Source organism: Pseudobutyrivibrio ruminis AD2017 (assembly GCF_000424305.1).
Lineage (GTDB): Bacteria > Bacillota > Clostridia > Lachnospirales > Lachnospiraceae > Pseudobutyrivibrio > Pseudobutyrivibrio ruminis_B.
In genome coordinates this window covers 173,015-218,040 of sequence record NZ_AUJQ01000007.1, presented here as the reverse complement: position 1 = coordinate 218,040, position 45,026 = coordinate 173,015, and the positions used below count along the sequence as shown (strand labels likewise).

Sequence of the window (45,026 nt, the reverse complement as noted above, 5' to 3'; positions counted from 1 at the left end):
AGACATGTATGGGAAGAATACATGGAAGCATGTGAAGACATAAGACACACTGAGGGAATGAAAGAATTATATTCCCATAGAAAAGAAACCATAGAAAGAATATTTGGAACAGCTAAAGAGAATCATGGTTTCAGATATACACAGATGTATGGCAAGGCGCGCATGAGAATGAAGGTTGCGCTTACTTTTGCATGTATGAATTTAAAGAAGCTTGCAAAAATACAGCAAGAATGGGAATTGAAAATGGCCTAGAAATAGGTCTTTTGAACTAAAAACCAAAAATTAATCTTAGAAAAAAGAAAAGGATGCTGCAAAACGGTGTTTTGCAGCATCCTCTTTGTCTACAGTCTGAGAGCTAAGACCTGTATAGGCCTTAGCTCTTTATTAATTCTTGTATTAATAATTTTCTTCTCTCACCTCAAAGTAAGACTGAGGATGATTACAAACTGGGCATACTGCTGGAGCTTCTACTCCCACTACTATATGACCACAGTTGCGGCACTCCCACATTGTTACACCACTCTTTTTGAATACTTCCATGGCTTCCACATTCTGCAAAAGCTTACGGTATCTTTCTTCATGAGCCTTTTCGATGGCTGCAACACCTCTAAACTGAGCTGCAAGCTCTGGAAAGCCTTCTTCCTCTGCTTCCTTAGCCATTCTATCGTACATATCAGTCCACTCTGCATTCTCGCCTTCTGCTGCATGCAAAAGATTAGCAGGTGTATCACCAACTTCTCCTAATGCCTTGAACCATAACTTAGCATGTTCTTTTTCATTGTCAGCTGTCTTCAGAAATAATGCTGCAATCTGCTCGTAGCCAGCCTTCTTGGCAACAGAAGCAAAATAAGTGTACTTATTTCTTGCCATTGACTCGCCAGCGAAAGCCTCCCAAAGATTCTTTTCTGTCTTGGTTCCTGCATACTTGTTTTCCGCCATAATAATCCTCCTTATACACTACATTGCCAGTAATTATCTTCATAATAACATATTATGAGTATTATTTCTGTGAATTTCTCATCATTCTCTGTAGATAAGAGGTAGCCTGGGTGGCTGAATATGTGTTAGCCGGCTTGCTTTCTAGCATTTCTTCTGGAATAGCTTGTTTTTTTGATAGCTCCTTTAAAAAGGCTGATGGTCTGTCCTTGTATCTAAATATTGTCAGATGCTCCTTGGCTCTGGTCATTCCTACGTAAAAGATTCTGCGCTCCTCCTCATAATCCTTCTTCTCCTGAGGAGTTGCCTTAGTGTGTTGACGTAAAACCTTGTTAGGGAACACGCCGTTTAATACATCTATAAGCATTACTGAATCGTACTCCAATCCCTTGCTGGAATGGATGGTAGATAGGATGAATTTAGTGCCTGGGTCATTCTTCTTTTCCATGAGCAGCTGTCTTAATACAGACAGGCGATTAAGGAAGGATGGGATATCCTTTTCCTGCTTTGCAAGCTGCTTTAATATGAAGATTTTGTTGGTGTCGATGTTGTTGGCCCCAAGGTAATCGCCATACCCCATAAAGTTTTCAATTCGATTAATGGCTTTGTATGGATTCTCATTTGCCATGTTTTTAAAATGGGTTCTAAGGGAGCGGCAGTTTCCCAGCACGTGAGGGTTCATATCCACAAGCTCTGCTGCATCCAATATGCCGCTGTGGTTTGTCTCTGCCAGCTGGCACATGGCGATTGCATCAGTCTTTTTGATATAAGCCTGAAACTTGAAATATATCTTCATAAAAAGCTCTTCATCCATAGGAACGAAGGCAAATCTCAACATATTTACTATATCTAATACCACGCGATTGCTGAAAAAGGTCAAGTCGGCGCTTTTAATGTTATAAGGAACATTGTTTCTCTCTAACAAATCCACAAGAGGAAGTACGCTTTCGTTATCTCTATACAGCACCGCTGTCCTTGTAGCCGGATTTTCAGCCACCTTCATAAGATAGCTGTACTGATTCTCCCTTGCTATAGTTACGAAATTAATCTCGCTTTCAGCTGATTTGGTGGCACAGATATGTTTTGCATGACGCTCCTTATTGTGCTGAATAAAAATATCTGCAGCCTCTACTATCCTTGCATTGGAGCGATAGTTTTTGTCCATCACAAGCACCTTTGCACCTGGATGCTCCTTTTCAAAATTAAGAAGGGCGTCTGGGTAGGCTGCTCTAAAGCCGTAAATACTTTGGTCCTCGTCTCCTACCATAAAAAGATTTCCATCTCTGCCTGCCAGCAATGATATTATCATGTGCTGAATCTTAGATGTATCCTGCGCCTCATCCACGCAGATGTATCTGTAGATGTTCTGGAAATACTTTAATGTAACCTGAGAACCCTTAAGAATTTTGTAGGCGTATATCATCTGGTCATCATAGTCCATCATGCTTTGCTCTTTAAGCTTGGCATTATACAGTTCGTAAATACGATATAAATCTATATCATTATCCTTCCCCAGCTTTTTAATCTCATCAGGTGTAAGATACATATTTTTGCAATAGGTAATCAGAGTGCGAAGCCCTTTGATATCGCTTTCTGTAGGATAATCATTTTCCACATTCAAGTAGATGTTTGTAAGCAGCTGTCCTGTAAACTTTTCATCACTGCACAGCTCAAAGGAAGTCTTTCCAATCATCCTGCCATAGTAGGCAATTATCTTGGCGCAGATACCGTTAATGGTTCTAAATTCCAGTCTGCCTGAAAGCTCCTCACCAAAGATGTGGGTAAAACGGGCGGCCATATCCTTTGTGGCAGCCACTGTGTATGTAAGTGTCAGGATGTTTTCAGGGGCAATCCCCTTGCAGTAAATCATGTAGCCTAGCCTGTTTACCAGCACTGTGGTTTTACCACTTCCCGGCACAGCAAGAAGCAGCACAGGCCCTGCTACTGTCTGTACTGCTTCTAATTGTTGATTGTTTAATTGTTTTGTATATCTGTCTAAAAAATCTTTTTCTGTCATATTACTCAAAATAAAAATCTATAGTTCCCATTCCATTATCCACATTGGCTTTTACAAGTGGCTGGCTCTCATCCTGGCTGCATTCTCCGTGCATATTGATTTTGCCCATGCCATTATCACAGTTAAAACGTACTCTGAAATCCTTTGGGATATAAACCGTTAGGCTTCCCATTCCATTGTCTATATCAAGTACTGCGCCATCTGCATCAACAGTGCTGCCTGTAAGATATACAGTGAGAGACCCCAAGGCATTGTCGATGTCGCCCTTTTTCAAGTTCTGAATCTTAACATACTGAGTACGTTGTCCTAAGTTGTTGTCTACACTAAAATTGCCGTCTTCTTCCCAGTATTCTGCATTGCCAACGCCTTCCACTGAAGCCTTGTGGCCATTATTGACTACGGTAATCTTTGGCTTCTTGCCAAAAATAAGGGTAAATCCAACTCCTATCAAAACAAAAGCAAGTATGATAATAGCATAGCTTACACTTTCAAGACCAATCTCCTTTTGAAACAGACATGCCATAAGTCCTAATGAAAAAAATACACCAAGGAAGCTTTTTTCAACTAATGCCTCTATGACAACTAATATTAAAATAATGCTCATTCCAATTTTTACCATTGGAAATGCCATGAATGCCCCTGTCTTGCTAAGAAGTAAGCATACCGCAAATGCGATAATTGCAAGGCCTCTTGCTATTGCTTTAATTCTATAATCTTTCATCTTTTCAACCTCTTTTCATCCATAATCTCAATCAACGCTTTAATATAGTTCCTTGATGCATAAGCCTGCTTAGTGCAATTCCTAAAGGAAATCTCACTAGCTCCCGTAATGTTCTTTTTGATGGAAGATATCAAATCCGTATTTACGATAGTGGATTTGGATACCCTGATAAAATCTCTTGGGAGTATTGCTTCAAGCTCATATAGTTTTTGTCTAATCCTGTAGATTGATTTAGCAGTATGAATGGCTATGTAATTACCATCACTTTCCAAGAAAACAATTGATTTCACATCCACGTAATATTCCGTATCATCTATGTATGCTGAAATCTTTTGTGAACCTGATTGCCGCTGGGACAACAGACGCTGCAGTTCTAGAATCTCGTCTGTAATCTCTCTGCAATGGATGGTTATCACATCCTGCTGTAATGAATCATCTACGTCAATATTTATCTTCATAACTATTGGCGCCTCCTATGATTTATATTCTACATAACTTCTAAATCTATTCAACAATATGGGACAAGAGGTAATTATTTTAATGTTACAGGTTAAAATTACTCTTGCTTCTGTGATTGAAATACATATTTACCACAAAATGCATAATAAATATAGCCACGATGATATATAGATGGCAAAAGAAAATATTGGTGATTACACCGTTGTGCTTCAACAGATAGTCTGTTGAATAACCTCTTAGGCAAAGGATTCCAAGGAAGGTCAGGCCAATTAACATAATTGGGATGTTCTTAAGAGCCTGCTTCATGCACTCTAAGAAATCCTTGAAGCTGGCATCAAAATATACGAATCGACCAATCATCAATGTAAGGAAATATGTGATGAACATATCGTAGTTGTTATCCTCGTAGATAAATTTGATATAGCAGAAGATAACAATCATATATATCATTCCTGTAAGGCGGATGGATGCCATTTCACTTTTGTCCAGTCTCTTCAGCCTTATAAGGACATGATCTAAAAATGTGTTAAGCAGTATTGAGATTATCATGAATACTAGGAGTAGATAATCCTTGTAATCACTCCAGAATTCATAAAATGTGCCTGATGTAACAAATCTGTTTATCAGATAGTACACCGCCATAAATCCAATGATGCTACCGCCTGAAAAGATTAGCTCGTAAAATCTTTCTGATAATGAGAAGAATTCGTGCTGAATCTTCAGCTCTCCTTCGAATGTTTTGTTAGCAAATACAAAAAATATTCCGTACACCACTGCCAGTAATAGCATTGCTAAAAGTAAAAATAATATGCAGTCTGGCATGGTAAAATAATGTTTAGCATACTCTGCGTAAGACATTTTTTAACCTCCATTTATCGCAAAAAAATATGGAGCAGATAACCTGCTCCATACGATTTTACATTTCTATTATTTTATTTTCAACATTAGATTGCATATCTAAGCTCATCATCAAAATCAAGGATTTCAAGATCTACTCCCTTGTAGTCTTCTTCTATATATGAATACTTATGAGCATCTTCCACGTAGATTAATTCATCACTAAGTAATTCTCTTGCTTCCTTTCTTAACTGAAACAAGCTTATGAACTCTGTTGCAAATAAAACAAGTGCTGCTGCAATTACTACTGCCATTTTTATTTCCTCCTATAAACTGTTCTCGTTAATTGTTAAGTACAGTATACAGAATGATATGTCACAGTAATGTCACACTAAATCAGCTGTTTTGATGTTTGCTACTTTTATTAAATCTGCGGGGGCAAGCTCTATCTGAAAACCTACTTTACCTGCGCTTACGAATACTTTGTCGTAGCCTGTTGCGGTTTCATGGATAAATGTTGGAAACTGCTTTTTCATTCCAACTGGTGAGCAGCCACCGTGAACATAGCCTGTTAAGCCTAACAAATCCTTTTGCTTAATCATGGCAATGGACTTTTCTCCTGCGGCCTTGGCTGCCTTTTTAAGGTCAAGCTCCTCAACTACAGGAACTACAAATACATAGTAGGCTCCAGTTTTGCCCTGAGTTACCAGTGTTTTAAATACCTTTTCAGCTGGCTCGCCTAATACGCCAGCAATCTCCTCGCCAGTCATTGTTGCATCTGGCTCGTAAGAATGGCTCTCATATGAAATCTTCTTTGCGTCAAGTACACGCATTACATTTGTTTTATCATTGTTCTTCATAAATCTACACTTCCTTTACAACTGTAAAATCCAGTAAACTACTATCATTAAAGCTAAGTATACTATATTTAACACTGTAAAAATCCCAATATATTTCTGTGGCTTAGCCCCATCTATATAGCTATATTGCTTGAAGGAAATCAAGCTGGCCATGGAAGCAATCAGCGTTCCCATTCCGCCTAAGTTTGTTCCGATGATAATCTTTTGCAAATCATCTGCAAAGCCTGAGCACAAAATGGCTGCTGGTACGTTGCTTATAAACTGGCTAAGAACAATAGATACTCCCACCTCATTAATCTTTATAAGAGATTCCAGAACTTGGCTGAATTCTGGAATTCGTTTAATATTTCCTATAAAAATGAATAGAAAAATGAAGGTGAACAACAGTGAATAATCAGGCTTTCTTAGTACATTTCTATCAAATGCTATTACGGCAATAAGGACTATTACTAATCCTACTTGGTATGAAACTAATCTTGCTACTACAAATAGTGAAATGATAAATGCTGCGATGTATAGACCGATAAGTCTCTTTTCTCTTTTGGTTCTATCGTAGCTTTTTCTATCGTTATCCTTTAAGGTGACCTTTGCATCTTTTACAAAAATCAATGCACTAATTATCAGCAGTAGTGCTGAGCACAAGCTATATGGAAGCATCAGCTTAATAAAGCCTGCCATGCTCATGCCTGACAGTGAATACAAATACAAATTCTGAGGATTACCCAGTGGTGTAAGCATGCTTCCCAGGTTAGCGGCTAAGGTTTCTAGCACAATTACAATAATGTACAAATCTTTTCTATTTGATATGGAAAGTGTGATTATTGAAAATGGCACAAATGTAAGCAATGCTACATCATTTGTGATGAACATGCTTGAGAAAAAACACAGCCCTATCAAGATTAGCACCACGCCTCTTATAGTGCTCATCTTTCCAACCAAAAGCTCTCCTAGCTGTCTAAATACAGAAAGCTTTTGTAGCCCTGCCATGGTTATCATCAGCATCAACAGTATGCTTAGTGTCCTAAAATCTATATATCCCAAATAGCTTTTTGACGGATGTACCACAAATGCTGACGCCACCGCCAACAGACCTGCCACACAAAGAACTATTTCGTTTTTAATAAAATGTTTTACTGCCTCCATTTTAACGACCTTTCATTATTTCAAACTTCATTTATTATAAACAATGAAAAGGCTAGTTACAAATCAAATCCCTGGTGACATTAAGGGCATCTTTAGGATCACATGGTATGTCTGGCTCAATAGGTAGATCAGCTTTGCTCTCATCGATTCGGTACCACTTCTTAAATGAAACCCTGAGGAATAGCTTAGAGTTTGGAGTTACAAATCTAAGAACATCCCCATAACTATTTGGCATATTTCCAGAGGCTTCACCTACTATTTTCCCTATATTGTTATCAGCTACATACATTGCAAAATCCATCGCAGCACTATATGTGTTTAGATCTGTAAGTACATATATATCGCCACTGAAGGCATCTGGCTTCTTATTTATCTTTGTATAGCTTGCATCATATTTCTTTAAATATGCTCCATATCTAATGGCGCAAGCCCACGTGTTATAACCATCTATATCAAGATAGCTTAAGAATTCATCAGCAACGTATGAATTTCCACCACCATTGCCTCGCAAATCTACAACAATATTATCTATATCTTTATCATTTACCTCTTTAAAAAAGCTGTCTAAGGTGTTTTTGTAGTGTTCATCATAATTGCATTCCTTCACGGTAAATACAGCCATGTTATTATCTACATCTAGGTCATAATACACCCAATCTTCATCCTCACTATTTTCAATTCCTTTGATTTGCTCATAAGGTACAAAATTGTAATGATACTCCTTACTTCCCGTTTCGGTATCAAATGTAAATGTTACGCCTTCATTAGTATCTACTTTTAGTAGTTTCAGATATGCTTCGTTTTGTATGACATCTTTAAATAATTCTTTTAAATATTCTTCTCTCTCATATGAAAATAGCTCTCTAAAATCATCAAGCAGCACATCTGTAGATGTTCCATTTATCTCGGTTGGAACTCCATATTCTTCAACCTGAGTTACATCCTCTATATAGCGATTATTATCTGATTTATACAGGCAGCCTGTATGACCATCATTTAACTTGTTGGTGATTTTAGATATAATGCGCCATTCATCTAAGGTAGTATAGCTATCGGTTTCATCATTTAATACCTGCTTACGCTGATTTTTGTATTCACTTTCCACCGCCTGCACCTTTGCATTATCCTTTTCAAGCCAGGCAGGATGATGACTGCGCAGCATCTTTATGGTGTAATCCATATCCTTTAGCACCTGCTTTTCAGTAAGCTCATCCTCTAGCGCTAGAGGTTCCACATATTTATCCGTCGTTCCCCTGTATGGATTAAATGCCAATTGATATACTATGAAAATCAGCAATAAAATCGCTATAAATACACCTATGATTATAAAAAATCTCTTTAGTTTGCTTGTCTTCACCACGAATATCCTCCAACTTAAGTTTATTTATGCTTTTTTATATTCCACTTAACTTCGGTAAATCCTGTTAAGTTTTAATTGAAGAAAAATTTTTTCACTTAACTTTTCGGGGTAGATTCCTACTGTAGTTAAGTGAAAATATGCATTTACTATTGTTCACTTACACACTAATTAAGTGAGGAATCATAAATCTTAAATAAACTTAACTTTAGCTAAAACTATTTAGATATATTTAAGTGAAAATAATTTTTACCTTATTTCACTTAACCCACTTTTCAGTTTTTAAGTGAAATCTTGTTTTCTCGAAATAAACTTAACATATTACTGTGCTTTGATTTTACTTATTATACATTAATAGGAATGTGAGGACAATTAGCTACAAAAAAGATGGCAGACTCAAATGAATCTGCCATCTTGATGTTTTGATACAATCCTAAGCAAATGCGATGTTCTTAAGAGAGCATCTGCCTGTTGTCATATCAATTGTATAATAAAATACTTCCCCGTCGGCTACGACTTTTACGTCATATACCTTAACTCCATATGTAGTACCGCGCACGCTGGAATATTGGATTTCTTCCTCTGAATATCCTAAATTATCTAGGACAATCCTAAGAGCGCGCTCTTCTGTTATCTTATTAAGCATACCTGTAAATAGTGTGTTAAAAGATGTAACTGTACTAGCGAAATTCTTTTTCATTACTACTACCCCGCTTTCCCCGTAAAGCTATAACCAAATTTTTCATATCACGCTGTTAGGATAGCACACCTTTTATCACACAACTGTCACACAGCTCTTAAGAATTATTTATTCTGTTGTTTTAAGAAAGTCTTGTTCTCGTACATATACTTATCTGCTTTGTTAAATAGTTCCGACATGCTGTTTTCATCAGAATATTTAGCACAGCCGCAGGCGATTACGATGCCTCCATTAACTATTGCATCTTCATTATGCTTAGCCACAGTATCAATCAATTCATCAATGTTTTCATAATCTTCATCAGCAGAAATAACTGCGAATTCATCGCCTCCGATGCGATAAACTGGGCTGCGTTTGAAGATTTTGCAGATTACACGACAAGCAGTGCATATACATTCATCACCTGCCTTGTGACCTAAGGTATCGTTGATTTCCTTAAGGTTGTTGACATCTAACACAGTAATTGCAAACTCTGACTGGCGGCGGGCCATGATACGCTGATTTATGATGCTTTCCTTTTGCTGGTAGGCATTTTTATTTTTGATTCCTGTTAAAGCATCCACGCTTGCCTGGCTTTGAACCTGCTCCAGCTTCTCAGCGTATTCTCTCTTTATTCGCATTGCATCTGTTACGTCCTGGCACAGACCAAGCAAGCAATCCCTACCTTTATTATCTGTAAATCTAAGCTTTGTAGTCTGGAACTGGCGCATATTTCCTGCTGCATCTGGAACATCTTCAAAAAAGATATATGGCTTATCCATTGCCAACGCTTTTTTATCATCTTCAATGAAATGATTTGCAGTTTCACTATCAAAAATTTCAAAATCGGTAAGCCCTACTACCCCTTCTGTGGTTTCTTTGTGAGCATAATCGGCAAAAGCCTGATTGCAGGCGATATATTTTCTAGAATTCACATCCTTTGAAAAGGTCATAGCTGGCATGTTTGTAAGCAAATCTGAAATGGATTTTCTAAGCTCCTCCAGGTTTTGATAAGCCTCGTCCTCCAGGGTATACCACACATATACAAGCTCAGTTCCATCATCCTTGACGATATGCTTTCCATAGGCGTGAATCATGTGATACTCACCCTTGATTTTTATTCTGTATACCGCATTGTAATCCTGATGAGTGTGATTAAAACTATCTACTAACCCCTTCACTATCTCTCTATCATCTGGATGAACATCTATAAACAGATCTCTATCAAGCATCGGATATACTTCTTCCCTAGGCATATCAGCATACCCGAAAAGATCAAGGAATCCCTTGGTAAGAACGATTGTGTAAATCTGCTCATCAATCACCTGGTAAATACCAAAAGGGACCCCGCTATTTTCCATAAATCTAAACTCTTCATCATTGTACTTATATTTTTCCATAATAAATACCTCATGATTTTATAGTCTAGACCATTATAACCTAAAAATGTGTAGTAATTATTATTCATTCTCCAAAATTTTGATTCCTTGCAAATCAACATCATCCCATTCATAAAGCTTTACCGCTTTATTATTTTCAGCATCATATTCATAAAGTATACAAGGTGTCCACCAGTTTACATTAAGCTTTACAAAAGCAAAATATTGACCAGCATCCTCAATCAGCTGAACATTCCACAATGGGTGATGTGATACATCTGCTAGAGCCTGCATAAAATTTTTTTGTACATCATCAGCCCTAGATTCAGTGCCATCCTCATCTATTAGATAAGAGGATTTAAGTGAAACAAATCCTAGATTCTTAACTGATTTATAATCAAAATCATTAGTAATATCATAGGTTTTCACTACATCTACTGTAAATGCTTCTACATCCTCCAATTTGCCATTATCAAGGATGGACGAATAAGATATCGCCCCAGAGTCATCTATTGTTGCTACATTAACTACTGGTGTACTAGCTTTGCCACTGCAACTACATAGTAGAATCGCGATTATACATATGATTGCGATAATAAAAACCATCCCTCTTTCCATGCTATCCTTCCTATTTATTAGTTTTCCTCAAACAATGCCTTGGCGCGGGCGTAAGAAATGTTGAACTTTCTTATTCCCTCATAGTTTTCCTTTGGATAGGTGTAGCGCACCTCATCTTCAAAATCCTTCATGAGCTTCTTGTTACCTTTTAGTGCAGGGGCTGCGTCTGGTGAAAGATTTCCAGTAATGTATTCAGCTACATTTTCGGATTCGTCTACATAAGCTTGCACGTGAGCTAAATCATATTTTGCGATTTGGTAATCAGGATTTGCAAATGCAAATATGATGTAGGCAACAGTGATTGTGACCATGGCAGCCTTGAACACTGGGAAGGTTGATTTGTACATAGATACAATCAAAAATGCCAGCCAGAGACTAAGTACGCATAAGAACCATAGTACAAAAACTCTTAAGAAGGTAAGCTGGAATGCCTGGATGTAAAGAATCATTCTCATAGCAGAGGATGCTACCATGATGTATGTACAAGCTCCTATTACTGAAAGAATGACTGTAAGTAATTTATTCTTGGCAAATGCACGTGAGCACACCAGAACAAGTGCAACATTAATCATGCAGACTGCAAGTAACTGGTAGAAGCCTTCGTGGGCGTACTCTGCGTATGTGTAGCCTGTTGGAAGCTTCATGCTGTCTGTGAACAGGAAAAGTACCTGAATCAAGCAGAAGAATAAATATACTATTCCAAGCAAAATAGTAAATGTAATAGCTATTAATGGATTGTTATTTCCCTGCTTTGCTGGGCTGATATTTATATTTTTCTTATTGAGTGAATTAGGTATGGTGTATGCGCATACAAATGCTGCAAATAAAGTCCATGCGATTCCAAGAATATCCCCAATATTATCTGGAAGATGTATCTCACTAAAGGCCTTTTCTAACACTCTGCTGAACACTGCATCAGCTGATATAAGAAGGCTAATTACCACTGCAAGAAGTGGAATTGCAATGATAATTCCAAGACCGACAGCCATAAGAGCGTTCTTTCTCTCCTTGCTGGTTTCACTGCCTCTATCTTTAACCCATATAGCAAAATCTCTAAATGGCCAAGGGAAATATTCTATCGGGCGAACTATTGTAAAAAATATTCCACAAATCCAGCCTGCAATATCCCAGCCTGTGGTATCAGCATATAGCTGCATGATAAATGACATAAATAATAGCACTATTGCAAGACCACTTAAGTTCTGCAGGCTATAGCTTGTGAACATGCACTTTGAAACAGCTAGTAGCATAAGCGATATTACGTAAAAAAGATTAAATCCTACCTTTCCATTTCTATCCTTTAGGAAAGGAAGATTATCACTCTTTCTAACAAGGGCAATTAATCCCAGTGTTATTGCCATAAAGATTGGGTAGGTTATTGATGATCTATTGCCGTATAAGCATATAGTGTATACGATAGCAAAAATTAGAGATACAAGACCATACTTTTTAAAGGAGATTCCATCTCCCTTTGGCATATTACCTGCTTTAACTTTAGAATCTACATTCTCATTAACTATGTTCTCTTTAATTGTGTTGTCCATAACTATTCTTCCTCCGGATTTTCAACATATTCTAATATATCTCCTGGCTGGCACTCTAGCGCCTTGCAGATTGCATCTAACGTCTCAAGCCTTACCGCCTTAGCCTTGTTATTTTTTAATATTGAAAGATTGGCGTTTGTGATTCCAACCTTGCCTGCCAGCTCGGCCAAGCCAATCTTCCGCTTAGCCATCATTACATCCAAATTTATTACAATCATTTTTTCACCTGAGCTTTCTATATGGTTAAATCGTTCTCAGCCTTCATATCTGCCGCATTCTTTACAAGATGTGATAACACTGCTGCACCAACAGCAATTGAAATTCCCACGAATGAAACAATCATTGAACAAAGCGTAATCCCTGGGTGGCTCATGCTTAGCAAAAGTAAAACAACATTTCCTATAAAGAAATATGCCGCGTCACCTGCTGCAAACCAGGAAATCCATTTAAAATATAACGCATTACTATCTGAAAACGAATTGTCCTTGCCGATGTTCGTAGAAATCTTCCAGCCTAACGCCAATACAACGTAGCATGGAATTCCGCTCACCCATAGAAAGATAAGCCATGGCCAATAGCAGTAGCTATATTCAGGATTATCATAAGCAAAACTTTCTCCTAATGATGGAAATATCATGAAGTATATAATCAATCCACATATTCCTACTCCGATTAATATTAATTTTAACCATTTCTCCAATGCTTTTAATTCCATTTTTTTTGCCTCCACTATGATTTATTACCACTTTTCTTTTTCTGTACATCTCTTTATTAATGTTATAGCACTGTCCATTATGATTTGCAACAATATTTTATCGTTTTACGATAATTTATTTTCGATTTGCAGAATATTGTGATTTCAAGACAACTCATCAAAAAAGACCTAATGCATATAGCACTAGGTCTTTAATCTCTTGGAATTATAATTAGAATAAATCTAATGTACTGTCTAGATATATTTCTTCTCTTACTCTTAACTGATATTCAGGCTTCACCATATAGTACAGGATGAATTCTAATACTATTGCACTACCTAAGCTGCGCCCTTCGATTTTGAAGTTGGAAAAGCCTGCGGGCATATAAATATTTTTGATATCTTCCACACTTATAAAGCCGGGATTTTCCATGGCGTCCGAGAAGCGATAGCCTCTTGCCGCCTGTGGTGATGTGCAGATATGATCCTCACAGTCCTCGCCTAAGCTCTTTCTGCTGACATTCTCATAGCATGCTTTTCTATCGGTACAGCCGAAGGAACAGCATTCATTGCATAAAAATTCAACTTTTTCTTTTTGGGATTCTGGCAAAGCCTTTAGCTGTTCTAGCTTTTTGTTCAGTCGAAAATCGGGAACAACATATTCAAAATCATCCCTATCAAGCTCTGCCTTTAAATCATCAAAATCTGTAAGCACCTTTGTAGTAGAAGATACGAAATAAAATCCTGGGTAATTTTTCTTAATATAATCTAAGAGAAGATCAGAATGGATTATCACTCCATTTTTGACCTCTCCTGTCTTTTCAAAAAGCTCGCACAGCCTATTGCATCTCTTATCTGCCAAATGCTCTTCCCTAATCAGGGAATTGCTAAAGGTCAGTCTGGCCGAAATATCATATTCCTTCATCAGCCGTATTACATCAGTAGCCTGCTCGTCTCCGAAGCCTACACGGCCGCCACCCCACAGACAATCTGCAGGTGCACCGTAGATGGAGCCAATCTCGCACCAGTCGTAAAAATACTCTCTATGATTTTTAAATAGGGGTAGCAGGCCCTTGTAGAATTCGTAAAATTCAAACAAGCCTGGTAAGTGATAGTATGCTTTCATTCCTCACGCTCTCTCGTTTTAATCTTTAGTAAATACTAATACGAGAGAATCTTCAAGTCAATTCAAGGCTCTTTTTAGCTTGTATTGTCTCTTCGTGCGAAGTAAAGGATATAACGCTAAATAAAGTGCTACCACATTTACTATCAACGCTCCAACCCAGGCGCTTATTTCAGCGTAGGCTGTAGCAGAAAAGCCAATCCTTCCTATGAAGAACGATACAGTAAAGGTTCGTAAAACCATTTCCAAAATGCCTGAAATCATTGGAAGCATAGGCTTTCCCATACCTTGTACAGTAGCTCTTACTACAAAAAGTACATCAACAGCTATAATCATCACGCCGCATCTAGGTAGGTACTGGCACACCAAATCTATCTGGTCCTTTCCTGATAGCAGGAATCCGCCCAGCTGTGCAGGAAAGAACACCATAAGTGAGCCTAGAAGGATATAGGATACAACAGATATTCCCATGCACACCTTAAGGCCTTCCTTGATTCTTCCATATTCTCCTGCGCCGTAGTTTTGGCTGGTGTAGGATGTCATTGCGCTTCCCGCTGTGGCTGCTGGGTTCATAAACAGATTGTTATATTTTCCGCATGCCGCATAAGCCGCTGTGTAAACAACACCGTAGCTATTAACAAAGCCTTGAACAACCATGCATCCTACTGCGGTGATAGAATTCATAAATGCCATTGGCAGGCCGTTCTTAAGTAGCTCTAAATACACCTTTATTGAATTTCTAAAATGTTCCCTTTGCATCTTGATTTCAGGTATTTCCTTCAAGCGATTGATGCAGATTAATACAGATATTACCTGGGCCACTAACGTAGCAATGGCAGCCCCCTCTACACCTGTTTTTAATACAAGGATTAGCAAGCTGTCTAAAGATAGGTTTACTATAGATGACACAATAATCGCCCTAAGTGGTGTTTGGCTATCTCCAAATGCTCTAAGGATGGAGCCTGCGATATTGTAGCATATACCAATCGACAAGCCGCCAAACAAAATGTAGCCATATTTTAAACTATCGCCAATAATCAGTGGGTCTGTCTGCATGAAATTCAACAATGCTGGTAAAAATACCACGCTCATTACAGATAAACTGATAGCAAGGATAACCCCTAATACTATTGTGGCTGCCAAACGATGTCTTAATTGCTCTATGTCCTTTGCGCCGTAGCTTTGGGCTACAAGCACGGCGAATCCATTTGCCAAGCCAAAAGAAAATCCTACTATCAAAAAGAAGATGGAGCCCATGTTTCCAACTGCTGCAAGGGCGTTATCACCAAGTCCCTTACCTACAATCAAGGTATCCACAAAATTGTATACCTGCTGCAGCATACTGGTTAACAGCAATGGCCAATAAAAAGCCAATATCAATTTCAATGGACTTCCCGTTGTAAAATCCCTTTGCCCACCTTTTACACTAGTTTTAACACTCATTTCAACACCTCTATACATTACTTTTCTAAGCAATTGACATTTTACGCCCTGCAATTTGCAAATAGAATTTCATATTTGTTGAGTTTTGCCCGATTTTTGTTATCATACTTTTATGGAGAATTTTGGAAAAGAATTTATCAAATTTGATACCGTTTCATCTGTAAGTGTAACAGATGTTTCAGCCCCAGGCACTTACCACGCCCACTGGCACAATGCTGCGGAATTTACCGTAGCCCTCAAGGACAACTGTATCTACAAAATAAATGACGAAGTATTTGAATTAAATGCAGGTGATGTGCTTTTAGCATGGCCTCAGCAAATCCACGAGACTATTTCTATTCCTGCAGACGGGGCAATGTTTACCCAGTTTTCTGCTGTTATCATTGAAAACAACCTGGATTTGGTATCTATTTCCCGTTTTTTGTACAACTGCAAGTATATCTCTGCTCAAAAATATCCCGAAGTTACCAGCTATATTGCTGACTCCATTATGGAGATAAAAAAAATACACAGCTCCTCTGATCCCCTTGCTGAGACCAAATGTAAGCTATGTATTTACAATATCTTGATTAAGATTAGCGAACATGTTCTTTCGACCATCAATTACAATTCCACTGATGAAACTCCAGACACTAGTTGGAATTACATTAAGGCTGCTTGCACATATATAATCGAAAATTCGGCCGACGATATCAGCCAAAAGAATGTTGCCGACCATGTGGGCCTTAGCACCTTTTATCTGTCTAAGCTTTTTAAAAGATACATGAACATGTCCTTTCCTGCTTATCTTTCAAATATCAGGGTGCAGGCTGCTGCAAAGCTTTTGATGGATAAATCCATATCTATTACGGACTGTGCCTTTCTTGCAGGCTTCCAATCCACTACAGCCTTCAATAACGCCTTTCATAAAATAACTGGGTACTCGCCTAGGGATTATCGAAAGCTGTATAGATAAATGTCTTTTATATTCTAGCCACGCCGGTACGTCTTGCTGCTTCAGCGGTAGCGTTTGCTACGGCATCCTTTACTCTTGGGTCGAATGCCTTTGGGATTACATATTCTGGGCTAAGCTCATCATCTGAAACAAGCCCAGCAATTGCATAAGCTGCAGCCTCTTTCATAGCATCGTTTATATCTGTTGCCCTAACATCTAGCGCTCCACGGAAGATTCCTGGGAAAACCAATACATTGTTAATCTGATTTGGGAAATCTGAACGACCTGAGCCTACTACTGCCGCACCTGCAGCCTTGCTGTCCTCTGGCATAATCTCAGGCACTGGGTTTGCCATAGCAAAAACGATTCCGTTGTTCATGCTGGCAACCATTTCCTTCGATACTAATCCTGCGCGAGATACGCCGATAAATACATCTGCGCCCTTCATAGCATCTGCTAAATTTCCGTGCTCATGATTGTTATTTGTGATGCGAGACATTTCCTCCTGTCCTGGGTTCAATCCTTCATCACCATCACAGATGATTCCATTGATATCGCAAAGTACAACATTTCCAAAGCCCATTGTAACAAGGAGCTTTCCGATGGCACAGCCTGCTGCACCTGCCCCGTTTATTACGATTTTCACTTCACCCATCTTCTTGCCTGTTACCTTAAGAGCATTGATTAGGGCTGCTGCAACAACTACAGCTGTTCCATGTTGGTCGTCATGGAATACTAAAATATCGCACTTTTCCTTTAGCTTCTTTTCTATTTCAAAGCAGCGTGGTGCTGCAATATCCTCCAGGTTAATTCCTCCGAATGAACCAGCCAGAAGTGATATGGTATTTACAATTTCATCTACATCCTTGGAACGAATGCAAAGAGGGATGGCATCTACATCTCCAAATTCCTTGAATAGAACGCACTTGCCTTCCATTACAGGCATTCCTGCCTCTGGGCCAATATCGCCAAGTCCCAGTATGGCTGTTCCATCAGTAACAACAGCTACTGTGTTCCAGCGACGTGTAAGCTCCCAGCCCTTTTCAGGATCCTTTTGAATCTCCTTGCAGGCCTCTGCAACACCTGGTGTATATGCAAGGGCTAACGCTTCTGAACTGTCTACCTTGGCTCTTGATTTAATCTCTAGCTTTCCCTTTAAATCATAATGAAGTTTCAATGATTCCTTTGATACATCTGCCATGATTATTCTCCTTTTATATATGTTAAATCATCTTCTCTGGTCTTACTGTCTCATCATACTCCTTCTCGGACAAAAATCCCAGCTCAAGAACTGCCTCTTTTAATGTCTTGTCCTCCACGTAGGCCTTGTGGGCGCACGCTGCCGCATTCTCATAGCCTATAACAGGGCTAAGGCAGGTAACCAGCATGAGGGAATTGTTCAAGTTGCTTTCCATCTTATCTCGCTTTGCCTTGATGCCCGATACACAGTTTTTATTGAAGGAATTGATTCCATCTGAAAGCAGTCTGATTGATTGAATCATGTTGTAGGCTAGTACCGGCATGAATACATTCAGCTCAAAGTTTCCCTGGGATGCGCCGATGCCTATGGTGGTATCATTTCCCATAACCTGAATGGCTATCATGGTGATAGCCTCGCACTGGGTAGGATTAACCTTGCCTGGCATGATAGAACTGCCTGGTTCGTTTTCTGGGATGGTGATTTCTCCTAAGCCACATCTAGGGCCATTTGCCAGCCATCTGATATCATTTGCAATCTTCATAAGATTTGCGGCAAGCCCCTTCAGCGCGCCACTGGTGTACACGTATCCGTCCTTGGATGTGAGAGCATGAAATTTGTTATCGCTTGGCTCAAAGGTTTGTTTTGTCAGTCTTGTTATTTCTTCGCAGCACATCTTATCAAAGCCGTCTGGACAATTAAGCCCTGTTCCTACAGCTGTACCACCTATTGCGATTTTGCGTAGGTGATTTGAAGCTTCGATAATCTGCACTCTTGATTCTTCAAGCATGCCTCTCCAGCCTGATATTTCCTGGCTGAAACGCAGTGGCACCGCATCCTGCAGATGGGTGCGGCCGATTTTTATTATATCTTTATTTTCTTCCTCTAGCCTCTTAAAGGTGGCTATAAGTTTATCTATTTCTGGAATTAGTGTCTCATGAATCATAACCACAGCCGCAATATTCATGGCTGATGGGAATGTGTCGTTAGAGGACTGAGACATATTAACGTGATCATTAGGATGAATGTCAATGTCAGAATGATTCGCTTTTACGATATGGGCGATGACCTCATTCACATTCATATTAGATTGGGTTCCTGAGCCTGTCTGCCATACCTTTAGCGGAAATTCCTCAGGATATTTATTATTTAAGATATCGCTACAGGCACTCTCAATTGCCTTGGCTTTGGTATCATCAAGTTTTCCAAGCTTGGCATTTGCTGTGGCCGCTGCTGATTTTAACACCGCAAAAGCATTAATCACTTCCATAGGAATAGTTTCCGTTCCAATAGCAAAGTTTTCCAGGGAGCGCTGTGTCTGCGCTCCCCACAAATGCTCATCTGCAACTTTGATTTCTCCCATTGAATCATGCTCAATTCTAAATCCCATAGTTCCCCCTTTATTCATGCCACTTAACTACATACAAAAAATCTATTCTCCATATCCACTCAATTCCTTAGTTCCTGGAAATTGATATGAATAAATTGAAAACTTTTTCCAGGTCTCAATACCTGCTTCTTCATACTCAGCAGTATCCGCCTTAAGATAATTCCCCATTGCATTTATTTCTTCGATATCTGCTTCAGAAATGTATTTAACAAGTACATAAATAATCTTGCACTTACTTTCATCCAAAAGTGCATATTCGTAGGTTCCACAATTACCGTCTACTGCAATGTAAGCCGGATATGCATACATGCTTTCATCATACATGATATCCTGAGTTATCTTTTCATCGCTATCTACACGATCATTTTCTATGGTAAGCGATATATCTGAAAGACGCTCAAGCTCCTCATCATAATCATCTTTAGAATATGTCGCCTCCAAAATAGTGTAGCCTGTAGTTCCAACTAAATTGGAAGGAAGCTTTGAAACATAAGTTGCTTCTACCATGTTAGCTGTATCATCTGGAAATACCTTGAAATATGAATCCAAATCACTATGATTTTCACTAACAAGCACTGCTTTATCATTATTATCTATTCCACTAACAGGTTTGTCTGCTTCATCAAACATGCTGATGACAATATATAAAAGCATCAGCAATATCATAACTGCATATCGGATAAATATAAAAACAATAATCAGCGCCCCCAGCTTAATTGTGTTTGTGACAGTTTTATTTTTAACTATTTGCTCTAACAGGCCATTTACATAAAGAGTCAAATGAAACATCGACAAGAAAGCAGCCAATGATACTACAAGTGAAACAGTATTAAAAACTGTTACTTCATAGGTTTTGCACTGCATGACAAACACTATCAGCATTAAAATCGTACCTATTATTCCTACCAAGCGGACAATGCCTAGCGTTTTGCTTTTTTCATTATTAGCGTAATCTGCCATTGCGTCTGTCACTGTCTTTTCATTATCTGAAAGCTCTTTTTTGCGCTCACCATCTATTATCTCTCTAACATCAACATCATAAAAATCAGCAAGAGTTACAAGTAGCGATATATCTGGCAGATTGAACCCAGTCTCCCATCTGGAAACTGTTCTTCCTGCTACCCCTAAAATCTCTCCTAGCTTTTCCTGGGTTATTCCCTTTTCATTTCTTAGCTCCCTAAGGAACTTTCCAATCTTTATTTGGTCCATTTTATTTCTCCCTTTTTTCTTTGGAGTCTATCATTATTGTGCTTTTAGGGACAGGACACAAAATGAGAAACGCTTATTTCCTTATATCATAGCTAATCTTCACCATAAAAAAAAGCCCTCCGGGATAATCCCCGGAGGACCTTTAGCATTAATCGTCGTTTAATTTATAAGTAGTTCTTGGCATTTGATGAATCTACACTTTCGAATGGAACCCAAAGATGCAATTTATCACTTGAAAGCGATTCAAAATTGCTAATCGTTCCACCCTTTGCTAATTCTATTGCTGCTTTTGCGGCCTCGGCACCTTGTGGAGCAGCTGGCTGGTAAACGGTAAATACCATTTCACCGTCCAAAATCGCTTGGCAACCATCCTGTGTGGCATCTACACCTAATATTGGCATATCCTTTAGATTGATGTTATTATCCTGACATGCCTGTATAGCGCCTCTAGCCATTGCATCATTATTACACACTATTAAATCGAATTTTTTTCCTTTGCTTATTACAAAATTAACATCTTCTCTAGCTGTATTGGTGTCAAAATCTGCAAAATCCTCGAAAACATAATTTATCTTTTTTCCACTTGCCTTTAAGTCTTCCTTTAATGTTTTTGTTCTTCCCACTGTCGCCGCGTGTCCATCAAGCCCTTTTAATAGTACTACATTAATTTCATCTTTTGACGAGAACATGTTTAATATAAATTCAGCCTGAAGCTTTCCTGCTACCCCTTCATCCGATGCGCAATAAATATATTTATCTTCCTTTAGTGTGGAAGCATCTGGTGCATTATTGCAAAAGATAATTGGTAAATCCCCTGCTGCAGCTTCTAGCTGTCTCGCTGTTGATGCATCCTCCGGTATGCACATTATTGCGCTATATCCTTGACTCTTAGCCGTCTTTATTTGCTCAATCTGCGTTTCCAAAGAATTCTCTGGATATACACAGTCTACAACTGCCCCAACACTTGATGCATATTCCTGAGCACCTTCTGCTAATGTGTCTCTGAATGCGTTTCCCTCTTCCTGTGAATATGTGAACAATATCTTTACACCATTACCCCCTGTTGATGAAGATCCTTTTGAAGAAGATAATCCGCAACCAGAGATAGACAATGTCACTAATAAAATTATAGATAGTATTTTCTTTCTCATCTCGATTAACTCCTTTAAATCTTAAACTGATGTACTTGTCTGTCTAATTCCACTGAAGTTGATGCTAACATTTCAGATTCCTTAGCTACCTTCTCACTGTTATTTGTCAGTTTAGCTGACTGTTTAACTATTTCTTCTGATGTTGATAAGATGATATCTGCACTTGCCGCCTGCTCTTCTGAAATTGCTGCTACATCTGTTGCAACTGCATCTACTTCACCTACCTTTTCAATCATATCAGCTACCATTTCATTCGTCTGCTGTATATTCTGGTAGATTAATGAGAAGGTATCCACAGCATTGTTGATATATTCACTACTCTCATCAATGCTCTTAACACTTTCTTCTGCTTTCTTTTCAGCATCTTTTACTAAATTGTCTATTCCATAAACAAGCTCTGTTATCTGCTGTACAGAATTTGTACTTGTCTGCGCCAACTTACCAATCTCATTGGCAACAACAGCAAAGCCTTTTCCTGTTTCACCAGCTCTTGCCGCTTCAATTGATGCATTCAATGATAGTAAGTTTGTCTCCTCTGCAATGCTGCCAATCAGCTTTACAATTTCTGTAATCTCATTTGAGGCAACACCTACATCATTAATTGCTGTCTGCAGTTCATTAATGGATGAAATAATATTGCCCATTGCATCGCTTACTTTTTCCATGTCCTTCTGGCCCTTATTTGCAACAGTAACCGTTTCAGACATCTGCTCACTTACGCTTTCTCCATTTGTTCTGGTATCTGTTACAACCATTGCCAATGTTGTTGCGCTATTAGCGATTTCATTAATGGAGCTTGCCAATCCATCAACAGTTTCATTTAATCCCTGCATTGATGTTTCTTGTAACTTTGAAGCATCATACATTTCTCTTGATACAACATTACTTTCATCAGCCTGATTATTTAAATTGACAGCAATGTTTCCAATCTTGCTTATCAGATCATGCATTGTTCCAGCAAAATCTCTGATTCCCTCTGACATTGAAGTTATTTCATTATTTCCCTTAACTTCAACCTCCATTGTGAAATCACCATCTGTCATAGTATTGATTACTCCTGACAATGTGTTTACAGGCTTAATCAAGAAATGTACTGTTCTTTCAATTAATACTATCAACAGCAATGTTCCTGCTATTGCAAGTATAGCTAGTATGGTACCTAATGTTTTTACATCACGTAAGATTATATTTGATGGTACAAAGGAAACCAGTATCCAATCCGTTCCATTAACCTCACAAAATGCTGTCATGTTTCCATTTATCTCTTTTGTGTACAAATCAGACGCGCTTATGGCTTCCGCAACACCCTTGTAGAATTTGTCTGAACTATAATCGGATATATTTGTTCCAACCTTTGTTGAATCTCTATTACTTATAATTGTTCCTGTTGTGGATTGTACAAGGAATGTTTCCGCATTCTCCATTTCAACATTGGAGTTTACAATAACACTTATTCTATCTAGTGTTACGTCTGCTCCTATAACACTTATACCCTCATCAACATTTCGAAGCATACCTGTAGCACTTATTACTTTTTGCCCATTACTATTTTCGTATGGTTCACCATAGGCCATGTTTATTCTTGTTGAACCTTCCTGGTACCAGTTTGATGTCAAAACATTACTCTCTGATTTTGTTGAGCCAGCACCAGTAATCAACCTTCCATCACTTGTTCCAATATAGAATCCATCTGCAAATGTACTATTGAACCCAACTGAACCATCTAAAATCGACTTTAAGCCTTCTTCATCAGTATTAGTGCTTTCTATAGTATTTTTTACAATTTTGAAGGAATCCAAATTATCTTTCATCCATGCTTCGATGTCATTCTTCTGACTTCTGATAGATGTTTTTAATAATTCTTCCGCTTCTTTTCTTAAGCTCTTCGAAGAAATGTGATATGAGATTGCCACTAATGCTATCATCATAAATGCAACTATTGGAATAATGATAACAAGAAGATTAAATTTTATTGAACCTCTTCGCTTAGTTTTTTCCACCCCTGCCATTGTGTCCTCCTTCCCATACTATTCTTATTGTACTATATACACTGTGTTTTTTATGTGTTTTTGTCTGATATTTTTAAAAATTGTTTGTTATTTTATGATTATTTTTTTACAAAAATACAAAGCTTCATTGTTTATATAAAAAAGCCCTCCGAGGAAATCCTCGAAGGGCAAATAAATAATTCAAATATGAAATTTATGCATCCTTAGAATGACGCTCACCAATCTGGAAGTCGTCGCTGTGCTCAAACATGTACTGAACTGTCATTGGGTCAGAACCTGTAAGCTTCTTGAAATCATCTGTGAATACATCCATCTTGCCCTCGCGGATAGCCTGAGCAAATGTAACCATACCATCAGATGAGAATGGAGCCTCTGAACCCTTCTTGAATACGCCATCAGTTGTTCTTGGAACTCCCATGGCATCGAATACCTGGTAGTTTTCCTCGTCTGTAAGCTCCTTGTATGTAACATGATTTCCAGTAGCCTTATTTCCAATCTCGATGAACTCTGTGATTGTCATAAGCTCTGGTCCGTTGATATCAAGTGTAGCGTGGTCGTACTCAGCACCTCTGTAAAGAGCGTAAGCAACTGCCTTAGCGCAATCCTTTCTAGAGATGTAAGCCATCTTTCCATCGCCCTGGCTGTTCTTTAAAACACCATCACCCTTTACATATGTGAAGTAGTTTGTAATCATAGCCTCTGCATACTGTGAGTTGCGAAGGAAGATGTAGTCAAGACCAACTTCCTTGATGTAGTTTTCTGTATAGATGTGATCCTTCTTTTCTACTGAAGGGTTTGTTTCGTCACCAGCGTTTACAAGTGATGTGTAAATAATCTGCTTAACGCCAGCAGCCTTTGCAGCATCAACAACGTTCTTCTGAGCGTTCTGTCTCTTTGCACCTACGAATGGCATAGAGATAAGTGCTAATCTTTCTGCTCCTGCGAAAGCTTCTTCCAAGCCTTCATATTCGTTAAAGTTTGCCTGGCGTGTCTCAACGCCCTGTGCAGCAAACTTATCAAGAGCTTCCTTGCTATATCCAACAAAAATAAGGTCTTCCTTGTTTGCAAGAGTTAAAAGTACTCTTGCTGCCTCTGAACCTAAGTTTCCGTCAACACCTGTTAATAATAATTTTCCCATGTTTCCTCCTTTTGGCATAGCCAATTGTTAATCTTTTAACTATGTTTACATGATAGTTAAATTTTTATCAAACGTCCAATTCAAAAAAGCAATAGGGTATAACTAAAACTTATCCTAACTAGTGTGTCCGCCATTGGTTGCTATTAAGAAATAAACTTCAAGAATTCCTTCAGTGTCCTGTTAGTATTCGTTTTTGAATATCCAGCAGCCACGATATATCTATGAGGGCTATCTTCCAGCTCTATTAGCCTGATGTCATCTCCATATTCAGCCAAATTCTGGCTTTCAGGGCAGAACCCAATGAAGCCTTCTGTAATTATAGAAAACATTTCTGTTTCCACGTTATCTACAGTCTTTTCTATAATCGGCTCGTACCCTTCACTTCTAGCTCTCTCTATCATTTTATCGTACATGCTGCCGATTACTTCTTTGCTAAGCATTATAAGCGGATATTGGTAAAGCTCCTTGATTGCAATTGAATCTTTATCAAATAAATCATGGCCTTTTCCAACAATCGCTAAATACTCGCCTTCTTTTAATATTTTGTATTTGATGTTTTCCGCTTCGATAAATTCTGTAGAAAAAGAAACTACAACATCACATAAGCTCTTATTAATGTAATCTGCCGCCTCACCTAGATTAATCTTGTTAAGCTGCAGCTCCACATCTGGATATTTCTCCTTAAAGGAAGGAATGATAGTGATTAAGGTCTGAATATCTACAGGAGAAGAATATGCAATTCTTAGAGGTGGCATGGAATCCTCTTTTTCACGAGCCATCCTCTCTACTGCTATAAGATACTGCTGATAAAGGATTTTGCTTTCCTCATAGAATGTGGTCCCCGCCGATGTTGGCTGTATTGGAGTAACGTTTCTATCAAAAAACTGTAGCCCAAACTGCTTCTCCAGTGAGCTTATAAACTGACTTAAGGCCGCCTGAGAAATAAAATTCTTCTTTGCAGTTTCCGTGAAATTTCGACATTCATATAAATCTATGTAGCACTTCAGTTTTTCTATATGCATATTCTTTTCCTCATTTACCAACACACTTACCTAAGTCGATTTTAACATATATTCAGTAAGTTAAGAAATATCCTGTTAGTGCCTCAATATTGCCTATCCATCTATATTATCCCCCTTATTCTTATCCTTTTTCTCTGGACCATTTTCAATCCACCAGGCTGCAACTGCGCCTCCTAAGATAATTACAGCAAAAACTCCAATTAATATATTTTCAATCATTTTATAAAATCCTTTCCACGCAAAATAAACCTATGCAGATTTTGCATAAGCTGAAATATAGTAATTGAATTTAGCGGCGCTTTGGCCCATCCTTATCGTGGATAAATTTGATAATGAAAGTTCTAGAATATATCAATTCAGATATTGATATATTAGAATTTCTAAGAGAATACAAACATCCTGCTATTAATAAGAAGAATGTTAGCAAGATGAATCTTACATTAGAGATTGTTTTTATTTGGCTTGTTTTTGTAGCTGCATAGGTGACATCAGTGCTGGCGCTTTTTTCATTCTTAATCTCCATCTGCGCCCCATTAGGCACATTGATAGTGATAGAAGGTCTATCATCATAGCTAAATGCGTTTGATGCACTTTGCTCACCATTACTTAAACAGAAAAAATTGCACAACAAAAAAAGACATGTGAGAACGTATATTAACTTTCTAATCATAGTCTTTTTCATTGCTTCACCTTTAATAATCTATTGAATTCATAAAAGTATTTTAGCTCATAGGTGTCCCAACTTCAATTAAATTACCATCTAAATCGTAGAAACGTACAACCTTTTGCCCCCAGGAGTGCGACATCAATCTATTTACATACTTTATATCTGGATAAAGTCTCTCAAGCTTTTCTACAAATTCTTCTATATTTCGCTCTTCAAAATACAGTTCAGTAGCATTGTTCTCGTGAATGATATCTCTATCAAGAAACTTCTTCCAAATAGTCTCATCCTGTAAAACAAGCCCCTCTGTTAATATCATGTTACCGTCATTGTCTAGCAGCATATCTAGACCAAAAAGATCGTGATAAAACTGCTTTGATTTTTCTATATCTTTTACAACTATAAGAATGTTTCTAAGTTTCATGATAATCAATCCCTTTCTATTCCCTATTATCACATATTTCTTAATTTTTAGACTTAAGGCGAGCCTCAGCTCGCCTTATTTATGCAGAATTATCTAAAATCCCAAATTATCATTAACCAAAATTACATGAATTCTATCAGTATGGCGAGAATAGCGTGTAATTAAAAACTGACAGCAAATAGTGTCAGGGGACTTACAATTCATGCATGAACCTGTTTTTGCGCAAGGTGTATTTAAATCAAAGCGCTGAGCATTAATTGGTGCTGCCACATTTCTTGCTCGCTTCATAGCTCCATCCACGTCATCGCAAATCTTATTCATTCCGACAATAAAAAGAACATGCTTTGGTCCATGTGCAATCATTGAAACTCTGTTGGAATTCCCATCTATATTTACTATTACACCATCTTCAGTCATCGCATTGGCACTAGCTAAGAAATAATCAGCATCATACGCTGCCAAAGTCGCTGCTCTTTTGCTAGCTTCATCTGTTAGGCCTTCTCGCTCAATAAAATTATAATTACCATTTTTCACTGCATCCACTAAACCAATTTCACGAGCAGACATAGCCCCGCCCATAGATACAGATGACTGCTCAGGAATAAGCTCAAGTGCAATCTTTAATGCCTCTTCTTTATCAGCCGCATAATAGCCCTTCATGTTTCTTGACTCAAGTCCCTTAATAACCTTCTGTGCCAGCAGTTGGTTTCGTTTTGTAATGTTCTCGTTCATAATGACCCCTTTCAATATTATATTTTTTCGCTCATTGGAGTTCCCACTTCAATGAGATTTCTTCCAAATAGCCTCGTCCTGTAAAAAACTAAGTTTTTAATTTTCACTTATACTTTTTTTCCATTCTTTTTCTAGTGTATAGTAAGATTTTCCATAAAACTCCTCATATGACTTTTCAGAAGACATGAAATCAAATAAGCCATCAAGCTCATTTAAATCTATCAAATAAGCAGTAAAACTCATGGCTTCTGTGTATGATAGTTCTAAACCATAATATTTTGATTGTTCGTTTGGTCCAAAGTTTGTTGCCACCTTTTCCTTTAACTTAGGATAATTCAAAACATCTTTTCCTTGATACAGACGATTTACAACATAATCAAAATACAGTCTTACTATATCATTATCATCGTAATTTTTAGATTGTAGGTAACGCTTAAAATCACCATCTTCATATAAATCATCAACCGACATTTTACTTATACCCTCAACCAATTTATTGTCTGGGTATAAAATATACGCTACATATTCACAAAAGCCTTCTTCAATCCAATACTTATTTAAATCAGTATAATCTACAAAAAAGCCATGCATCAATTCATGTTCTAGCGTTCGTACAGTCAAATTATTTAATGTGATATCTATTTTCCCGTCTGAATCTATGCTTGTATAACTTCTTCCACCTTTATTTTCTATATGATAGGTAATATCATCAACATTTCCACCATACATAGAATGGTCTATATTAATATCTTCTAAAAGCTGTTTCAGATTTTCTTTTGTGATAGATTCGACTTGAATTAGATCTATTATTTTTTCATAGGTACTATCATCTATTAGATTACTATTTATAATAAATTCAGACCCATCAGTTTTAAATATACAATTATTATCACCATTTATGAACAGTTCGGTTTCATCTACTGTTTCCAGTTGTTCTTCACTAAATCCTGTAGTCGAAAAAATCACTGTTTGTTCAGCAGATTCCACATTGAAAATATTCTTATATTCTTCAAAGGACTCTTTGCATTGGCCTTTTTTCAGCATCAGCTGAACAATCCAATATCTATAATCATAATCTTCAAGATATTTTCTCGGTAGAAACAGAGCATCATCCTCTATAACTGGTCCTACTATTCTGTCATCTGCCACTACATAGATGTTTATTTTTTCTTGGATAACCTTATCTGATGAACGTATAATCTGCTTGCGTGATTCGTCAAAATCTTTTACTAATTTTTTTGCTTCCTTTTCTTCAACTATGTTGCTTTCAAAATTATATTTACAACCATTGTAGTCTGCTGTAATAGTGTCGAATACTCCCGGATAGGTATAATTTCTTTTGTATGAGTCCTCGTAAAATGTTATTCTTGATTTTAAAAATATAAGCACTCCAGCAATGCACACCAATAGTATAAGAGGGATTATGATTATGTATTTTCTACGCACGTAAATATCTCCTTTATGATGTTATTTTCTTAATTTTCAATTCAAAAAACAAAACTCCAAAAGTGCTTCTAAAGTCCAGCTTGGGTATCTTGCCTTATTTATTCAATACACTTATCTAATCTTCCTAAAGGCAGAATTTATCCTTTCATTTCCAAAGTAAATTGAATCTAATATTTTTTCATAAGTACTATCATCTAATTTGCTTGTATTGATAATAATTTAGACCCTGTGCTTGTAATTTCTTCAATTATCCGAATTTTATCATATTAGGCAATATATATCATCATTCTATACTATAGTATTCCCATTTTAGTTTGCCGTACATTTCTGTGTGGGTGTAAATGATACTATTTAAATGACATCTTTTGAGCATTTAAATATTGAAATTTGCAGGGGTATAAAAAAGCCCTCCGAGAAAATCCCGAAGGGCCATATATCAATTATAACTTCCAACCAAAATGTTTCTCAACTATGGCTACAGTGTCATTGACACTTCTTAGTGTATCTCTCTCAAGCCAAAAGAATTCACTATTTTTAATATCATTGTATGGTTCCATATTTAATTCATACAATGTCTGAGTGCATAATCTTTTAGCCTTCTCATAGTCAGTTGCGCTATGGATGAAATCACTGAAATCTTGATGATCTGGTCTATCACAATATGTCTCAACCAAATCCGATGGATCTGTTATCATGAATGCTACTCTGGATGAATCTGAAAACTGTTTTATCTGGTCCATAGTAAAATGACAATCACAAATAACTTTTCCTTTTTGAGAAAGCTTTATCAAATCTAAGATAATAAAATCTAGCTGCTCTCTTAGATTTCCCATAAGCCAAGCTTTATATTCTTCAACACTTCTTCCAAAAAATTCATCAGCATCTCGAAACTCTTTCAGCATATTAGGCTGATGTGCTTCATCTGCAATACCCTGATATGTTGGGAACATTTCATCTATATCGTATACAGGTAGTCCATACTTTTTTCCTAATGCTCTTGATACTGTAGTTTTTCCTCCACATGGTGTACCTGTAATAAAATATACGTTACTTAAATACTCTTTTATTATATTGTCTTGAAATACCATTTCTAGTTATCTCCTTAATGTAAATAGTTAGTTGTTCTTGATAACAAGGCACGAAACTATTTATCTAAGGTTTCATGCCTATTAGATATTTCTTAACTTTAAAAACATTACCATATTCCTATTCCTCCTTTTTTGAAATTTGTAGATTATTATATCATATACTATTTTATAAAACTAGTTTATACTCAAAATCCCATTTTCCCTTTACTTTGGATGTAAACTCTGCCTTACCAGAGTAAATGCCATTAAATAAACCAATATGGAATTTGTAACACATTTTCTCTTAATGCACCTGGCATAGAGCACATGCACACAACAGCTCCTGTCCCTCGTTTTTTTTCAGGTATTGTGTCTAATATCTGAAACGCCGAGGGCATATCAGCAGAGACATTACTGCTTTGCTTGATCCTCTAACAATAAGTATGCCTGATATTTATGTGGAATTGTTTAAAAAATTCTAAGCTTCTATCAAGCTTCCAATTTTTGTCTTAAGAATTGTTTTCCTTAAGCTATTGTTCAAATAATAAATATTTTCCTTTTCTATATTGGGAACAATACAGCTATCATCCCAGCCATACATTTTGCACAGTGCTCTGTTGAAAGCATAATGCGATATAGGCTCATCTTCAGAAATATTAATTATTCCGGAGTAATTATTTGAGATTAATTCGATTATTGCATCAGCTAAATCATTGACATTCACAATGCTAAAAATGATATTTGTGGCTCTTACATATTCTTCATTAGATTCAATATGTTCTTTTAATATAAGGCTCCTGTTATCCATTATTTCTAAAGGATTGATTCCGTAAATACTTCCTGGGCGAACAATGCAGTAATTTGGAAGCTTTTTTATGTTCTGCTCAGATTTAATCTTTCCATTGAAATAATGGTGATTATAGCTTGTTTCATCTCTCAATAATGGTTTCACATCTTCGGACATATTTGGCTCATAGGCAACCGATGTAGATATAAAAATAAATCTAATGTCACCAATGGCTTCGTAAAGAATTGGCATTACATTTTCTGCAATTTCTTCTTCCTGCTCGTGATTCATTATGGACCAAATAATAACATCAGGTTTATAGCTATTAACAAGATGTAGAAGGCTATCTACATCAAAAACATCCTGTTTTATTAGATTGGTATTATTTGTATTTTTGTTGCATGTACCTAAAACATCATTCCCTAAATTTTTTAGCTTGAAATAAATAGTTCCGCCAAGAAATCCACTGGCCCCTAAAATTAAAGTTTTCATTTTGTGCTCCATAATAGTTTCGATATGAGAAAAGTTGATTTGTAATTAGATTATAATTATATTATACAAATTGTATGGAGTATACTGATATCGCAAAGATAAGCAGTTAAATAAAAAGCCCTCCGAGGAAATCCTCGAAGGGCATAATTTTAAAATTTGGGTTGGGCTGTTCGCTCGAAATTACTCGATGATTGTAGCAACACGACCAGAACCTACTGTTCTACCACCCTCACGATTCTCTCCATAGTTTTTCGTAATTACAAATGGTGTATTTTCAGTGTTTCTTTTGATGTGATTATTCATATTCGCATCAATTTTTATGGTTTTTAAGATTTTTAGAACCAGAACAGTACCAGAGCATAACAAATTACTTAACGCATTCTATTTCTTTAGCAATTACTCCATAGCTATAGTAATCAAAATATTTCGTAGCTTGCTTCTTTTTTATCTTTTCGACTGTAGCTTCACCCGGTTCAAAATTATAACCAAAACCATATACTTCTCTGTCCTCTATTTGGCCATATATAACGACTAAGTCACCTGGTTCAAATTTACTATCATCATGAAATACTACACTATCAAATTCATACTGCACAGGTAAAATCTCATATTCTTTATTATAATAGTATATTTGGTTAGATGTATCATTTAATTTTTCATCCGATTTAATATCTCCTGTAATTTTATTTTTATCACTATATAAATACATTACATGATAACCGCCAAATCCGTCTCCATCACTCGAATAATAGCCATATAAAATAACTTCATTACCCTCTATTCCAGGACAATAATTGAACACTTCATCAATTCCCATGCTTTCCGCACTATCAATGTTTTCAAGATAGCATTTATGATCATTTTTATGAATTTCACTGACTAACTCTTCCAGAGATAACTGTGCTTTTTCTTTATATAATTCTTCTACTTTTCGCATTGGAATTGCATAATTAATATTTTGTATCGTTTCACTCGAATATCCAGAACTTGTCACCCCTATCGCTCTATAATTTGAGTCCAATAATACTCCTCCGCTACTACCTGGTGATATTGGAGCAGAAATTTGAATCATGTCTAATCGTCCCTCTGAATCATAGCTCAATTCACTTATCAATCCGTCTGAAATAGTATTTTTTATTCCTATAGGTGATCCAATTGTATACACCTTATCTCCTTTATTAATCTTTTCAGTCTCAAATTCAATTGGATTTAACCCTGTTTCCCCTTCAACTCCAAGAATTGCCAAATCTTCTTCTTCAGAATAAGCATACAAGGTACTTATATCATAATTCGCTTCTGTAGATGTCTCTATATACAAACTATGCCCAAGCGCTAGAACATGATAATTAGTAACTAAAGTTTTTGAATCATATATTGCAAAACCTGATCCAGTAGCAACTTCCTTTCCATTTGCATCTAAACAATGTATTTTAAATACGGATTTTTCTATATCACTTAAGTCTTTGCTATTATTGCTACTTATCTTAAAAAAGACTAATACACCAATAATAGCTAATATTGCTATCACAAGAAGTATAATCCACAATCTATTCTTCTTGCCGCCAGACCTACTTTCTATTGTTAATGGCGCGCCACAATTAGGACAACTACTAGCCTTATCCGATATTTCTTTTCCGCACTCAGGACATTTTATTAATGCCATTCTACCCCTCCAAAATCATCTGTATATACATATCATATTTATCTAGGCTTACTTCAATATACGACTCAAGAGTTCCAAAAATACTAGCATCAAGTTCAATCATTATTTGATCTAGTGTTATTATTGCGTTAATCGCATTCTCAGTTATTGGCACTGGTTTTTCATACATATCAGCATGTGCCACAAATTGATTTCTAAAATCTTTCACATCTTTTTCGTATTTTTGAAATTCATCCTCGGTTATCCCAAACATAGACTGTAATTTTTCAATAAATTTTTTTCGTTCTATGTACTTTTCAAAATGTAGACTATTATTATTACGAGACCCAAAAATTTGGCAAAAAATCATGTAAAACATCTCCAAATTAGCATCTGATGTTATTACTAGGAATTCTCTCTTCTCTACTTCAATTATATTTTCAACCTTACCCCTTATCGCTTTATATACCAAAAAGTGTTCCACGCATCTATGAAGTTGAGCTGCCAATCTATAAAGGCTGTTTTCATCTTGCATTAACTATTCTTCTCCTTTTTTAGTATCCTTTACGTGTAAATTATAATACTAAATTAAGAATAAATTATAAAAATCTTCATTGTTACATGTAGCTTTTTTATTGACATGCAAAAGTATGTTCTTTATAATCTCATTCAGTGCTACCATTCACGGTAGGCGGTTAGTCCTTCACTCGGAGGACTGTGACCTCCGTTTATATAGAGATTTCAATCTCCCATTGGGAGAAATCTTTACTGGAGGACTTGCGTATGCTAACAACCACTGACCTTATCGCAGTCATTGGACTGTGTGCGACTTTCTATAGTCTTGGTTACGTGCGAGGTAAGCATGATGCCAAGATACAAAAATAACCGCCCGAGCCTGACAAACTGAGCGGTTATTTTTAATTGCTTTATTGTTTTGGGCTAACCGTCTATCGGTAGCACTCTTTATATATAAATTTTAACATCTATAGCTTATTTCGTCAAATAAAAAAGCCCTCCGAGGAAATCCTCGAAGGGCATAATTTTATAATTTGGGTTGGGCTGTTCGCTCGAAATTATTCGATGATTGTAGCAACACGACCAGAACCTACTGTTCTACCACCCTCACGGATAGCGAATGTAAGACCCTGCTCCATAGCGATTGGGTGGATGAGCTCGATTGTCATCTCTACGTTATCGCCAGGCATGCACATCTCTGTACCTGCTGGAAGCTCGCAAACACCTGTAACGTCTGTTGTTCTGAAGTAGAACTGTGGACGATAGTTGTTGAAGAATGGAGTATGACGACCACCTTCATCCTTTGTAAGAACGTAAACCTGAGCTGTAAACTTTGTGTGGCATGTTACAGTACCTGGCTTAGCAAGTACCTGTCCACGCTGGATCTGATCACGGTTAACACCACGAAGAAGTGCACCGATGTTATCACCAGCCTGTGCCTCGTCAAGAAGCTTACGGAACATCTCGATACCAGTTACAACAGTCTTCTGTGTATCTTCCTTGATACCGATGATTTCAAGTTCGTCGTTAAGGTGAAGAACACCACGCTCTACTCTACCTGTAGCAACAGTACCACGACCTGTGATTGTGAATACGTCCTCTACTGGCATAAGGAATGGCTTATCTGTCTCACGCTGTGGATCTGGGATGTAAGAATCAACAGTATCCATAAGTTCCATGATCTTGTCGCCCCACTCACCGTTTGGATCCTCAAGAGCCTTAAGAGCTGAACCCTTAATGATTGGGCAATCATTGAAGTCGTACTCTTCAAGCTGCTCTGTAACTTCCATCTCTACGAGCTCGATAAGCTCCTCATCGTCAACCATATCACACTTGTTAAGGAATACAACGATGTAAGGTACACCTACCTGACGAGAAAGAAGGATGTGCTCCTTTGTCTGAGCCATAACACCGTCAGTTGCAGCTACTACAAGGATAGCGCCATCCATCTGAGCAGCACCAGTGATCATGTTCTTTACATAATCAGCATGGCCTGGGCAGTCAACGTGTGCGTAATGTCTCTTCTCTGTCTGATACTCAACGTGAGCTGTAGAAATTGTGATACCTCTTTCACGCTCTTCTGGAGCCTTATCGATGTTCTCGAAATCTACCTTTGCGTTACCAGCAACACGCTCAGCAAGTACCTTTGTGATAGCTGCTGTAAGTGTTGTTTTACCGTGATCTACGTGTCCGATAGTACCAATGTTACAATGTGGTTTGCTTCTGTCAAAATGCTCTTTTGCCATTTTTTAAAATCCTCCTTAAATTAGTGCCCCAAAATGGGCATAGTTAGTTCTAAACTCTCAGTACTTTCGATTATATCGAAAGTACTAAGGTTTTTCAACTATTTTCATTTATTAATAACCAATAGGCTATTACTTAGAGTGATTAGAGATAATCTGCTCCTGTACGTTCTTTGGAACTGGCTCATACTTCTCGAAGAACATTGAGTAGTTACCACGTCCCTGTGTAGATGAACGAAGCTCTGTTGAGTATCCGAACATCTCTGCAAGTGGAACAAGTGCTCTAACAATCTTACCGCCGCCAAGGTCATCCATAGACTGGATCTGACCACGCTTAGCGTTAAGAGAACCGATTACATCACCCATGTATTCCTCAGGCATAGTAACTTCAACCTTCATGATAGGCTCAAGAAGAACTGGAGCTGCCTTAGCCATAGCTTCCTTGAAACACATTGAACCAGCAATGTGGAATGCCATTTCTGATGAATCGACTTCATGGTATGAACCATCATATACGTCTGCTTCAACACCAAGTACAGGGAATCCGCAAAGGATACCAGCCTTAGCTGCTTCCTCGATACCCTCACCAACAGATGGGATGTATTCCTTAGGAATAGCACCACCAACTACTGAAGACTTAAATCTGAATGTCTCTTCAGCGTTAGCATCAATTGGAGTAAATCTAACCTTACAATGACCGTACTGACCACGTCCACCAGACTGCTTAGCATACTTGTATTCCTGATCAACTGCCTTTGTAAATGTTTCCTTATATGCAACCTGAGGTGCACCAACGTTAGCCTCAACCTTGAACTCCCTAAGAAGACGATCAACAATGATTTCAAGGTGAAGCTCACCCATACCAGCGATGATAGTCTGGCCTGTCTCCTGATCAGTATGCTGACGGAATGTTGGATCCTCTTCAGCAAGCTTAGCAAGAGCTTCGCCCATCTTCTGCTGTCCAGCCTTAGTCTTAGGCTCGATAGCAAGCTCGATAACTGGCTCTGGGAATTCCATAGACTCAAGGATTACTGGATGCTGCTCATCGCAGATTGTATCACCAGTTGTTGTAAACTTAAGACCTACAACAGCTGCGATATCACCAGAGTAAACCTTGTCTAACTCTGTACGCTTGTTAGCGTGCATCTGAAGAATACGACCTACACGCTCCTTCTTATCCTTTGTAGCGTTGAGGCAGTATGAACCTGAGTTCAATGTACCTGAATATACACGGATAAATGCGAGCTTTCCAACGAATGGATCAGCCATAATCTTGAATGCAAGAGCTGCAAATGGCTCATCATCAGATGAATGCTTAACAACTTCGTTGCCATCAAGGTCTACACCTCTAATAGCTGGTACGTCTGTAGGAGCTGGCATATACTCAAGGATAGCATCAAGAAGCTTCTGAACACCCTTGTTTCTATATGCAGAACCACAGCATACTGGGATAGCCTTACATTCGCAAGTAGCCTTACGAAGTACAGCCTTTAACTCATCTACTGAAGGCTCCTCACCCTCAAGATAAGCCATCATAAGATCATCATCTAACTCACAGATCTTCTCAACGAGTTCTGTGTGATAAAGCTCAGCATCCTCTGCCATATCAGCTGGGATGTCTGTGATAGAGATATCATCGCCCTTATCATCGTTATAGATGTATGCCTGCATCTCGAAAAGATCGATGATTCCCTTGAAATCATCTTCCTTACCGATTGGAAGCTGAAGAACGATAGCGTTCTTCTTTAATCTATCACGGATCTGATCAACAGCTCCGTAGAAGTTTGCACCAAGGATATCCATCTTATTGATGAATGCCATTCTTGGTACGTTATATGTGTCAGCCTGTCTCCAAACATTCTCTGACTGTGGCTCAACGCCACCCTTTGCACAGAAGACACCAACGGCGCCATCAAGTACACGAAGGGAACGCTCAACCTCAACAGTGAAATCTACGTGGCCTGGTGTATCAATGATGTTGATACGGTGCTCAAGAGCACCCTTCTTAGGCTTGCAGTTTTCCTGCTCAGTCCAGTGACATGTTGTAGCAGCTGAAGTGATTGTGATACCACGCTCTGCTTCCTGCTCCATCCAGTCCATGGTTGCAGTTCCTTCGTGAGTATCACCGATCTTGTAGTTTACACCAGTATAGTAAAGAATACGCTCTGTAAGTGTAGTCTTTCCGGCATCGATATGAGCCATAATACCAATATTTCTGGTACGCTCAAGTGGATATTCTCTTTCTGCCACTGTTTGCCCCTCCTATTAGAATCTGTAATGAGCAAATGCCTTATTAGCCTCTGCCATTCTATGCATTTCTTCTTTTCTCTTTACAGCTGAACCTGTGTTACCAGCTGCATCCATAATCTCGTTAGCAAGACGCTCTTCCATTGTCTTCTCAGTACGTGTACGTGAGAACATTGTGAGCCATCTAAGGCCAAGGGCCTGACGACGATCTGGTCTAACCTCGATAGGTACCTGATATGTAGCACCACCGATACGTCTAGCCTTTACCTCGAGTACAGGCATAACGTTGTTCATAGCTTCTTCGAAAACCTCAAGTGCAGGCTTTCCAGTCTTTTCTGCGACTTTGTCAAATGCACCATATACAATCTTCTGAGCTACACCCTTCTTACCATCAAGCATGATGTTGTTGATAAGCTTTGTAACTACCTTGCTATTGTATATAGGATCTGCCAAAACGTCTCTCTTTTGAGTATGTCCTTTTCTTGGCACGATACTTCCCTCCTTAACTAAAATTTGTTAGATCAACGGTACTCACATTTAATTACTATGTGTTCATGCGCTATTTATTCTATAGAGAAAAAATAACAACATTAACCAAAGTTTATGTGATATACAATAAAAATATTAAGCCATTACGCTATTTTACTTAGCGTCCTTAGGTCTCTTAGCGCCGTACTTTGAACGTCCCTGCTTGCGGTTAGCAACGCCGGCTGTATCAAGAGTACCTCTGATTACATGATAACGTGTACCAGGTAAATCCTTAACACGACCACCACGAATCAAAACAACGCTATGCTCCTGAAGATTGTGACCCTCGCCTGGAATGTAAGATGTTACTTCGATTCCGTTTGAAAGACGAACTCTGGCAATCTTTCTAAGAGCTGAGTTAGGCTTCTTAGGTGTAGCTGTCTTAACAGCTGTACATACACCACGCTTCTGTGGAGAAGAAGTGTTAGTAGGCTTCTTCTTAAGAGAGTTATAACCTCTCTGAAGTGCTGGTGCTGTAGACTTCTTAACAGATGTCTGACGACCTTTTCTAACTAGCTGGTTGAATGTTGGCATTCTTTTTTACCTCCTAATTTATTTCTTCGCATGCAAATGAGTATAGTTATCCTATTAGCGCATGCTAGAACATTATATTTCCTAAAAATTAATATGTCAAGATTAAAAATGTGAAAAAATGGCCTTAGCAATTTGCTAAGGCCATTCATTATTTACAAATTATTCTACATCAACAAGGTCTTCTGCTAATTCTTCTTCAGCATTTTCCTTCTCACGTGCTTCACGAGCTGCCTGAGCCTCTGCTAACTGATTATCAGTTGAAAGAGGAATGTTAGAATATCTCTTCATACCTGTACCAGCTGGGATTAAGCGACCGATGATAACGTTCTCTTTAAGTCCGTTAAGTGGATCAATCTTACCCTTGATAGCTGCATCAGTAAGAACCTTTGTTGTCTCCTGGAATGAAGCTGCTGAGAGGAATGAGTTAGTAGCAAGGGCTGCCTTTGTGATACCAAGAAGTTCCTGTGTACCAGTAGCTGGCTCCTTACCCTCTGCCTCCATTTTCTCGTTAGCATCTTCAAAATCAAGCCAATCAACAAGTGAACCTGGCATAAATCCTGTATCACCTGCTTCGTCAACTCTGATTCTCTTAAGCATCTGACGGCAAAGTACTTCGATATGCTTATCGTTGATATCAACACCCTGTAAACGGTATACACGCTGAACCTCACGGATTAAGTAATCCTGAACAGCTGACTTACCCTTGATTGCAAGGATATCATGTGGATTTACAGAACCTTCTGTAAGCTCATCACCAGCTTCAAGTTCCTGTCCTGAGAGAACCTTAATACGTGAACCGTAAGGGATTAAGTATTTCTCTACATCGCCTGTCTCAGAGTTTGTAACAACAACTTCTCTCTTCTTTGTCTTAGAGTCTTCTTCAATAGAAACTGTACCAGCAATCTCTGTGATGATAGCAAGTCCCTTAGGCTTTCTAGCCTCGAAAAGCTCCTCGACACGAGGAAGACCCTGAGTAATATCGTTACCAGCAACACCACCAGTATGGAAAGTTCTCATAGTAAGCTGTGTACCTGGCTCACCGATAGACTGTGCAGCGATGATACCGATTGCTTCACCGACCTGTACGGCACGACCTGAAGCCATGTTAGCACCATAACACTTAGCACAAACACCAACATGTGAACGACAGTTAAGTACGTTTCTAATCTTAACCCTCTTAATTGGCTGTCCCTTCTCATCAACACCACGCTCGATGATTGCAGCTGCACGCTTAGGTGTAATCATATGATTTGCCTTAACAATCATTTCGCCGTTAGCATCGTAGATAGAGTAGCAAGAGAATCTACCTGTGATACGGTCCTTAAGAGACTCAATCTCTTCACGACCATCCATGAATGCGTATACCCACATACCAGGGATTTCTCTGTCTGTTCCAGCAACACAGTCAGACTCACGGATGATAAGTTCCTGAGCAACGTCAACCATTCGACGTGTTAAGTATCCTGAATCGGCTGTACGAAGAGCTGTATCAGAAAGACCCTTACGAGCACCATGAGCTGACATGAAGTACTCAAGTACATCAAGACCCTCACGGAAGTTTGACTTAATAGGAAGCTCGATAGTCTTACCTGTTGTATCAGCCATCAAACCACGCATACCTGCAAGCTGTTTGATCTGCTTTTCAGAACCACGGGCACCTGAGTCAGCCATCATGAAGATGTTGTTGTACTTATCAAGACCATCAAGAAGGTCCTTAGTAAGCTCATCATCAGTCTCTTTCCATGTATCTACAACTTCACGATAACGCTCTTCTTCAGTAATAAGACCACGCTTGTACTGACGAGTAATCTTATCAACTGTCTCTTCAGCATGTGCAATAAGCTCTGGCTTCTGAGCAGGAACTGTCATATCTGAAATTGAAACTGTCATGGCAGCGATTGTTGAGTAGTGGTAACCCATTGCCTTGATATCATCAAGAACTTCTGCTGTCTTTGTAGCTCCGTGTGTATTAATAACTTTTTCAAGAATCTGCTTTAACTGCTTCTTACCAACGTGGAAGTCTACCTCTGGTACAAGCTCATTCTCAGGCTTTGTACGATCTACGTAGCCAAGATCCTGTGGAATGATCTCGTTAAAGAGAAGTCTACCAAGTGTTGATGAAACATTACCTGTTACTACTGTACCATCAGCATGTGTCTTAGAAACACGAACTGTGATACGAGCATGCATTGTAAGAGCCTTGTTCTCGTATGCAAGAATTGCTTCGTTAAGGTTCTTAAATACCTTACCCTCACCTGGCTCTTCTCTATTATCACCTACTGTAGTACCACGCTCCTGTGTAAGGTAGTAAATACCAAGTACCATATCCTGTGAAGGAACGGCTACAGGACCACCGTCTGAAGGCTTAAGTAAGTTGTTAGGAGAGAGAAGCATGAATCTACACTCTGCCTGAGCCTCCTGAGTAAGTGGAAGGTGAACAGCCATCTGGTCACCATCGAAATCGGCGTTGAAGGCTGTACATACAAGTGGATGAAGCTTGATAGCTCTACCTTCTACAAGGATAGGCTCGAAAGCCTGAATACCAAGTCTATGAAGTGTAGGAGCACGGTTAAGCATAACTGGATGCTCTTTAATGACATCTTCAAGGATGTCCCAAACCTCTGGCTCAAACTTCTCTACCATCTTCTTAGCGTACTTAATGTTGTGTGCCATTCCGTTGCCAACAAGCTCCTTCATAACGAAAGGCTTGAAGAGCTCGAGAGCCATCTCCTTTGGAAGACCACACTGATAAATCTTAAGTTCTGGTCCAACGACGATAACTGAACGACCTGAGTAGTCAACACGCTTACCAAGAAGGTTCTGTCTGAATCGACCAGACTTACCCTTAAGCATGTCTGAAAGTGACTTAAGTGGTCTGTTACCAGGACCTGTAACTGGACGTCCTCTACGACCATTATCGATAAGAGCATCAACAGCTTCCTGAAGCATACGCTTTTCGTTACGTACGATGATATCAGGAGCACCAAGCTCTAACAATCTACGAAGACGGTTATTTCTGTTGATAATACGACGGTATAAGTCGTTAAGGTCAGATGTGGCAAAACGGCCACCATCAAGCTGTACCATAGGACGAAGATCTGGTGGAATAACAGGGATAACTGTCATAATCATCCATTCAGGTCTGTTTCCTGACTCACGGAATGCTTCAACAACCTCAAGTCTCTTAATGATACGTGAACGCTTCTGACCAGTAGCGTTATCTAATTCAATCTGAAGTTTAGTAGCTTCCTCATCAAGGTCAATTGCCTTTAAAAGCTCCTGAATAGCTTCAGCACCCATTCCTACTCTGAAGCCGTTACCATACTGCTCTCTAGCTTCCTGGTATTCAGCCTCTGTAAGAACCTGCTTGTACATAAGAGCAGTCTCACCTGCATCAAGTACGATGTATGATGCAAAGTAGAGAACCTTCTCTAATGTCTTTGGTGATAAATCAAGGATAAGTCCCATACGAGAAGGGATACCCTTGAAATACCAAATATGTGATACTGGTGCAGCAAGTTCGATGTGACCCATACGCTCACGACGAACGCTTGCCTTTGTGATTTCAACACCACAACGGTCACAAACTACACCCTTATAACGGATTTTCTTGTACTTTCCGCAGTGGCATTCCCAGTCTTTGCTAGGTCCAAAAATCTTTTCGCAGAAAAGACCGTCCTTTTCAGGCTTCAGTGTACGATAATTGATTGTCTCTGGCTTTTTAACCTCGCCGCGAGACCACTGTCTGATCTTTTCAGGTGAAGCCAATCCAATCTGTATTGCGTCAAATGCTATTGGTTGATATGTCGCTTCTTTATTCTCTGGCATTTTCTAGCTCCCTTCCTATTTATTCCTCATCAAATTCATCTGCTACGTCAGCGAAATCTTCATCATCTTCTTCAAATGGAACATCATCCTCATCATCTACAAGATCGCCCTCTGAATCAAATTTCTTCTTAGAGAATCCGGCCTGTGCGAATGAGTTGTCATCTTCGAATGCGAAGTTTCTATCACTGCCTGCAATGATTGCATTGAGGTCTGTATTTCCATATTCACTAGTCTCCATGAGCTCAACCTCTTCACGGTTTTCATCGAGCACACGTACGTCAAGACCAAGTGACTGTAATTCCTTAAGTAATACCTTGAATGACTCAGGGATACCTGGTTCAGGGATGTTCTCACCCTTGATAATAGCTTCGTATGTCTTAACACGACCGATAACATCATCAGACTTCATTGTAAGGATTTCCTGAAGTGTATATGATGCACCGTAAGCCTCGAGGGCCCAAACTTCCATCTCTCCGAAACGCTGTCCACCGAACTGCGCTTTACCACCAAGTGGCTGCTGTGTAACAAGAGAGTAAGGACCAGTTGAACGAGCGTGGATCTTATCATCTACTAAGTGGTGGAGCTTGAGGTAATGCATGTGACCGATTGTAACTGGGCCATCAAATGGCTCACCTGTACGACCATCACGAAGCTGTACCTTACCATCACGAGAGATTGGAACACCCTTCCAAAGTGCTCTGTGTGCACGGTTTGTTGAAAGGTAATCCATAACATCCTCACGAAGGATATCTACATACTTATCGTAGAATGTCTCCTCGCCGTCTTTAGCTTCTTCCTTGTCAAATGGCATGTTTACATAGTCATTTGCAAGCTCAAGTGTATCCTGGATATCAATTTCCTTTGCACCATCAAATACTGGTGTCTCAATGTCAAATCCCAGGGCCTTTGCTGCAAGAGAAAGGTGAATCTCAAGGACCTGACCGATATTCATACGTGAAGGAACGCCCAATGGGTTAAGTACGATATCAAGTGGACGACCGTTTGGAAGATATGGCATATCTTCTACTGGAAGCACGCGGGAAACTACACCCTTGTTACCGTGACGACCGGCCATCTTATCACCAACACCGATTTTTCTCTTCTGAGCGATGTAAATACGAACTGACTTGTTTACTCCTGGAGCAAGCTCATCACCGTTTTCACGTGTGAATACCTTAGCGTCTACAACGATACCGTAAGCACCATGTGGAACACGAAGTGATGTATCACGAACTTCTCTAGCCTTCTCACCGAAGATTGCAAGAAGAAGTCTCTCTTCTGGTGTACGTTCTGTCTCACCCTTTGGTGTAACCTTACCAACAAGGATATCACCGGCACGAACCTCAGCACCGATACGGATGATACCACTCTCATCAAGATCCTTAAGAGCATCATCACCTACACCAGCAACATCACGTGTGATTTCCTCTGGTCCAAGCTTTGTATCACGAGCATCGATTTCGTACTCTTCAATATGGATAGATGTGTAAACATCATCCTGAACGAGGCGCTCTGAAAGAAGAACGGCATCCTCGTAGTTATAACCTTCCCATGTCATGAAACCGATAAGTGGGTTCTTTCCAAGGGCAAGCTCACCATTCTTTGTAGAAGGACCATCAGCGATAACCTCGCCAGCTTCTACATGGTCGCCCTTAAATACGATAGGGCGCTGGTTATAGCAGTTAGACTGGTTAGAACGTGTGAACTTGAAGAGTGTGTACTCATCTCTTGTTCCATCTTCGTCAGCCTTAACGATAATTCTGTTTGTCTCAGACATCTCAACGATACCTGCGCGCTTTGCAACTACGCAGACACCTGAATCGACAGCTGTCTTAGGTTCCATACCTGTACCAACAACTGGTGCTTCTGTAGTAAGAAGAGGAACGGCCTGACGCTGCATGTTTGAACCCATTAGGGCACGTGTAGGGTCATCGTTCTGAAGGAATGGAATAGAAGCAGTAGCAACTGAGAATACCATCTTAGGAGATACGTCCATATAATCGAACATCTTCTTATCGTATTCCTGTGTCTCCTCGCGGAAACGACCAGATACGTTCTTTCTCATGAAGTGGCCTTCTTCGTCAAGCTTGACATTAGCCTGTGCTACATGGTAGTTATCCTCTTCATCTGCTGTCATGTAAACAACTTCGTCTGTTACACGTGGGTTCTCTGGGTCAGACTTATCAATACGTCTGTATGGTGCCTCAATAAAGCCGTACTCATTGATACGAGCGTAGCTAGCGAGAGAGTTGATAAGACCGATGTTAGGTCCTTCAGGTGTCTCGATAGGGCACATACGTCCATAGTGTGAATAGTGAACGTCTCGAACCTCGAATCCGGCACGATCTCTTGAAAGACCACCAGGACCAAGTGCTGAAAGACGTCTCTTATGTGTCAACTCTGAAAGTGGGTTGTTCTGATCCATGAACTGTGACAACTGTGAACTACCAAAGAATTCCTTGATAGCAGCTGTTACAGGCTTAATGTTAATAAGGTTCTGTGGAGAGATATCCTCA

General features: G+C 38.7%; 41 protein-coding genes and 1 pseudogene (1 of these 42 cut by a window edge). 2 read left to right on the top strand and 40 right to left on the bottom strand.

The window, feature by feature from the left end; translation table 11 throughout:
- A pseudogene (locus G611_RS14175) lies at window positions 1-234 on the top strand (transposase); the annotation flags it as partial.
- A 162-nt stretch (window positions 235-396) separates the two neighbouring features.
- Here the strand turns inward: G611_RS14175 and rbr are convergent.
- From rbr to G611_RS0106580, 17 genes are all read right to left on the bottom strand, one after another.
- On the bottom strand, window positions 397-939 hold the full coding sequence (rbr, locus tag G611_RS0106660; RefSeq protein WP_028242960.1) for a rubrerythrin: 543 nt from the start codon (window positions 937-939) through the stop codon (window positions 397-399).
- A 61-nt stretch (window positions 940-1,000) separates the two neighbouring features.
- Window positions 1,001-2,953 (bottom strand): ATP-dependent helicase, encoded by a 1,953-nt coding sequence (locus G611_RS14170; protein ID WP_081656996.1) that lies wholly within the window; start codon window positions 2,951-2,953, stop codon window positions 1,001-1,003.
- 1 nt (window position 2,954) lies between these two features.
- Window positions 2,955-3,674, bottom strand: a complete 720-nt coding sequence (locus tag G611_RS0106650; protein WP_028242959.1) for a LiaF transmembrane domain-containing protein — start codon at window positions 3,672-3,674, stop codon at window positions 2,955-2,957.
- Window positions 3,671-4,132 carry a LytTR family DNA-binding domain-containing protein gene (locus G611_RS0106645; protein ID WP_028242958.1) on the bottom strand — a complete coding sequence of 154 codons (462 nt, stop codon included), beginning with the start codon at window positions 4,130-4,132 and terminating at the stop codon, window positions 3,671-3,673. The genes G611_RS0106650 and G611_RS0106645 overlap by 4 nt, the downstream gene beginning before the upstream one ends.
- A gap of 85 nt (window positions 4,133-4,217) precedes the next feature.
- On the bottom strand, window positions 4,218-4,991 hold the full coding sequence (locus G611_RS0106640; protein ID WP_028242957.1) for a hypothetical protein: 774 nt from the start codon (window positions 4,989-4,991) through the stop codon (window positions 4,218-4,220).
- Between the two features lie 86 nt (window positions 4,992-5,077).
- Window positions 5,078-5,284 carry a hypothetical protein gene (locus G611_RS0106635; RefSeq protein ID WP_028242956.1) on the bottom strand — a complete coding sequence of 69 codons (207 nt, stop codon included), beginning with the start codon at window positions 5,282-5,284 and terminating at the stop codon, window positions 5,078-5,080.
- Window positions 5,285-5,356: 72 nt separating this feature from the next.
- Window positions 5,357-5,830: a Cys-tRNA(Pro) deacylase gene (gene ybaK / locus G611_RS0106630; RefSeq protein ID WP_028242955.1), complete on the bottom strand. Its 474-nt coding sequence runs from the start codon at window positions 5,828-5,830 to the stop codon at window positions 5,357-5,359.
- A 15-nt stretch (window positions 5,831-5,845) separates the two neighbouring features.
- On the bottom strand, window positions 5,846-6,973 hold the full coding sequence (locus G611_RS0106625) for an SLC13 family permease (RefSeq protein WP_028242954.1): 1,128 nt from the start codon (window positions 6,971-6,973) through the stop codon (window positions 5,846-5,848).
- Window positions 6,974-7,025: 52 nt separating this feature from the next.
- A complete protein-coding gene (locus G611_RS0106620) occupies window positions 7,026-8,330 on the bottom strand; it encodes a S41 family peptidase (protein ID WP_155942262.1) in 1,305 nt (434 codons plus the stop codon).
- A 433-nt stretch (window positions 8,331-8,763) separates the two neighbouring features.
- Complete coding sequence (locus tag G611_RS0106615; protein WP_028242952.1) at window positions 8,764-9,030, bottom strand: PepSY domain-containing protein; 267 nt, start codon at window positions 9,028-9,030, stop codon at window positions 8,764-8,766.
- 104 nt (window positions 9,031-9,134) lie between these two features.
- Window positions 9,135-10,409 (bottom strand): sensor domain-containing diguanylate cyclase, encoded by a 1,275-nt coding sequence (locus tag G611_RS15305; protein WP_028242951.1) that lies wholly within the window; start codon window positions 10,407-10,409, stop codon window positions 9,135-9,137.
- 60 nt (window positions 10,410-10,469) lie between these two features.
- Window positions 10,470-11,006 (bottom strand): hypothetical protein, encoded by a 537-nt coding sequence (locus G611_RS0106605; RefSeq protein WP_028242950.1) that lies wholly within the window; start codon window positions 11,004-11,006, stop codon window positions 10,470-10,472.
- 17 nt (window positions 11,007-11,023) lie between these two features.
- Entirely contained in the window at window positions 11,024-12,550 is a 1,527-nt protein-coding gene (locus G611_RS0106600) for a DUF4153 domain-containing protein (RefSeq protein WP_028242949.1), read from the bottom strand.
- Window positions 12,551-12,552: 2 nt separating this feature from the next.
- Complete coding sequence (locus G611_RS0106595) at window positions 12,553-12,768, bottom strand: helix-turn-helix domain-containing protein (RefSeq protein WP_028242948.1); 216 nt, start codon at window positions 12,766-12,768, stop codon at window positions 12,553-12,555.
- A gap of 17 nt (window positions 12,769-12,785) precedes the next feature.
- On the bottom strand, window positions 12,786-13,265 hold the full coding sequence (locus G611_RS0106590) for a DUF2975 domain-containing protein (RefSeq protein WP_028242947.1): 480 nt from the start codon (window positions 13,263-13,265) through the stop codon (window positions 12,786-12,788).
- Between the two features lie 211 nt (window positions 13,266-13,476).
- Window positions 13,477-14,370 (bottom strand): hypothetical protein, encoded by an 894-nt coding sequence (locus G611_RS0106585; RefSeq protein WP_028242946.1) that lies wholly within the window; start codon window positions 14,368-14,370, stop codon window positions 13,477-13,479.
- 57 nt (window positions 14,371-14,427) lie between these two features.
- Entirely contained in the window at window positions 14,428-15,810 is a 1,383-nt protein-coding gene (locus G611_RS0106580; protein WP_028242945.1) for an MATE family efflux transporter, read from the bottom strand.
- A gap of 112 nt (window positions 15,811-15,922) precedes the next feature.
- On the opposite strand from G611_RS0106580, the gene G611_RS15300 reads away from it, so the two are divergent.
- Complete coding sequence (locus G611_RS15300) at window positions 15,923-16,765, top strand: AraC family transcriptional regulator (protein ID WP_028242944.1); 843 nt, start codon at window positions 15,923-15,925, stop codon at window positions 16,763-16,765.
- 7 nt (window positions 16,766-16,772) lie between these two features.
- Here G611_RS15300 and G611_RS0106570 read toward each other — a convergent pair whose 3' ends face one another.
- From G611_RS0106570 to G611_RS0106455, 23 genes are all read right to left on the bottom strand, one after another.
- A complete protein-coding gene (locus G611_RS0106570) occupies window positions 16,773-17,945 on the bottom strand; it encodes an NAD(P)-dependent malic enzyme (protein WP_028242943.1) in 1,173 nt (390 codons plus the stop codon).
- Window positions 17,946-17,967: 22 nt separating this feature from the next.
- Window positions 17,968-19,332: a class II fumarate hydratase gene (gene fumC / locus G611_RS0106565; protein WP_028242942.1), complete on the bottom strand. Its 1,365-nt coding sequence runs from the start codon at window positions 19,330-19,332 to the stop codon at window positions 17,968-17,970.
- A gap of 42 nt (window positions 19,333-19,374) precedes the next feature.
- Window positions 19,375-20,541 carry a helix-turn-helix domain-containing protein gene (locus tag G611_RS15295; protein WP_051195134.1) on the bottom strand — a complete coding sequence of 389 codons (1,167 nt, stop codon included), beginning with the start codon at window positions 20,539-20,541 and terminating at the stop codon, window positions 19,375-19,377.
- A 164-nt stretch (window positions 20,542-20,705) separates the two neighbouring features.
- The gene (locus G611_RS0106555; RefSeq protein WP_028242941.1) at window positions 20,706-21,692 is read right to left on the bottom strand and encodes a sugar ABC transporter substrate-binding protein; all 987 of its coding nucleotides are present in this window, start codon (window positions 21,690-21,692) and stop codon (window positions 20,706-20,708) included.
- Window positions 21,693-21,706: 14 nt separating this feature from the next.
- Window positions 21,707-23,701, bottom strand: a complete 1,995-nt coding sequence (locus G611_RS0106550; RefSeq protein WP_036948417.1) for a methyl-accepting chemotaxis protein — start codon at window positions 23,699-23,701, stop codon at window positions 21,707-21,709.
- A gap of 193 nt (window positions 23,702-23,894) precedes the next feature.
- Window positions 23,895-24,839 carry an NmrA family NAD(P)-binding protein gene (locus G611_RS0106545; protein WP_028242939.1) on the bottom strand — a complete coding sequence of 315 codons (945 nt, stop codon included), beginning with the start codon at window positions 24,837-24,839 and terminating at the stop codon, window positions 23,895-23,897.
- 143 nt (window positions 24,840-24,982) lie between these two features.
- Entirely contained in the window at window positions 24,983-25,861 is an 879-nt protein-coding gene (locus tag G611_RS0106540; RefSeq protein ID WP_028242938.1) for a LysR family transcriptional regulator, read from the bottom strand.
- A gap of 93 nt (window positions 25,862-25,954) precedes the next feature.
- The gene (locus G611_RS16010) at window positions 25,955-26,080 is read right to left on the bottom strand and encodes a hypothetical protein (RefSeq protein WP_278244505.1); all 126 of its coding nucleotides are present in this window, start codon (window positions 26,078-26,080) and stop codon (window positions 25,955-25,957) included.
- A 70-nt stretch (window positions 26,081-26,150) separates the two neighbouring features.
- Window positions 26,151-26,531: a hypothetical protein gene (locus G611_RS0106530; protein ID WP_155942261.1), complete on the bottom strand. Its 381-nt coding sequence runs from the start codon at window positions 26,529-26,531 to the stop codon at window positions 26,151-26,153.
- 52 nt (window positions 26,532-26,583) lie between these two features.
- Entirely contained in the window at window positions 26,584-26,949 is a 366-nt protein-coding gene (locus G611_RS0106525) for a VOC family protein (protein ID WP_028242936.1), read from the bottom strand.
- A 93-nt stretch (window positions 26,950-27,042) separates the two neighbouring features.
- Window positions 27,043-27,681, bottom strand: coding sequence for a lactate utilization protein (locus tag G611_RS0106520; protein WP_028242935.1), 639 nt, complete (start codon window positions 27,679-27,681; stop codon window positions 27,043-27,045).
- Window positions 27,682-27,777: 96 nt separating this feature from the next.
- Window positions 27,778-29,127, bottom strand: coding sequence for a hypothetical protein (locus G611_RS0106515; RefSeq protein ID WP_028242934.1), 1,350 nt, complete (start codon window positions 29,125-29,127; stop codon window positions 27,778-27,780).
- A 440-nt stretch (window positions 29,128-29,567) separates the two neighbouring features.
- The gene (locus G611_RS0106510) at window positions 29,568-30,215 is read right to left on the bottom strand and encodes a shikimate kinase (RefSeq protein WP_028242933.1); all 648 of its coding nucleotides are present in this window, start codon (window positions 30,213-30,215) and stop codon (window positions 29,568-29,570) included.
- 457 nt (window positions 30,216-30,672) lie between these two features.
- Complete coding sequence (locus G611_RS0106505; RefSeq protein ID WP_028242932.1) at window positions 30,673-31,473, bottom strand: NAD-dependent epimerase/dehydratase family protein; 801 nt, start codon at window positions 31,471-31,473, stop codon at window positions 30,673-30,675.
- A 180-nt stretch (window positions 31,474-31,653) separates the two neighbouring features.
- Window positions 31,654-31,776: a hypothetical protein gene (locus G611_RS16005; protein WP_278244504.1), complete on the bottom strand. Its 123-nt coding sequence runs from the start codon at window positions 31,774-31,776 to the stop codon at window positions 31,654-31,656.
- A 64-nt stretch (window positions 31,777-31,840) separates the two neighbouring features.
- The gene (locus G611_RS0106495; RefSeq protein WP_028242931.1) at window positions 31,841-33,136 is read right to left on the bottom strand and encodes a trypsin-like peptidase domain-containing protein; all 1,296 of its coding nucleotides are present in this window, start codon (window positions 33,134-33,136) and stop codon (window positions 31,841-31,843) included.
- 1 nt (window position 33,137) lies between these two features.
- Window positions 33,138-33,650, bottom strand: coding sequence for a hypothetical protein (locus G611_RS0106490; RefSeq protein WP_028242930.1), 513 nt, complete (start codon window positions 33,648-33,650; stop codon window positions 33,138-33,140).
- Between the two features lie 538 nt (window positions 33,651-34,188).
- Entirely contained in the window at window positions 34,189-35,376 is a 1,188-nt protein-coding gene (gene tuf / locus G611_RS0106480; protein ID WP_028242929.1) for an elongation factor Tu, read from the bottom strand.
- A gap of 129 nt (window positions 35,377-35,505) precedes the next feature.
- Complete coding sequence (gene fusA / locus G611_RS0106475; RefSeq protein ID WP_028242928.1) at window positions 35,506-37,623, bottom strand: elongation factor G; 2,118 nt, start codon at window positions 37,621-37,623, stop codon at window positions 35,506-35,508.
- Between the two features lie 15 nt (window positions 37,624-37,638).
- Entirely contained in the window at window positions 37,639-38,109 is a 471-nt protein-coding gene (gene rpsG / locus G611_RS0106470; protein ID WP_028242927.1) for a 30S ribosomal protein S7, read from the bottom strand.
- A gap of 153 nt (window positions 38,110-38,262) precedes the next feature.
- Window positions 38,263-38,682, bottom strand: coding sequence for a 30S ribosomal protein S12 (rpsL, locus tag G611_RS0106465; RefSeq protein ID WP_028234583.1), 420 nt, complete (start codon window positions 38,680-38,682; stop codon window positions 38,263-38,265).
- A gap of 159 nt (window positions 38,683-38,841) precedes the next feature.
- Window positions 38,842-42,510: a DNA-directed RNA polymerase subunit beta' gene (gene rpoC / locus G611_RS0106460; RefSeq protein WP_028242926.1), complete on the bottom strand. Its 3,669-nt coding sequence runs from the start codon at window positions 42,508-42,510 to the stop codon at window positions 38,842-38,844.
- Window positions 42,511-42,529: 19 nt separating this feature from the next.
- Window positions 42,530-45,026, bottom strand: the 3' portion of a protein-coding gene (locus G611_RS0106455; protein ID WP_028242925.1) for a DNA-directed RNA polymerase subunit beta. 1,412 nt of this gene lie beyond the right edge of the window; the window shows 2,497 of its 3,909 coding nt (coding positions 1,413-3,909); the start codon falls outside the window, past its right edge; the stop codon is at window positions 42,530-42,532.

What these genes read in the sequence shown, in the direction of transcription:
- G611_RS0106625 (WP_028242954.1), bottom strand. Translation starts at nt 6,973, where the DNA reads ATGGAGGCAGTAAAACATTTTATTAAAAACGAAATAGTTCTTTGTGTG.
- G611_RS16005 (WP_278244504.1), bottom strand. Translation starts at nt 31,776, where the DNA reads ATGAATAATCACATCAAAAGAAACACTGAAAATACACCATTTGTAATT.
- tuf (WP_028242929.1), bottom strand. Translation starts at nt 35,376, where the DNA reads ATGGCAAAAGAGCATTTTGACAGAAGCAAACCACATTGTAACATTGGT.
- G611_RS0106600 (WP_028242949.1), bottom strand. Translation starts at nt 12,550, where the DNA reads ATGGACAACACAATTAAAGAGAACATAGTTAATGAGAATGTAGATTCT.
- G611_RS0106650 (WP_028242959.1), bottom strand. Translation starts at nt 3,674, where the DNA reads ATGAAAGATTATAGAATTAAAGCAATAGCAAGAGGCCTTGCAATTATC.
- G611_RS0106640 (WP_028242957.1), bottom strand. Translation starts at nt 4,991, where the DNA reads ATGTCTTACGCAGAGTATGCTAAACATTATTTTACCATGCCAGACTGC.
- G611_RS0106525 (WP_028242936.1), bottom strand. Translation starts at nt 26,949, where the DNA reads ATGAAACTTAGAAACATTCTTATAGTTGTAAAAGATATAGAAAAATCA.
- G611_RS0106530 (WP_155942261.1), bottom strand. Translation starts at nt 26,531, where the DNA reads ATGATTAGAAAGTTAATATACGTTCTCACATGTCTTTTTTTGTTGTGC.
- G611_RS0106590 (WP_028242947.1), bottom strand. Translation starts at nt 13,265, where the DNA reads ATGGAATTAAAAGCATTGGAGAAATGGTTAAAATTAATATTAATCGGA.
- G611_RS0106645 (WP_028242958.1), bottom strand. Translation starts at nt 4,132, where the DNA reads ATGAAGATAAATATTGACGTAGATGATTCATTACAGCAGGATGTGATA.
- ybaK (WP_028242955.1), bottom strand. Translation starts at nt 5,830, where the DNA reads ATGAAGAACAATGATAAAACAAATGTAATGCGTGTACTTGACGCAAAG.
- G611_RS0106580 (WP_028242945.1), bottom strand. Translation starts at nt 15,810, where the DNA reads ATGAGTGTTAAAACTAGTGTAAAAGGTGGGCAAAGGGATTTTACAACG.
- G611_RS0106635 (WP_028242956.1), bottom strand. Translation starts at nt 5,284, where the DNA reads ATGGCAGTAGTAATTGCAGCAGCACTTGTTTTATTTGCAACAGAGTTC.
- G611_RS0106545 (WP_028242939.1), bottom strand. Translation starts at nt 24,839, where the DNA reads ATGGGAAAATTATTATTAACAGGTGTTGACGGAAACTTAGGTTCAGAG.
- G611_RS0106605 (WP_028242950.1), bottom strand. Translation starts at nt 11,006, where the DNA reads ATGGAAAGAGGGATGGTTTTTATTATCGCAATCATATGTATAATCGCG.
- G611_RS0106490 (WP_028242930.1), bottom strand. Translation starts at nt 33,650, where the DNA reads ATGCAAGATGAAAACAGCCTTTATAGATTGGCAGCTCAACTTCATAGA.
- G611_RS0106540 (WP_028242938.1), bottom strand. Translation starts at nt 25,861, where the DNA reads ATGCATATAGAAAAACTGAAGTGCTACATAGATTTATATGAATGTCGA.
- G611_RS0106595 (WP_028242948.1), bottom strand. Translation starts at nt 12,768, where the DNA reads ATGATTGTAATAAATTTGGATGTAATGATGGCTAAGCGGAAGATTGGC.
- G611_RS0106550 (WP_036948417.1), bottom strand. Translation starts at nt 23,701, where the DNA reads ATGGCAGGGGTGGAAAAAACTAAGCGAAGAGGTTCAATAAAATTTAAT.
- G611_RS0106510 (WP_028242933.1), bottom strand. Translation starts at nt 30,215, where the DNA reads ATGGTATTTCAAGACAATATAATAAAAGAGTATTTAAGTAACGTATAT.
- G611_RS15300 (WP_028242944.1), top strand. Translation starts at nt 15,923, where the DNA reads ATGGAGAATTTTGGAAAAGAATTTATCAAATTTGATACCGTTTCATCT.
- G611_RS0106615 (WP_028242952.1), bottom strand. Translation starts at nt 9,030, where the DNA reads ATGAAAAAGAATTTCGCTAGTACAGTTACATCTTTTAACACACTATTT.
- G611_RS15295 (WP_051195134.1), bottom strand. Translation starts at nt 20,541, where the DNA reads ATGGACCAAATAAAGATTGGAAAGTTCCTTAGGGAGCTAAGAAATGAA.
- rpsL (WP_028234583.1), bottom strand. Translation starts at nt 38,682, where the DNA reads ATGCCAACATTCAACCAGCTAGTTAGAAAAGGTCGTCAGACATCTGTT.
- G611_RS16010 (WP_278244505.1), bottom strand. Translation starts at nt 26,080, where the DNA reads ATGATTGAAAATATATTAATTGGAGTTTTTGCTGTAATTATCTTAGGA.
- G611_RS0106570 (WP_028242943.1), bottom strand. Translation starts at nt 17,945, where the DNA reads ATGGCAGATGTATCAAAGGAATCATTGAAACTTCATTATGATTTAAAG.
- G611_RS15305 (WP_028242951.1), bottom strand. Translation starts at nt 10,409, where the DNA reads ATGGAAAAATATAAGTACAATGATGAAGAGTTTAGATTTATGGAAAAT.
- G611_RS0106505 (WP_028242932.1), bottom strand. Translation starts at nt 31,473, where the DNA reads ATGAAAACTTTAATTTTAGGGGCCAGTGGATTTCTTGGCGGAACTATT.
- G611_RS14170 (WP_081656996.1), bottom strand. Translation starts at nt 2,953, where the DNA reads ATGACAGAAAAAGATTTTTTAGACAGATATACAAAACAATTAAACAAT.
- G611_RS0106555 (WP_028242941.1), bottom strand. Translation starts at nt 21,692, where the DNA reads ATGAGAAAGAAAATACTATCTATAATTTTATTAGTGACATTGTCTATC.
- G611_RS0106520 (WP_028242935.1), bottom strand. Translation starts at nt 27,681, where the DNA reads ATGAACGAGAACATTACAAAACGAAACCAACTGCTGGCACAGAAGGTT.
- fumC (WP_028242942.1), bottom strand. Translation starts at nt 19,332, where the DNA reads ATGGGATTTAGAATTGAGCATGATTCAATGGGAGAAATCAAAGTTGCA.
- rpoC (WP_028242926.1), bottom strand. Translation starts at nt 42,510, where the DNA reads ATGCCAGAGAATAAAGAAGCGACATATCAACCAATAGCATTTGACGCA.
- G611_RS0106585 (WP_028242946.1), bottom strand. Translation starts at nt 14,370, where the DNA reads ATGAAAGCATACTATCACTTACCAGGCTTGTTTGAATTTTACGAATTC.
- rbr (WP_028242960.1), bottom strand. Translation starts at nt 939, where the DNA reads ATGGCGGAAAACAAGTATGCAGGAACCAAGACAGAAAAGAATCTTTGG.
- G611_RS0106495 (WP_028242931.1), bottom strand. Translation starts at nt 33,136, where the DNA reads ATGGCATTAATAAAATGTCCTGAGTGCGGAAAAGAAATATCGGATAAG.